This is a genomic window from Pedobacter terrae (genome assembly GCF_036946585.1).
GTDB classification, from domain to species: Bacteria; Bacteroidota; Bacteroidia; order Sphingobacteriales; family Sphingobacteriaceae; genus Pedobacter; species Pedobacter terrae_C.
This window is the reverse complement of record NZ_JAQIIV010000015.1, coordinates 1-57671: the sequence shown is the minus strand read 5'-3', so window position 1 is coordinate 57671 and position 57671 is coordinate 1. Positions and strand designations below refer to the sequence as shown.

The window sequence follows — 57671 nt, the reverse complement described above, 5'->3', positions numbered from 1 at the left end:
CCAGGTGGTGCCTCTACTGTGCGCATCAGGGGTAATTCAGCCATTACCGGAACCGGCCAGCCTCTGTATGTGGTGGATGGGGTAGCACTTGATGGACGATCGGCAAGACCATCAACCAGCGCTGGTATCGGTACAGCACCGGATGGTAACCCTTTAAACTTTATTAACCCGGCAGATATCGAATCGATGGAGATATTAAAAGATGCATCGGCAACAGCAATTTATGGCTCGCGTGCTGCTTATGGTGTTGTTTTAATCACCACTAAAAGAGGGAAATCCGGAGAAACCAAAATTGATGTAAGCGCCTCGGCAGGCATAAGCAATATTGCTAAAAAAGTAGAAGTATTAACGGGCGATGAATACCGTGCGGCATTATCGAAATACAACCTAAGTACTGGTAATTTTGGTGCCAGTGTTGATGCATTAGACGCCATTACCAGAACTGCTTATAACCAAAATTATTCTGTTGGGATAAGTGGTGGTAACAATGGGAATACCTTCCGTGCTTCAATTGGTTATCAGGACCAGCAGGGGATTATCAAAACTACCGATTTTAAAAAATACAGCGCCGGCTTTAACGGTAATTTTAAATTCCTCGAAAGCAAAAAGCTGGGTTTGGATGTAAACATGATCAGTAACCAATACTTGGAAAGTGTAGCGCCAATTACCACGGACGCTGGTTTTACAGGAAGTTTAATTTCACAGGCACTATCCTGGAACCCTACCCAATCTTTTTATAATTCCGACGGCAGCTTATTTATAGATTATGGCTCTACTACGATCAATCCTTTGGCTGCTTTAGCTGCAAATAGCGATAAATCAAAAGTTTCTACCATTTTAGGAAGTATTTCACCATATTATAAAATTACGCCCTGGTTAGAGTATCGTATGCTGGCCAGTGTAAATTATAGCACGGGTATCAGAAGGGCGTCAACCAGAAGTACTTTAAACCTGCAGGGTATTCAGCCATCAGGAACTTTTCTGGGCGGTTATGCGAGTTACTCCAATAACGAGTTGATTACACAACAGTTTACCAATACCTTAAACTTTAATAAGGAAATTGTTAGCAAACTAAACCTAAATGCCATTTTGGGTTACGAATATTCTAACTTCATCAATAAAGGCGCAACCAATACAGCAACTGGTTTTGGTGATATAGCGGCTGATTATACGGATGCCTTTCAAACTACGGCCCCGGCCAATCGTACATTTTCCACCTTCAACAATCCTACAACACAATTACAGTCGTATTTTGCAAGGGCAATTTTTAATTACGATAATAGGTATATCTTAACCGCTACATTTAGGGCTGATGGTTCAACCAAATTCGGTAAATCAAACCGTTATGGTTATTTTCCATCTTTTGCTGCTGCGTGGGATATCAGAAAGGAAAATTTCATGTCTGATATCCAATGGCTGGATCTACTAAAATTACGCGTTGGCTATGGTAAAACCGGTAATCAGGATTTTCCTTCAGGTTCTGCACAGCTCCGTTACGATTTTGGAAATGCGAACGGTTCGCCAATTTTAACGCCAATAAACAATGAAAATGCCGATTTAAAATGGCAGTCAGATAAACAGACCAATGTGGGTATCGATTTCGGTTTTTTTAAAAACAGATTAACCGGATCGATTGACTATTTCAACAAAACAACAAAAGACCTATTATTCCCACAAATTGCATTTTCTCCGGCAGTTGGGGGCAATGTTCCTACATGGGTAAATTTACCGGGCCAGATCATCAATAAAGGACTGGAGCTGACCTTAAATGGTACCATTATCGATCAGGATAACCTAACCTGGTCTTTAGGAGGTAATGCTACTTTTATTAACAATAAAGTGCAGAATATTAATGGTATTATCAAAACAGGCTCTTTAAACGGGCAGGGGTTGAGTGGTGTAACCACAGAGGTGATCCAAAACGGGTTACCGCTTTTTGCCATGGTAACCCGCCAATATAATGGTTTGGATGCCAGTGGATTTTCGAAATATACAGACGATGGTTTTACCGCTTATTATGTAGGTAATCCAAATCCAAAAGTAATTTTGGGTTTAAGTACAAATTTGAGGTATAAGAAGTTCTCGTTAACAGCAAATTTTAATGGTGCATTTGGTCAGGATATTTATAATAATACCGCAAACTCGGTACTGGCGATATCCAACCTGGGTGCTCAACGCAATATCTCTGCCGCTTTGATCAATTCGCCTATACAAGAATCGCTGGCCAATCCAATCGCTGCCTCATCCAGGTATATCGAAAAAGGCGACTACCTAAAATTAGCCAACGCTACGCTTAACTATAACATAGGCAATATTGGTAAATCGATAAAGTCGCTTAATGTTTATATTAATGGCCAAAACCTATTCGTAATTACCAAGTATACCGGTTTTGATCCGGAGGTAAATGTAAACAAAAGTGTAAGCGGGGTTCCATCTGCAGGTATAGATTATACGGCTTACCCAACGGCAAGAACTTTCAATTTTGGTGTTAATTTTTCCCTTTAATCTTTTAACTATAATAACATGAAAAATAAATATATTTTCACTTTCGCTGTGGTTGCCTTAAGTTTTTCGGGCTGTACCAAGCTGGATGAAAACCTGAATGGCCAGGTTGGCAGTGGGGCCGTATCGTCAAATAATGTTGCAGGGGTACTGGGTGCCACTTACGCTGCAATGATCGGCCCTTACCAGGCACCATGGAACTGGGCTGCTTTGCAGGAGGTTACATCAGATGAAATTATAGTGCCTACACGTGCAGGCGATTGGGACGATAATGGTGCCTGGCGGGCGCTGCATTTGCATAAATGGGCGCCTGATCATACCCGTATTTCGGATGTGTTCAGGGATTTAAACAGCATCTCTTATGTAGCTACGAGTGTTTTAAATGCCAGCCCTAATGCTGTTCAGGCAGCGCAGGCGCGTTTCTTACGTGCATTTGCACAGTTTTCGGTTTTAGATGGCTGGGGGCAGGTTCCATATCGGGATCCGGGAGAAGGTGTAACCAAACCATCGCGTGTTCGGAATGCTGCTGACGAAATTGGGTACTTAATCAGCGAATTAAATGCTATTATCCCCGATTTACCCGTTGGTCCTGCAAATGTGGCCAATAAAAATGCGGCCAAAACGCTTTTAATGAAACTTTACCTTAATAAAGGTGCTTTCTTAAACCGTAGTAACCCAACTTTCGATGCTGCTGATATGGCCAAGGTAATTTCACTCGCTGATGAAATAGCAGCAGCAGGTTATGTGCTCACGCCAAATTACTTTGACAATTTTGCGCCAACAAATGATAAGCTTTCCACCGAAAATATTTTTACCGCGCAAAATTTAGGTGGTGTAAGCGGGAGCGATTTAGATGGACAATGGAAGTGTACTACACATTATAACCAGGACCCCAGCGGTTATAATGGTTTTTCAACCCTGTCAAACTTTTATGCAAAATTCGAGGCTGCCGATCAAAGAAGAGGAGGATCTTATGCAGGGCAAACCAATGTTGCCGGCGTAAGGGTTGGCTTTTTGGTTGGGCAACAAGTAAACCAGAACGGTGTAGCCTTAAAAGATCGTAAAGGCAACCCATTGGCATTTACACCAGAGGTAAGCATTATTGAAAGAGATCCCAACCATTTGGAAGTGGCGGGTATCCGTGTGATTAAATATCCGATCGACTATGCCAACGCTGGATCTAAAAAACCTGATAATGACTGGGTTTATTTCCGTTACGCCGATGTATTATTGATGAAGGCTGAAGCACAATTACGAACATCACAAACGGCAGCTGCCTTAACCATTGTAAATTCGATCAGGACCATAAGGGGTGCTTCAATTTTACCAAGCCTGACATTAGATATCCTGCTGGATGAACGCGGCCGTGAGCTGTATTGGGAAAGCTTTAGGAGGCAAGACTTAATCCGTTTTGGAAAATTTCTCGCTGCATGGCAGGAAAAACCTGTAAGTGAAGCTAAATACCTGCTTTTTCCTATCCCGGATAATCAACTGGGTAACCCCAATCTAATCCAGAATCCTGGCTATTAAAATTTAGAATTCACCAATAGGGGCTGTAACCATTAACATATTTCATATCTGTTTTGGTTCAGCCTCTGTTTTTCGTACAGGTTAAAAAGAGAGCGAATAAAGAATTATTTTTTCATTAGCTTTAAAAGTACGCCATTTGTCCAGCCAAATCCATCCTGTAGTGGATATTCTCCGCCTCCGCCTTTGCTATTCGGTTGTGCCACATTATATTTCTCCATCAATTTCCCGGTTTCCTTAAACACCGAAATATTAAGGTTTATCCATCTGTCACTAATCGTATCGGCTAGTTTATTGTATCCGTAATTGCGCAATCCCACAATGCTGATATATTGCAGTGGAGCCCATGCATTTGGTGCATCCCATTGCTCTTTTGTAGTGGTTAATGTGGTAATTAAACCACCTGTTTTAAGAAAGTTTCTTTCCAGTTTTTCTTCCACAGCTTTGGCCTGTACTGGTGTTGCCAATTTAAAATACAGCGGAAATGCTGCTGCAAGCGTGAGCTGATTAGAAAATGATCGGTTTTTCCAATTATAATCGGTAAAAAAGCCCTGTTTTTTGTTCCAGAAATATTTCAGGATAGCTGTTTTACGCAAGCTTGCTTTTTGGCTAAATGAAATAGCTTTTGTTTTGTTGCCTGCTTCGCTGTTTGCTGCGGCAATAGCCATTTCGAGATTGTATAATAAAGCATTTAAATCAACTGGAAGCAGATCTGTAGTGATAATCTGGCTATAACTTTTCCCATCAGCAAACCACCGGCTGCTAAAATCCCAACCCGATTCTGCAGCAGCGCGTACATTTCTTAAAAAAGTGGCCGGAGCCTGTTTGGTTAATTTAGCTGCTTCAAAATCTTCTCTGTACGATTCTTCCCTGGGCTGATCGCTAGTATCATAGTATCGGTTTAAAATGGTGCCGTCAGGAAGTTTTACCACATGGTTTACGGCTTTGCCATTACCTAATTGGCTGGCGCCTTTCATCCAGAATTGATATTCTTTTTCAAGGACATCCTTATAATCTCCAAGTTTAACATCCTTATCATGCTGGGCAAGCAATTGAACCATAGCTGCAAAAAATGGTGGCTGCGAACGTGTGAGGTAATAAGTGCGATTTCCATTGGGAATAAACCCATATTTATTGATAAGATAAGCGAAATTATCAACCATATCTTTTATGGTTTTTGTTCTGCCGGCTTTTTGCAGTCCAAGCATGGTAAAGTAGGAATCCCAATAATAAATTTCCCTGAACCGACCACCGGGAACAATATAGGGTTTCGGCAATGGCAGTAGTGAAGTTTGATAGGTAGAAGCTGTATCAGGATCCCTTTGTAAAACCGTCCACAAGGTGTCCAGGTGTTTTTCAATGCCTGCATTAATATCAGATTGGTACGCTGCATGATGACTTTCCGGGATATAAAAATATTCATTTACAAAGGCCTTCAAATCAAAATTTTGTTTGTTTTTTGAAGTATGATATGCCTTCATAATTTCTGAAGTACTTTTTTTCGGAATGGCGTCTGCAAAAGATTTACTATCTGGATAAATTCTTGCCATTTGAACTTGCTCAAATAAATCCGGATAGGTTTGCCTCGGACTTAATTCGTTTTGCGCAAATAACTGGCTAGAGATAAATAATAAGCAAGTAAGCACCATCATTTTAATGCTTGGCAAATTTCGACACATCATGTTGCTGTTTTATTAAATATAATTAATTTATCTTTTTTTTCCGCCTTGACCTATCGTGTGGACACAATTAATAATAATATTTTTCTGCCGCTCTATGCCGCGGTGGCATGGTACTTTGGAGCACCAAAGTACCCAAAGCGCTTTGTCAATCCAGCAATGAGCCTTTTGCACAATCCCATACGCATCAAAAAAACAGCGGCACTTCGTTTTGTGTTCAATATTTTTTTAAAATTTAATCATCGTGATGAACACAAAACCACTGCGTTTCAGGTTTGTTAGTGCTAATTTACCTAAACTGCAACTGTTTTTTTGATTTCCCTGGCTCCTGGGATTGACAGCGTCCTTAGCTAAAATCAGTGCTTTATTAAAGTTGCTCAGCAAAATGCCTAAACTATTCTTAAAAAGATGTGTCCACAGAATAGGTATTGACGTAAGCAAAAAGAAATCAACAGTTTTATTGGCAAACAAATATTCACTTGTCTTCGTTTTGACTGTAAACAACTTTCAATGGGAAAAACCAGAAATCAGCATAACGTAATCATTACCGGCACAACCGGAATGGTTGGAGAAGGGGTATTGATACAATGTTTAAACAGTCCTGAAATTGATCACATCCTGGTCATCAACCGTAAGCCTTGCGGTTATGCACATCCCAAATTAAAGGAAATTATTCATTCAGATTTTTTTGACTTTTCAGGCATCGAGAATCTGTTAACAGGTTATAATGCCTGTTTCTTTTGTTTAGGCACTACTTCAGTAGGTGTTGATCAGGAAACCTATTACAAAATGACTTATATGCTGACCATGCATGTTGCGCAGACATTAAGCAAGCTCAATAGCGATATGACTTTTTGTTATGTTTCTGGTGCAGGAACAAATGAGAATGGCCGTTTAAAATGGGCTCAGGTAAAGGGCAAAACGGAAAATGATTTAACAAAATTACCTTTCGTACAGGTTTTTAATTTCCGACCGGGCTTTATTAAGCCATTGCCAGAGCAAAAATATGCACATCAATTTTATAAATATATTAACTGGTTATTTCCGATTGGTAGGGCGATTTATAAGAATGGTTTCTGCACAATGGCTGAACTTGCCCAGGCGATGATCAATACATTAAGCCATCATAAGGAAAGACGAATTTTGGATGGGAAAGACATCATTGCTTTAGCTAAAGAATAAGTCCAGGAACTGATGAGAATCTACAGCTATTCTCTATCCTTAAAACAAGGTATGGTGACAATTGGTAAGTCAAATTTTATACTACCGAAACTTCCATCGGTATAAGGTGCCATTACATTATTCTAACTAACGGATGTTATCTATCAGATCCTATGGATTAAAATCAGCATAAAAAAGGGGATAATCTTGCCGGATTACCCCCTTTTTGTTATTTCTTGTTGTCGTGTTTTCTTTGATTGTCTTTGTTCGAAGTCTGATCAGACCTCTGTCCGCCGCCATTTGTAATGCCCTGGATTTTTTTATCCGTTTTAACATCATGATTAGCTCGGTCGGCTATTGAACTTCCTTGAACCGTTGGATTGTTTTTTGGTGTGCCTGTATTTTTCATAACTCAAAGATTTAGTAAATAAATTGAAGAGCGATATGATAACAACCAATTTAAGATTCGATATGTTTTGATTTTTTTGAGCTAGTTTCTAATCCGTTAAGCAATATGCAGTTTTCAGTTGCCGGTTTTCAGTTTTCAATAAACCAATAGTTTATAGTCAATCGTTTGGCGTTAGTTAACTAATTTGCTGTTTATAATTACCAATTAATATCAGGCCAAAAAGTACATAAACGCAAATAATGACCTGATTTTGAGCGATCGTCACCCTGACCTGTAGCGAAGCGGAAAGCTACGGAGTAAATTTATTTCAGGGTCTTTCCTGCTAAAAAGATGCTGAAATGAGTTCAGCATGACGAATTGGTCTAGTCAATGGCGTTCAAAAAAAATAGGATTTCTAAATAATTATCAATTGCAGGTTAATATAATAAAAATATTGTTGGTTTTTTATGAAGGTCTATTTCCTCCTTGCGCCAGTTGTAAACACTTTGTGTTTTAATAAATTCATCTGCTGAGGTAAGGTTGCTAGCTACGCAAACCTGCGTGTTGGGTTTACAACTTTTCAGTACCTCTTCAAAAAGCTGGTTATTGCGGAAAGGTGTTTCGATAAAAATCTGTGTTTGTTTATAACGGCTGGCCGATAAATCCAGGTCTTTAATACGCTTTGTGCGTTGTTCTTTATCAATGGGTAAATAACCCCAAAAAGCAAAACTTTGTCCATTAAAACCTGAAGCCATTAGGGCTAGTAAAATAGAGCTGGGCCCTACCAATGGCACTACCTTTATACCGCGTTTATGCGCTTCGGCAACTATATCCGCACCAGGATCGGCAATACCAGGGCAACCTGCTTCGCTCATTAACCCAACGTCTTTTCCGGCAGTAAGTTCAACAAAAAACTGCCCTAAATCTGTTCGGTTGTGTTTACCATAATCGTGTACCATTAAATCTTTCTGGGGTATTTTTAAACCTGCCTCTTTTAAAAAACGACGTGCAGTTTTACTATTCTCTACGATGTAGGTATCAATCTGGTTAATGGTGTCAACCAAATACGGAGTAAAAGTTTTGTGTGCTACCTCTTCTGCCAATGGTACTGGAATGAGGTATAAAGTGCCTTTTTGCATGCCACAAAAATACGTACAATAAATAGAATTTAAGTTTTAAAACCTATGGAATTGGCAGTATAATCTCTTTCGTGTGTGGAGGTGTAGCAAATTTTATTTTTAACTGACTTCTTTTCTACACAATTAAACTTGGCCTAAAGCGTTAAATATTAGTTAAATATGCCTTGTATGGCAATATTAGCAAGAAAGTATAAAAACTATGCTTGCATATTAAACCTTCGGCATTTTTGGTTCTCTAATTGATACACACACATTAGGTTATTAAAATAAACACACAAATGAAAACACTGAAATCTACGGCACTTGTGCTGGGGCTATTTTCGCTCCTTGCCGGAACCACAACCCTTGTCAGGGCACAAGACTATCAAAACGATTACCAGTCTGATGGTTACAGTACAGGAAACATCTCTTTACAGACATTTTACGATGAACTTTCGCCCTATGGTACCTGGATTCAGGATCCACAATATGGTTATGTTTGGCGTCCGGATGTAGATCAAAGTGAATTCCGCCCTTATTATACCAACGGACGTTGGGCGATGACCGAATATGGTAATACCTGGGTTTCCAATTATGATTGGGGCTGGGCACCTTTTCACTATGGCCGTTGGGTAATTAACAGTTACCGTCAATGGATTTGGTTACCTGATACCAATTGGGGACCAGCATGGGTAGATTGGAGAAGTGGCGATGGTTATTACGGATGGGCACCTATGGCGCCAAGCATCAGCATAAACCTAAGCTTTGGCCGCCGTTATGTGGTGCCTGCTTTCTGCTGGAACTTTATCCCTCAGCGAAATATTTATATCAATACTTTCCCAAGATATGATTACGGCCGTAATAATGTGTATATCCGCAATACCACCATCATCAATAATACTTATGTATATAACAGAAGAACTTATTATGGCGGTCCAAGGGTTGAAGATATCAGGCGCGCAACCAACAGGGATGTGACTGTATACCGTTATGCCGAAAGTTCCAGACCTGGTGCAAGCCGGATTGGTGGTAGAGAGGTAGCGATTTACAGACCAAAACCTGAACGTAATGCGGTAGTAGACAACCGTAATGCTGCGCCAAGGAGATTTGAGCAAGGCAATGCTGGCATTAGCAGAGGCGGAAGAAACGAAGGTTATACCAACCGTGATCAAAGAGGAAATACTCCAGGCAATAATGACAACCGCTTTGGATCAAGAGATAACCGAAATGTAGGCCGGGATAATAACAATCAGCCAAACAATGGGAGTGAGGCTTATAACAGAGATGCAAACGGACGTATTAGCCGTGGCGGTGCCAATGGTATTGATAATGGAAACAGACAAGATCATGCAAATCGTGGTCAGGACCAACAACGTTTGGAGCAGATGAGACAACAACGTAATCAAGACCGCATGGGGATAGATCAACAACGTGGTCAACGTGATATGCAGCCACAACGAGGTCAGGATGATCAACGTGCTCAAATGGAGCAACAACGAGCCCAACGTAACGAGCAGATGCAACAGCAGCGTGCGCAACAGGCCCAACAGCAACAACAGGAAAGGGCACAGCGTGATGCACAAATGCAGCAACAACGTAATGAGCAAATGCAACAACAACGTGCACAGCAAGCCCAACAGCAACAACAGGAAAGGGCACAACGCGATGCGCAGGCTCAACAACAGCGTAATGAGCAAATGCAGCAGCAACGTGCGCAACAGCAGCAAGAAAGAGCACAACGTGATGCACAAATGCAGCAACAACGTAGCCAGCAAATGCAACAGCGACAAGAACAACGAAGAATGGAAGCGCCACAACAACGTAGTGGTGGCGGTGAAAGAGGTGGCGATGGTGGAAGACCATCCAGAGGTGGCAGAGGATAAAATGGGAAGTCCCGATGAAAATCGGGACTTTTTTGTGCGGTAATTCTAATAAAGTTAACGTCATTTCGAGCGAAGTGCAACGAAGTCGAGAAATCTATTAAGATAGATCTCTCCCCGCCTGTACGGGCAGGCCTGTCCGCACAGGCGGGCATTCCACTGGGTTCCAGCCGAGATGACGATCTTCATTTTATTACTGCTCTGCCGCTATGTGCAAATTACTTAAATCATTTCCTCTAAAGGTGCTTTCAGCATTAGGATGCAAATTTTCGGGATCCAGCAAAAAAGTGCTTAGTCCCAGCTCCAATCCAAATTTGATTTCCGATTCGGCGTCATCGCCAATAATTAAAATATCATCTTTATTAAGTTGATGCTGATCGATCAGCATTTCAAATTTTTCTTTCTTATTGCTTTTCGATACATCTACCACATGTACTTCTTCAAAATCATCGGCAATGCCTAACATGGTAACCTTCGACAGTTGTTGTTTGGGGAAACCTGCTGTTACAATAAATTTTCTGCCGGTTAAGCTTTTGATATAATGGTAATCATCGCTTGGTTTTAGCAGATGGGTTACAGATCTGTTTTGGAGGTAGGAGATCACTTCTGGCATCACGTCCTCATTGAAACGATATTTCTTAGCTACTTTCAGAAAAGGGGTCCTTAACATTTCCTGTTTGGCTAGTTGAAAATCTTTCTCACTGATCCCTAAATCCAACTTTTTTAGGAAACGGTATAGTTCACCCATTAACTGCTCTTCGTTCTGCTTGGTAAAATAAATGGTATTGTCTAAGTCTATAAAGAATATTCGCTTCATTATGGATTGGTTTTTGTAAGATGAAAAAAATAAAAACACCTGTTGGTTAATTATGTTTAATAAGTAAATCACTAAGACCATGAAAAAAGAAACAAAAATCATAGTAGGCGTATTAGCCGGAGCAGCATTAGGAGCAACTATCGCATTAGCATTATCTTCAGATTCGAGTAGCGACCTGAAAAATAAAGTATCAGATTTTTTTGCTGATCTTTTAGATGCTTCAAAAGATAAACTAGCAGGTTTGGCAGATAAAGCCACAAGCGTTGCCGATAAGGTCAAAGATAAAGTAGCAGAAATAAACGCGTAATGAATTGAAAGTGCCGGAGATATCCGGCACTTTTAGCTATACATATTCTCTAACCAATAACTTGATGACCATTGCTTTTCATGGTGCTGCCCGTACGGTTACGGGAAGTAAGCACCTTATTGCCTTAAAAAACGGCACCCAGATTTTATTAGATTGCGGCTTATTCCAGGGGATGGGCCGTGTTACCGATAAACTAAATGATTATTTTGGCTTTAATCCCAAAAAAGTCAACTACCTCATTCTATCACATGCACACATAGATCACTGCGGCCTATTGCCTAAATTGGTTGCTGAAGGATTCGAAGGGCAGATTTTCTGTACTTCGGCCACCATGGATCTTGCGCGCATTTTAATGATGGATTCTGCTAAAATCCAGATGCAGGATGCTGAATATGCTAACCGCAATCTGCGTGAAGGCGAAGAAATGGAAGAAGCGCTTTATACAGAGGAAGACGTGACCAAAACTGTTGGCCAAATGAAAATTGTGGAGTATGAGGAAGATTTTGAAATTGAAGAGGGGATTCGATTGAAATTTACCGATGCAGGTCATATTTTAGGTAGTGCTGCTGTTCATCTTACCATTACAGAAGAGGGGAAATCTACGAGAATTACATTTTCTGGCGACGTTGGCCGTTATGGCGACCTGCTATTGAAAAGCCCGCAACAATTTGATCAGGCCGATTATATTTTAATGGAATCAACCTATGGAGATTCGCTACATAAAGATCTTGATCCGATTGAAGATATGCTTCTGGAGGTCATCAATAATACCTGTAACATCAAAAAAGGAAAGGTAATTATTCCTGCTTTTGCCGTTGGCCGTACACAGGAACTCCTTTATGCTTTAAATGGCTTAGAGCTGAAAGGTAAATTGCCTGATGTTCCTTTTTACGTTGATAGTCCTTTATCATCAAAAGCTACTCAAATTCTTAAAGATCATCCTGAAGTATACAATAATGGGGTTAAAGAAATTTTAAAAGTAGATCATGATATCTTTGGTTTTAAAGGATTGCGTTTTATCGAAGGTGTGGAAGAATCAATAGCCTTAAATGCTGATCCCAGGCCTTGTGTAATTATTTCTGCATCAGGTATGGCCGAAGCTGGGCGGGTAAAACATCACATCAGGAATAATATCGGTAACCAGAAAAACACCATTTTAATGGTCGGTTACTGTGAACCGAATTCGCTTGGTGGAAAACTGATCGCAGGAGAGAAAGTTGTTGAAATTTTTCGCGATGAATATGAAGTTAAAGCCGAAGTACAATCTATAAAATCAATGAGTGCACATGGCGATTATGATGATTTATTGCATTTTTTGTCGGGCCAGGATCCTGCGCAGGTGAAACAATTATTTCTGGTTCACGGAGAGTACGAAGTACAACAAAATTTCGCTACCAGGTTAAAAGATCATGGTTTTAAACATGTAGCCATACCAGAATACCATCAAGAGTATGAGTTGGAATAAAGTTGATATGAAAATTGTTGGTCTGGATTTATAATCCGGACCTTTTTTATCTGTTTTTACCAGGATTGCAATTCCTTAGCGCTTAGGACGGGATTTAAATCCCGACCAACATTATATCTATTGCCTTTGCATAAAATTTACCTTTTCCATCTTCCCTCTTCCATCATCCATCTCCCATTTTCCCTATCTTTGTATTATGGATGTTTTTGGTAAAGCGCTAACAGATATTTACAGAACAGGTGAGGCAGATACGCTTTGGTTGCATAATTCTTACGGAGAACCAGAAGAAATGCCGCTGGAATTTTTCTTCCGTGATGATGAAGATATGCCCGTTTTGGAGCTTCAGGCTTTGCACATGTGTAATGGTAAGGTACTGGATATTGGCGCCGGTGTCGGGAGTCATGCCTTACTGCTGCAGGCATTTAATATTGATGTTACAGCTATTGATATTTCGGAAGCTGCGGTGGGCATTATGAAGGACCGCGGCGTAAAAAAAGCATTTGTACAGGATATTTTTACTTACGTGGAGAAATTTGATACCATTATCATGCTGATGAACGGTATCGGTTTGACAGGAACTTTGCCCGGTTTCAGGAATTTTCTGATTAAGTTAAAAGACCTGATCAACCCCAGCGGACAGGTTATTTTCGATTCGTCTGATATAGCTTATTTATATGAAGATTTGCCTAAACCACAAAATCAGTACTATGGTGAGGTATCTTACCAGTATGAATATAAAGGGGAAAAAGGTAATTGGTTCAACTGGATTTATATCGATGAAGAAACCATTAAACAGATTGCTTCAGAAACAGGATGGAATGCTGAACTGATTTTTGATGATGGTGAAGATCAGTATCTGGTTAGGCTGACTTTAGCATAATAACCTAAAAGTTAAAAATCTTAAAAAACCCATCTGTCATTCTGAACGCAGTGAAGAATCTTTTGGAAACAGCAAGGAATCCTTCACTACATTCAGAAAAAGCAGTTAAAAGTTAAAAAATGTTTGTCTTCCTCCCACTTTTTGACCAAAGTTCTGGATATTGTAAGTAAGTGTAAGCATGCCGTATCTGCCCAAGTTATTGCTTTGCGCATCAATAACGCTATTGCCTATAATCTGGATGTTCCTGCGTACGTTGCTCTGTAAAATATCGTTCACCGAAAATTTTAACTGAGCCCGGTCATTTTTCATAAATAGATAAGTAAGCGCGGCATTCCAGAATTTAATGTTATTGTTAAAACCAGCAATTTTTTGGTCGTTTATAGTTAAAGCATAACTCGTTTCGAAAACCAGTTTTTTAGGATAACGGATAATCAGTTCGGAAGTGCTTTGATGGGTATTGTAGCTAATGTTGGTGTAAAAACTGTCATCGTACTTGCTGCGGTTTAAATTGATGGAATACGATTGATTGATTTCTACTTTATCGTTTAAGTTTAATCTAATGCTCCCATTTGGTCCAACATAAAAAACATCAGCATTGCTGCGGATATTGTTGACAATAACAGGTGTATGATCGAAATTGGCCCAAAAGCCTATCCCAACCTTTAAGCTTGTTTTGTCTTTCCTGAAATCTTTCGAAACATTAGCACCGCCCTGAAAGTTGTAGAGGCCGCTCATGTTAATTGGATTAATGGTCTGAACACCATTATTGATGGTGATGCTATTAACGATACCATTTTTGGTGAAATTGCCATAGCCGTATAAATTATAATTAATAAGGTTTTTAGGATCATATTTATACATATTCATGCTTAAACTCTGCATACGGGCTGGCAATAAATTAGGATTTCCATTTCTGATATAAAGTGCATTGGTATTATCAGCTACCGGCTGGAGGTAACTCACGTTTGGCTCTGTAAAACTGGCCGTATAATTAAAACGGAATATTTTATAAGTCAATTGAAATGTTGGCCACATAAAATGATAACGTTGATCAATATCTTCTTTAGTTGTGAAACGGTTATTCAACGAAATATAATTGTGCACTAAACCTGGTTGGAGGTAGAGGTCTTTAGTTGCTTTATACCCGAGACTGATGTTTGTATTGGTTTTAAATCCATTCTGTTTAACAGTTTGTGATAAATTTGGTACCACAATATCATAAAGTTGGTTAGCCGGATTATGGTAAAATGTACTTAATGCATTTTCGCTATTGATTATATTTCCATTGATATCGGCTTTAAATTTCAGTTTTTTGCTGATCGGTTCAGAATAGTTGGCATAGAGGTAAGACCTGAAGTTATCTACATTATTTTGCCTTAACTGATCAAGTTCTGAAGTTGATGGCGTGAGGTAAAAAATACTGGTGCTTTTGTTATAATTGTTTACGGGATTTGGGCTGGCAGAAATATCGGCGCCAATATTAAAAGATCTTCCGGCTTTCTTAAAATCCTTATTAAAATCGGCGCGAAGCTGATATTTATTGCTGGAACTGTTTCTATCATTCAAATTTTCGAGCGTATTGATCAACTGGTTATTGGCATTGCTGTTGTTTGAAGACACTTTACTTATCGAATTATTGGAATTTAATACAATTGCGGGTTCAATGGTGAGCTGTGTTAAAGAATCGATCTGCCAGTCTAATTTTCCTCCGATGTTATGCTTTAGAATAATAGAGGTGGTATTTTCATTGGCGTTGGTAATTAAACGATCCGTACCAAGGGTTTGGTTGGTGTTGGAAAGTTTTTCTAACAGGTTATTAGACTTTCCGAAGAAATATTGCGTATTAAATTTGATCCCTTTTTTATTGATCGTGTTAAAGTTAAAACCACCGCCAGATGATGTTTGAACACCGTTATAACTTCCTCCGAAATTGATGCCGTTAAACTCGAAATAACCGCTCGAACTCATCATCATTGAGTTGACACCACTTCTGTTAAATCCACCTATCCGCTGCACATCATTGGGGTTAAAACCCGGCTGATTGATATTGTTTCCATAAGCCAATACACTTACCTGAGTAGTATCTCTAAAGAAGTTCATTAATCCACCAGCCTGGTATAGATCTTTTAAGCCTCCTCCGGCGTAAAGTTTACCGAAGGCACCTTTTTTAATGGCTTTCTTTAACTTTAAATTGATAATCTGCGGGATTTCTGCTGCAGTTAAATCAGGGGCACGTCTTTTAGCCTGCTTATCATCCACCACCTGTACCTTATCTATAATATTTGCTGGCAGGTTTTTGGTTGCAATCTGCTGGTCACCACCAAAAAACTCTTTGCCATCAACTAAAATTTTACTCACTGTTTTGCCGTTAACCTGTATAGAACCATCGGTTGCAATGGACACACCCGGAAGTTTTTTCAACAGATCTTCCACCACCGCAGATGGCAGGGTTTTAAAAGATTCTGCGTTAAATTCAATGGTGTCTTTACGCACAATTACGGGTGGCCGTTCTGCTGATATAACTACCTCATTTAAATCATTTGCTTTTGCGGAAAGGTAAAGTGTGCCCAGATTTAATATCGGATTGGCTGTGCTTAGTTCTACTTCTTTTCTGAAAGTTCCATATTGCCATGCGGTTACCACCAGGCGATATTTAATACCCACCGGCAGACCATTGATTTTAAAAACGCCTTTATCATCTGATAGTTTATAAGTAGTTAATGCACTGTCGCCAACTTTATAAACCGAAACAGTAGCATAATTTAAAGTGGTTTTTCGATTAGCGCTATCGGCCAATATTCCGGTAATGCTTCCATTTTTTTGTGCAAACAGGCTAAAGATAGTTAGGCTAAAGGCGATAAAAAGTAATAGTTTTTTCATGTATGGCTTAAATAAGGAACCTAAATTATTGGGTATTTTTTTATGGAATTGATAAATGTGACGAAATGGACTAAAAATGTGATGAATCAGTGGTTTGTTTAAAAAGCAGACACCAAATTCTTCTATATGTTGCATATAAAGACATTTAACTAATATTTTAGTTTAAAAGTAGGCTGATTTGCCTGCATTTGCAAATAGCAACTAAAAAATTACAAATTTAAAAACAAAAAAGCCCCTTTGCCAAGCAATGGGGCTGATAGAGCTCATTATTAATCTAGTGCAGATCGTTATAATTAATTATTTTTACATCCGGGTTTTTAGCTAAAATTTCTTCCATCCACTTTCGGTGTGATGCTCCAACACCTACCACAACCCTTTTTGCTTTTTGCGCCTTTGCCTGCTCAATAATATTTTTACACATCTCTTCGTTTCTCAAGGACCACTGTGCAATCATTTCCCTTACCGTTTCAGTTGGGAAACCTGCATATCCATAAAAGTGGGGTCCGCCATAAAAGTTCCAGGCTTCGTCCAGTGCCCCATATTTTACCGTATTCATGCCTGCATAGGGGTCAGCATTAAATACCTTTGCTTCATCCTTACCATAAGACCAGTATTTTTCTATTGCCTTAACTGTAGCGCCTTCCTGCGAGCTGCTGTCGGCTTTTGCTTTGCTGATCAAAATCTTGTATAAAGAGTCTGTTTTATTCCAGGCCTCACCCCAGGGTTTATCATAGGTTTGGCAATCCATATTATAAATGCGATCTTGTTTTAATTGATAAATGAGCGGGAAATAAATTTTGCTGTATTCGCTTCCTGGTCTATAGAAACCTATCTTTTTTAACGAATCTATTCCACCAAACATCTTTGTATAGGTTGCCAGTTCTTCTTTGCCAAAACTCTGTTTCATGTAGTTCTCCAGCACAAAAATTTGATAATCAGCATTTCCTCTATCCCAGTTTTTTGCATAATTAACCGCTAAATTCATTCTTGTTTTATGATAGTAGGCAAATTTAGTGAGTGCCCGCTGGTCTTTTTTAATTTGTGCCTCCATATTTTGAGGAGATTCAGGGTTTAGTTTTTGCAGGTAGTCACGTTCTTTTTTAAACAGTTTTTTGGCCCAGTTACTTTCTTCCAATTTAGCATAATCATCCTGTGGAAGGTATTCGCCAAAAACCATATCGGGTTTAAAATTTTTAAGTTTATCAATGATGGCCTGAAAATTGATGTTCGATTTTGAATTGTCGTGGGCGGAGCCTACAATCACAATTTCGATTTGATTTTGGGCATTCAATTTAATGGTTAATGCCACTAGCAGTAATAATGCAAGGCTAAGTTTTTGTATAGTTCTCATAATTTTGTTCGTTTTTGTTGATTCAAAGATGAGTATACAAGCTTTACTGCTCAATTTAATTATCCCAAAGGCCTATAATATTATCCCAATCGGTGATAGGGGACTTTTAACTATTGCGTGTCCAAATAACGTGTTTGAATAGGGATTTAGGATTTTCGTACCGAAAATGATGCTATTCCATCAACTTCTGATTAAAACCAACAATTAGTTTAAACAGATCCTTGTAGCTGGTAAGTGGTAGGGTTTCGGGTTTATCAAATATATCATGATAGGCAGAAGGACCGCCCTGAGTGTAAATGAAGAATGCAGGAACACCTTTTTCGGTAAAGAAATAATGATCGCTATTGGCTGCTTTGCCCCTCGAATTGATTTTGGAAATATAATGATGTTCATTATTAATTTCATTAAGTTGTGCGAAGGCTTTTGGGTACACAGAAGCATTCACCACTGTCATTCCGGCTTCACCTGTTCCAACCAAATCAAGGTTGAGTAGGAATTTAATTTTACTTAAAGGAACCAACGGATTTTCTACAAAATACGCTGATCCTAATAATCCGGCTTCTTCCGCTGCAAAACAGATAAAACCAATGGAATAGGGCTGGGGGTTCGCAGCGTAGTATTTGGCGAGACTCATTAAAGTGGCCACACCAGCTGCATTATCGTTTGCGCCTGGGAAATAGGTATCGGCACCCATACCACCCAGATGATCGTAATGTGCGGTAATGATTAACAATGAATCGGGGTATTTAGTTCCTTTAACCCAACCACAAATATTGGCTGCCTTAAAATTGGGGATAAACTTGTTTTCAATATCAACGCTGATTTCTTTTGGGATGGCAGCGAAACTTTTTTTATTGAGCTGTATGGTGGTTATCTTTCCAACTTCGGTCGCTACAGACCATGTCAATTTATCTTTAAGTAAAACTTGTAGTGATGATGTAGCTCGATAGGTAAGACTATCCACGGAAGTGAGTTTTGATACCTGTTTAGTACCCGGACTCTCATTATTTACAATGAAATCTTTACCAGGAATCAATTTTTTGCCGTCAATGCTTACCATCATTTTGCCCGGGAAAGTATTTACAGGAAAATCAAAGCTTTGTTTATATGTTGTGCCCAATGGCAATAAACCAATTTTCTGATAGGTATCGGCAATATAATCAGCCGCTTTCTCCATCCCATTTCTGGTATAGCCCCTGCCCCAGAATGCTTTTGTGGTGAGCGTATTAATGATCCCTCTGGTATAAGTAGAATCCTGTGCAAAGCTGTTAACGGCGCAAAACAGGAATATGAAGAAACCGAATCTTTTCATGCCGGAATTTAGCAAAATAAAACCGGGGAAGGGTGATCGTCACCCTGAATTTATTTCAGGGTCTTGTTGGATTGAATGAATTCAACATCATAGTGATTGATGATGCTTATAAATCTCTGTGATTTATGAGGTTGTGGTAATTTTTATATAGTTACGGAATTTTTCTTCTTTTTCTTTTTGCCCCACCAAATGATAAATCCGGTTATAGGCAAACTTGCTGCGATTAAACTGGCAAAAAATGCCATTATTTTCCCGGGAAGGCCCAAAATGGCGCCAACGTGAATGTCGTAATTCATACCGATAAGTGCCTCACCTGCGTTTTTATCGCTTTGGTTTTTACGGGCCAGCAATTTACCGGTATACTGATCGAAAAGCAAAACATCAAAATTCCAATAGGTTTCTTTGCCTTTATAGCCAGTTGCATAAATGGCTGCCGTACCACCTTCGGCCGGCGACATCCCAATGCGTTCTGCATTTTTAAATAGCTTTTGCGCCGTTTCAAAAGCAACATCAAACGGAATGGCTTTAATGGTTTTAGTCGAATCTGATTGAGCTACAACTTGTTTTGGAGGTGACACACTGCGAGATGCCACTACATAAACGGTAGTCTGAAACCACTGAAAGGCCCAAACCAGACCGGTTAGCGCCAGCATGAAGCAAATGATCATGACATAAAAACCAAGTACATTGTGCAGATCATAGTTGATGCGTTTAAATTTGGCCTTCCATTTGATTTTAAAACTTTTATCGAAGTTTGATTTCTTGAGGTTTTTGGGCCACCACATCACCATACCAGAGATTAACAGAAACACAAAAATGATGGTACTCCAGCCGATAAACTGCTGCCCTATGGGGTGGTTGATGAGAAAACTCCAGTGCAGCATTTTAATGACGCTGAAAAATTCGTATTTATAATCCGATATCAATGTCACCTGGCCCGTGTATGGGTTAATCAGTACAATGTCGTAATAATCTATAGAATCGAAATACCAAAATGCTTTAGGATTACCAGCCTTGTAAGTGCCAAATTCCCATACACGATTGTCTTGTGTATAGCTTGATATGAAGGTTATCTTTTTATTGCCGCCTAAAGCTTTTTCGGCTATTCCTTTTAGTGCGCTTAGGGGAATTGTTTTTTTGTTCGCTGGGACGTCAACAAAAAACGCTTCTTTATGGATAAACTCGGTAATCTCTTTCTGAAAGGCAAAGATACAGCCTGTTATACCCAAATGAAAAATCACAAGACCTGATGTTATACCCAGCCACAAGTGCAACCAATCACTGATTCTTCTTATCCGTGATTTCTTTGTTTTCTGTATAGGTTTTGTTAGCGACATCAGGTTTTTTTTTAACGAAAGAACCAATTGAAGTTTTTGGCAGCCAATTGGTTCAAAAATTTCAGTTGATCTGTTTATTGAACTTGGGTGGTGTAGGTTACCAGATGCCACGTTTTTTCGTAATCCTTTCCGTTCAGTTTACCGGGCGTTTTATCTTCGGTAAAGGCTTCAAGAAAGTAATTTCCTTTTGCAGCTGGTTTGAAGGTAAATTTACCTTGTGTATCGGTTTGGGTAGGTTGGCCTTTCTTGTCCGGACCAACAACGGTTAATTTTTGGTTTGCAAAGGGTGTTTTATTATAAATCACCTCGTGAATTGCTGTTTCCCCGACTTTTAAAACGTGTTTTGCTGGTCTGATGGTTAAAGCTGCTCCGGCCGGAAAAGTGGCGTTGATTTTTGAGGTGCCAACAGCAACATCGGCAAAGGCATAATACTCGATTTTTGCTTTTTCATAAACATCAGCTACTTCATGCACAATAGAAATTTTGTACGTTCCATCCTGGTCTGGCGTAAAACGCGCCTTATAATAGAGTACCTCTGGTGATGCTGTTAAAACCTTTGTCTGGCCATTAGGTGCCGTTAAAACCATTTTGAATTCTTTCAGGTTGCTGAACCATTTTGCCACAGAATCTGGTTCGTTACTTTCATATTCTCCAAAGAATACTTTTACTTCCATAGGCTGCCCTTTTTTGCCTGTTAACGCTGTTTCTATCCACAGGGCATGTGCAAATACATTCGAAATGCTAAAGACAAGGAATAATGCCAATAATGAGATCTTAGTTTTCATGTTTTCGGTTTTTAGTCCCTGGCAGCTGATCTGATCCGGTAGCCAGGGATGGATCATTAAAATTTATAAGCTACACTTACACGGTAGTTTCTTGGTGCCTCGGCCTGCCACGAGTAAACGGGTTGATTATAATCTGGCGCATTCCAGTAATTGGTATAATAAGCGCCGCTATATAAATACCTGTCTAAAATGTTAAATGCGTTGGCTGTTATTTTTAGTTTTTTGTTTCCCCAAAACAGGCCACCATCAAGTTTAAAATAATCGGGTAGGTTTTCATTCGAATTTTCTCCGCTATAAGTACCTACCGCTCTTCCGGCTAAATAAGTAAAACCACCAGAAATTCCTGCACCCTTAAGCAGGCCATTTTGTAGGGTATAGGTTAACCAGGCATTGCTGGTGTGTTTAGAAAAACCCGGTACCACCTGACCAACAAAAACGCCTGTAACACCATCGGCCACTTTGGTTACCTTACCATCGGTATACGCATAGTTTGCAATTAGATTTAATCCTTTAGCTAACTCTCCACGTATATCAAATTCCATACCTTGCGCTCTTTTTTCGCCAATTACAATGCTGTAGGTTTCCCCGGCTTTGTTATATGGATCGGCGGTGATTTCATTTTGTTTGGTAATTCTGTATACCGATAGGGTGGTATTCCAGCGGCCATTAAACCAGTCTTTTTTAATGCCAAACTCTTTATTATTGCCCGTTATCGGTTTGGCCGTAGAACCATCACGGAAGAAACCTGTTTGAGGTGTAAAAGCTTCGTCGTAAACCGCATAAACAGATGTGTTTTTATCAACCGATACACTTAAACCAACCCTTGGCGTTACATGTTTGGCTTTGTCAGGAGCACCACCCCATGCCGATTGGCTAACATAGGTATAACGACCGGCAAGGGTTAAGCGAACGACGTTATTAAAGAAACCCAACTCATCCTGAACATATCCACTCAGGTATTTCTGATCCATTAAACCACCTGCGGCTAGTGCTCTTTCCGATAAAGGGGTGATGCGATCAAATTGAGGGTAGCCGTTTGATGGGAAGCCATAGTTAGGATTGTATAAATTAAATGGGGAACTGGCAAGATCCAAATTATGCGATTGGCCCCAATCGGCCATGTAATTTTTCTTGCCACCATCAAAACCTGCTAAAATGCGATGCACAATTCCACCGGTTTTAACCGTTCCGTTTACAAATAACTGGCCTAATTTCATCGAACTTTCGGCATCCCAAATGGCCACATTACGGATAATCGTACCATTTGTATTTACAGTTGTTGGCCAAGAGCTGTTTCCAGTTTGCAAGTATTTGTAATAAGCGGTCTGTGCAGTCACTTTCCAGTTTTGCCCCAATTGCTGGGTAAGGTTTAAGGTTACGCTATGGTCGTTAATTCTGGTTGGTTGTACACCTGGTTGTGTTAAAGTAAAAGATCTGGGTAAGCTGGCATATCCGGCAGTATTAAAAATGTAATACGAGCCTACTTCGGTCATTTTTGCATTTTGTAAAGTATATTCTGCTGTTAATTTTGTACTAGGCGTGATTTGATAGCTTAACACAGGTGCAAAACTGTAACGGTCGTTTTTTTCATAAGGTCTGAATGATCCTTTGTTTTGTGCTGCTGCATTTAACCTAAACAGAAATTTACCATTGGCAGTTAATTTATGGTCGAAATCTATAGCCGTACGGTACATATCGAAACTGCCTGCAGTAAATGAGACCTCACCCTGATTTAACCCGGTAGGTTTTTTGGTTACTACATTGTACATTCCACTCGGATCGCCATTGCCCAACATAAATCCGGCCGGACCTTTCACAAATTCGATATGATCAACAAAGCTCATATCTTCGGTAAGCGGCCCCCAGTATGAAGAAACCACATTAAAGCCATTGCGCATCGCCTGAATTTGTGAACCACGCATTAAAATATTGGTGTATAAATCGCCCCAATGCTCTAAGCGGACCGCGCCGCTCACATTTCTGATCAAACCATCACTCATGCTAATAATCTGCTGATCTTTAATGATTTGGTTGCTTACAATTTGAATGTTTTGAGGCGCTTCTAACAAAGGCTCGTTTAGCCGTAGTGTTGCCGATGGCAAGCTTACTTTATACTTTTTGTTGATGCCGGCTACGATTACCTCTTCCAGTACCTGATCATTTTCTTTTAACGTAAAGTCAACTACAAGGGTTTGACCAGTCGTGATGGTGATGTTTTTTTCTGATGGATCGATACCCACAGCCGATGCTTTAATGGTATAGGTGCCTGCCTTGACCCTGTAAATTGTATAGGAGCCATTTTCATCAGAAGTAGTGCCTAATCCTTTTCCTTTTAATCCGATTGAAATAAAAGCTGCGGGTTTTCCGTTTGAAGTAGACACCTTACCTTTTATTGTACCAAATTGTTGTGCAAATGAAAACGAACTTAAAACGGCGAGTAGGAACGTTAGGCCAATGGTTTTGATTTTATTCATTTTAAATAATTATATCGGATTTTATTAGAATTTGTAGGTAACACTTCCGGTAAAGGTTCGTAAATCCTGTGGATTCATGGTGCTGTAACCTGTCCAATATTTTTGATTGGTAAAGTTGTCAACTTTTGCACCGATCCTGAATCGTGGATAATCGTAGAATACGGAAGCATTAAAAACTTCGTAGGCAGGTAAGATAAATACGCCCTGGCTTACACTGTTTACAATTTTGTTATCACTGGCATAATTACCACCGGCCCCTAAACCAAAGCCTCTTAACGAACCTGCAGCGAACTTATAACTAATCCATAAGTTTGCCGAATAAGGAGCCGCTGAATAGGCATCGCGTCTTCCTTCAACATCCGGAGATGCGTTTTGTAAGTGGTTGTCATTATAAGCAAAACCTGCAATAATGTTTAAACCATTTAAAGGATTAGCTATAATTTCAGTTTCTATACCTTTGCTAATTTTGTTTCCATCCTGAATCTGAGCATTTGGATTAGATGGATCTCCATTGTAACCCCTTACAATATCTTTCACTTTAATATAGTAATAAGATACCGACCCGGTTAATTTTCCATCGAACAGATTACTCTTAACGCCGCCTTCTATTTGATTGGCTTGCTCTGGCTTAAATGCTTCACCTTTATAATCTATACCATTAAGATTGTTAAAGCCGTTTTGATAATTGGCAAACAATGATAATTGGTCTTTAATAGGCTGAAATACCAAACCAAATTTTGGTGAGAAAACAGTTTGTTTATATGCTCCTTGAGGTACCGAACCTGCACGATCGGAATTACCTTTGTTATCAAAACGGTCTACTCTAATGGCCGCTAAAGCAATTAATCTGTCGGTTAGGTTAATTACATCAGAAGCATAGGCACTATAGGTATTGGTTTTAAAGTTATAGGGATATTTTGGCACATTAGGGATTGCCGCATAAAAGGCAGCCAAATTGGTTTCTGTAAAATTGTTATAGTTGGCGCCTGTTCCATTTTTATTTGTTAAATCGAAGCTATCTATCGAATAAAACAATTGATCGGAGTTTTGACGCAGATAATCCAACCCTAAAACGAGTCGGTTTTTGATGGAACCCAGGTTGAAGGTCCCATTAAAATTTTGTTGTACTTCGTAATTAAAAAGCTTACTGTTATCAGTTGATTGATCTGCCCTTGAAATGAAGTCGGCACCTGGTGCCGCAGTTGGATTTCCCAGTGGCGGATAGTTATTTGGAACTAAGAATAGATAAGTGCCGCGGCCATTAGAAAAACTATAGCTGGATGAAAAGCTGGTGTGTGATGACCAGTTTTTGTTAAATTTATAATTGGCCTGGCCAAAGAAAGTTGTACTGTTGTATTTTTGCTTCATCACACCACCTGTAAACGATTTATCGTAAGGTATTCCTGCCTGATCTGCCCGATCAAAACCAAGGTCTTTCACAGGAAAATAGAAGAAAACAAATGGTTTTAATGTGTTGCTACCATTTGCTATTTCAGCATCAAAAGTGAAATCCAACTTATCATTTACTTTATAGGCTAAACTTGGGGCTACAAAGAAACCCCTGTCAAATACATTTTGCTGAAAAGAGCCTTTATAATTATAAGATGCGTTGATACGGGCATAAATGTGGCTGACCTTATCAACAGGGAAATTAAAATCGGTACTCACCCTGTTTAAATCATAGCTGCCTGCGGAATAAGTTACCTCTCCGCCCAGACCTTCGAAAGGTTTTTTAGTGATGCGGTTAATTAAACCTCCATAAGAAGTTAAGGTGCTGCCAAATAAAGTGGCCGATGGGCCTTTAATAACTTCAACGCTTTCTATATTGGCTGCATCGTTACGGCTGGTTACATTACCTGCAATTCCGTTTCTCAACTTCGATTGTACAATAAAGCCCCTCGATGCATAATATGCGCCTCCATCTCCACCACGTCCGGTGGATTCCCACATTTTCTGAATACCAACTGCGTTACGGGTAGCATCATCAACCGAAAATATCAATTGATCATTAAATGTTTCTTTGGTTATTGTGGTATAAACCTGAGGATTTTCGAGGTTGCTGATCAGCATTTTAGCTACATAATCACTGTTTGGGGCGCCATATTTATTGGCTTTACCTTTATTAATATTTACCTCGTTGAGCTGGTTTGAATTCTGGCTGATCGTAAAATCAACCGTTTTGTTTTCACCTGCATTGATGGTAACTGATTTTTCTATACTCTGAATGCCAACGCCTGATGCGCGTAGGACATAGGAACCGGGTTTAACCCTTTGTATTTCGAAGATACCTTTATCATTGGTTACGTTTCCAAGGCCTTTTCCCTTCAAACCTATTGTAATATAAGCTGCCGGTTTTCCATCGGAAGTGTTAACCGTACCCTTAATGGTTGCAGGCTGTTGGGCAAAGCAAAGTAAAGTGACAAAAGTGAATAATAAAGTAAAACTAGATAGTTTGATTTGAGACATTACAGTATTTATTTGGATTAAATCTAAACAGCTGCAAAATAACGGTAGAATCTTCTATAATCCAAATTATTTTGAATTATTCTAAATTAGAGAATATCGGCAGGTGTCTAAGCTTTCTTATCCCGGCAAAGTATGATGTACTAAAATATTAGTTTATCGTTTTAGCTATCACTATCTGAAGATTTTTTCCTGAATCTCCTATTAAAATCTGATTGCTAATTAATTAGCTTTATGTATTCTTAAAATGACTTGAAATAAGACTAATTTCAAGAAAAATGTGCCTTCATTTGTTTAGAGGGCATATTTTATGTTGTTAAAACAAAGTGCTAAAAAATCAAATGTTAATTAATGTTAAATTTTTGAGTTAAAATATGGTTTTAGTTAGCTAAAAATTAGGTAGCCGCCAGGTAAAAATGTTGATACTTTAGATTAAAGTCAAACATAACTAATTAACTAACTAACCATCAATGGAAAAAAATTCTACAAAACAACATTGCTATGTGAAATTTTTAATGGCAACATTATTTTATCTACTCATTCCTTGGCTGGCCTTTGCTCAGAAAACCATTAAGGGAACAGTTGTAGATCAAAGCAACAAACCGATACCAGGGGTTTCAATCATTGAAAAGGGTACAAAAAATGGTACGGCTACCAACGCTGAGGGAAAGTTCGCCTTAACAGTTCAAAAAGAGGGTTCAGTTATTACTGCCAGAATTGTAGGCTATCGCTCGGTAGAGAAAACGGCTTCGGCAAGTGGCACAGTAAACTTTTCTTTGGAAGAAGATAATAATACGCTAAGTGAAGTGGTTACTATCGGTTATCAGAAAATTACCAGAAAGAAAACTACGGCAGCAATTTCCAGTATTTCCGGTAAAGAACTGGCCAACTTACCAGCTGCAAGTTTTGATCAGTTGTTGCAGGGCCGTTTATCAGGTGTAAACGTTCAAAACTTTACCGGTCAGCCAGGTGTGGCACCAACAGTATCTGTTAGGGGTAACTCTACAGGTAGTACAGGGTACGATCAGTTTAATGTGATAAGATCGCCGCTTTATGTAGTAGATGGTGTTCCTCAGTCATCTGATGATTATGTACCGCCAGGTACAGGTACGGGAACTAACTACATGGCCGGCCTTAATCCGAATGATATCGAATCTATTGATGTATTAAAAGATGCTTCTGCAGCGGCTATTTATGGTTCAAGAGCTGCTAACGGTGTGATTTTAATTACAACCAAAAAAGGTGTAGGTGGCGATACAAGAGTAAGCTTTAACTCTTATTATGGTATGGTGCAACGTCCTAACTTAAGGCAGGCTACCATGGGTACTACCGAGCGTAGACAAAAAATGGAAGTACTTCAAAGACAGCTGAGTTACGACCAGCGTGTACAATTGCCTTACATCCTTACAGACAGTTTAAATCCAGCTTTTAATGGACATACCGATTGGCAGGATTTATTTTATCAGACGGGTAAAATCAATGATAATAACCTGAGTATAAGCGGCGGTACTGATAATGGAACAACTTATCGTTTCAGCGGAGGTTATTATGATGAAGATGGTATTATAAAAGGAACAGGCTTTAAACGTTATACCACACGCTTAAACCTTACCTCAAGGGCGATGAATAAAAAGTTAATGATCAACCCCATATTTTATTATTCAAGTTCTAGCAGAGGTAGAGGTAATGAAGATCCAAACGATCCATCTAAGCCTACAAAAGTTGGTTCAGGGAATTTGCCCTCCTCGTTATTTAATATATCTCCCGAAAAATTGGATTATTTTGTAAGTAAAGATGGTGAAAATTTAAATAGAAATGTGTCTAACCAGTTTGGAGCTAACCTCAACTTGGCTTATGAATTTAATAAACATTTTACCTTAAATTCTCAATCTTCCTATACTAATGATAATACGCGCAGGGATGTGAGCATGAGTAATTTGTTAAACAATGGTTTTGGCAACAGCTCTTCCAGTTTCTCTTCTAGCGCTATAGGTTTAAGGACATCAAACTATCTGGCTTATAATGGTTCTATTAAAAAACATTCTTTTAGTGCAGTAGCGGGTCAGGATATCGAGTATAGTTTGTTTCAATCTACCCAGGCATCTGGCTATGGAGGCGCTTCAGACAATATTCAAACGGTTACAGGGTTTAAACAACAGAATATTTTTGCCTATTCAAATTACATTGCCCATGGCCTAATCGCATATTACGGCCGCTTCAATTATGACTATGACGGCAAATATCTTTTATCAGGAACAATCAGAACGGATGGTTCATCTGGTTTTGGTGAAAATAACAAATATGGCGTATTCCCGTCCATTTCAGCAGGCTGGCTTCTTTCAGAAGAAAACTTTATGAAAAACTTAACCAATAACCCTTTTACACTCATTAAAATAAGGGGAAGTTATGGCGTGACAGGAAATGAGGATAAAAGAAATGCTTATGTGCAATATAATACCTATCAGGTTAACAATGGTTATTTTAGTGGGAATTCTGGAGCAACATCATATAACGGTGTAACCGCAATTACACCAAACTTTAGAAACGGTGTGGCACAAAAAGATTTAAGCTGGGAGAAATCGATCCAATGGAATATTGGTACCGATCTGGAAATCGATAATGGTAGATATGCCATTTCATTCGATGTATATAACAAAGAAGTAAGAGAAAAACTTTTTAATGTTGATTTGCCGGTTACATCAGGCTATGACAATGCCTTTACAAATGCATTTGCGGTTCGTAATGCAGGTTTGGAGTTGGTTCTAACTGCTAATCCAATCCGTAAGGAATTTAAGTGGAATAGCTCTTTTAATATCTCTTACAATAAAAATCAGATCATGAGTTTGCCGAATGGTGGCCGTGATATTATTTTAAGTGGGGATCGTTTTGATAAAAACCACGTACTTTCTGTTGGTAGTCCACTAAATGCCTTCTATTTATATCGAACAAAAGGCGTATTTTCTACTTCGGCAGATATTCCTCAGAACCCTTATACCGGAGAAAGGTATAGAAATAGTAACGGAACGTATAGTGCAGGTGATTTTTATTTGGCAGATTTGGATGGAGATTATTTTATTGATGTTTTTAATGATGGTATCAACCCGGATAAAGCACCAATCGGCGATCCCAATCCACGTTTTACCGGTGGTTGGACCAATAACTTTTCTTACAAAAACTTTAGCTTAAGTATTTTTGTAAACTTTACACTTAAACGTGACGTACTCAACCTATTTGATTCAGATCGTTTTACAAACTCAACTGATGCGAATGCAGTATATAATTTTGCCAGTGTTTCTTCACCGGATCTAAGTCGCCTGAACATCTGGAGAAACCCTGGAGATCAAGCTGAATATGCAAAACTCGATTTGGGATCCTATCGATATTATTATACAGCTGCACAATCTTTTTTCCTAGAAAAAGGTGGTTATGCAAGGATCAGAAGTATCAATCTTAGTTATGATTTTAGTCCTAAAGTCGTAAGAAAATTAGGCTTAAGTCAACTGAAATTATACGCCGTTGCTGATAACGTATATATGTTTCAGCAATCAAAAAAATTACCAGATGCCGAAGCTGTTAGCGGATATGGAGAGTATAATGGAACCGGATATCCTATTCCAAGAAAATATACTTTAGGTGTACAAGTTCAATTTTAATATCGTTAATAAATGAAAAATATAATCACAAAAATCGGTGTTCTTATCGCGTTGGGCATAGCAGTTACCGTAAGTTCCTGTAAAAAATTGTTATATGAAGAACCTAAAGACGCACCTTATGAGCAAACCTTCTGGCAATCGTCCAGGGATGTAAGAAGTGCCATCGCCGGTAATTATGCCATGATGCGTAGTGCGATTACCAATAAAAACAATCGTTATTTTATGTACGGTGATGCGATCGCCAAAAACTATTTTACGATCCAATATTCAGGAGATGGTTTAGAAGGAATTCAGGGTGGAGATTTTACCTTTCAATACAATCTGAATACGCTGGCAAATTATACTTTGTATTATAAAAGCATTGCCATGTCTAATCTGATTTTAAAGAAAGTTAATGCCATGAGCGATACACAGTTGTCTGGTGAAGACGATCCTGCACAATTCCGGAATTCGGCGATTGGCCAGGCCTATTTTCTTCGCGCATTAAGTTACTTTATGATGGTAAGGGTATGGGGCGATGTACCGCTGGTTACAGAAGCTTACGACGATCCAATCAATGCGCCTCAATTGCCAAGAAGTTCGAAATCAGAGGTAATGAAATTGATTGAAAATGACTGTAAAAAAGCCATTAACCTATTAAGCTGGAATTATACCAGTACCGGCGACGCCAAAGTTACGGCAAATAAAGGCTCAGTATATGCCCTTTTAGCCCATTTGTATCTTTGGAGAGCAACCATGTCTGACGTTTCAGTGGATGCGCCAAATTTGACGGATGTAAATAATGCTGATACCACAATAAATACCCTAATCAATAAAGGCGGTTATTCGCTAGTTGATACTGCCAATTATAAAAACACTTTTATTGGTCGTTCTTCTGAAGGCATATTTGAAATTAACATCAGCGAGAATACATTGGAGGGTTCTAATAGTTCCATAGGTTCTTATTTTTTAAATGAGAATTATATTAAAGGTTATGGAAACAACCCACGTTTTTATACCACGCCTTTGTATCTTAATAATCATTTCGAAACAACCACTGATATCCGTTATAAAAAGGGCTTTGACCTTGTCAACCCGGATAAACCAATGAGTATAAAGTACAGTAATGTAACGTACAGAAATCCTGGGCAAAAATTAGACCCTTACCTAAGTAATAACATTATCATTTTCAGATTGAGTGATATGAAACTACTTAAGGCGGAGATTGCACTTTACAAAAAGGATGCATCAACAGCCATCAGTATCATTAATGATTTCAGGAAAAGAAATGATCCAAATCCGGTATTGATTCCTTCTGGAAGCTCCGTAGATCAGGTAATGGATGAATATGCTTATGAGCGTGGGAAAGAAATGTACCTGGAAGGACATTTGTTTTATGATTTGCTAAGAACCAGAAGATACGGTCTTATTGTGGATTGGCTTACAGAAAGCAGGTTCAGACGAGAAGGTTTTTATTGGCCTGTAGATCCCGCATTGTTTAGAAACAATCCGTTATTGAAACAAACACCATATTGGTTGGGTAAAGTATAAGTTGTTTTTATTATAGATTAAAAAATATGAAAAATAATATATTAGTATATATTTCATTACTATTACTGGCGCTAACGGCTTGTAAAAAAAATGATTATAAAAGGGATGGCGGCCCTAGTAATCCCAATGTAAATTTAAGTACTTACGATTACTTAAAGTCTAACCGCAATTTCGATTCCTTAGTGAAAGTGATAGACAGGGCAGGTTTAAAAGATGTGGTAAATGGCAATGTAACCTTTTTTGCAACTACAAATTATGGCATAGCGGAGTATGTAAAGGCCAAGAAATATCAGAAATCTCTCCAACTTGGGAAGGAAAATTTTGATTTTGGGATCAAAGATATTCCGTCACAGGAGCTGAATGATTCACTAAAGACTTATTTGTTTGCAGGAAAGATCAACAGAGACCAGATGACTGTTAGTGGTAAGCTTTACAACAGTTTATTGGGGGCTATTCCAAATGTTCAATACCTGATCAAATTGAGACGTTCTTATGAATATACACAGTACCTTAATTATGTGGATTATGTAACATATACCAAAGTGATAGGAACCCGTGATGATCAGGAGGCGGATCAAAGTACTATTCCCGATTCACAAAAAGATAAGGCTGTGGATTGTCAAACGTCAGGAATCGTCACAACCAATGGTATAGTTCATGTGTTAAGTGGATACCACAGGTTATTTTTTAATGCACAGTCTTTGGGCAATTAATTTAATCGCAATTATGAAAATGAAATATATTTTAGGCTTATTATTCTTATTAAGTGTAGTGGCCTGTAAAAAAATACAGAATGGTTATCTGAGTGATTCTATTCGATATAAAGACAATAATATTTATGCAAAAAGAGGCTTAACTCTTTTTCAATCAGATAGAATCAATGCAGATGGTTCTACACCGCCTTTTACCTATAAATTGCTCAATTTGAGAAAAGAAGATGGTTCTCCGGCGCCTGCAGAGTTTTCGAAGGAATATGAAATTACTGTTTTTAAAACAGGTGCCAATTTTGATCCTGAAACAGATGTAACCCTCGAGCTTTTGAATAAGAAAAGGGAAGTGGTTAAAAAGAAACCAATGGAGTTTAATGAATTGAGCGGACAGCTTACCTTTAACAAAGCATCTGGTTTCTTGCCCCTGGGAAGATATGTATATGATGTAGAAATGACTAATGGTACTGGTACCAAGTTGTTTCCGAAATTAGCAACAATTAATGTGGTAGATCCAACTATAGATGACCTGTTTGAAATTACTGATAATGTAGCAAATGGCTTTAATGATGTTACCGGTGCGGTAACGCCAATGAAAAACCCAATCATTACCTGTACAAAAATTTCATCTTCAGGTGCAAGAGCTATACTGAAAATGGTAGATAAAAATGGAAATGTTTTTAATCCTAAAGCAAAGGAAATTATAGCAAGGGGAGATAGGCCAATTTTTGAAAACTATGCGAAATTTAATCCGGTTATTCAAACTGATACCGCTATGATCTGCGATTTTGAGGTAGCACCATTTCCTTTAACAAAATATGTTACACCGACTACCGACTGGGGTTTCTTAATGTATTACAGAATACCGAGTACCTTTATAAAATCAATAGATGGCTTTCCATCATCACCAGGTTTCTCTGTAAACCCAAGGTGGTCTTGGAGACTTAAATTAGAAGGTACTTATGTCATTCAGGTAAAATTTACTGATGTAACTAGAAAATAGACAAGAATAGCTGTTACTTAACAACCTGCGGACGTCACCCTGAATTTATTTCAGGGTCTTTCCTGCTAAAAGATGCTGAAATAAATTCAGCATGACGATTTGGTCTAGTCAAGGCGTTTATGAAACAGTTTTTTTAAATAATTATCAAGTTCAGGTTAACAGGAAAATGCTGCTCTTTTTAATGTCTTTTATCTAAACAAAAAAGGCAATTTTCGATATGAAAATTGCCTTTTTTTATGAAATGGTAACGCCGATTTTCCTATTTGATCATCATAACCTGCAAACTCAATGGTCGTTCTGTATCATTAGCAGGTGTTATCAAACCTCCGCAAATTATATCATAATGGTAACCAGCTGTAAAGTTGGTACTTGCCGAAGTAGCTTTAACTATGCCCGATGACGTTTCTTTTGCATCCAATGTATAAGTTCCTGCATCTACAGCAACAAATGCACTTGCATTTTTAAAGGCTTTATTGGTAACCAAAGAAGTAGTTGCGCTGGTTTTTGCCAGGTCTAGTGCAGGGGCATCAGGCGATAAGTTAATAAAACGTACATAGGCTTTATCAGTTGACGGGATAGAAAGGTCATCGCCAATCGTATAAACATCCAGTGCAGCAGGTTTATTAATTAAATAAGATGAGTAATAGGTACTTGCATTCAAAGTAATGTTTTTGGTCAATAAGCTTTCTGTACTGCTGGCTGTTGTAAATTTTAAACTGTAAGTGCCAGCGGGATATGAAAGATAACTAATAGCACCTCCAAATGGCAAAGCTGCCGAGTTTACCATATTACCATTGAAGTAAGCATTATAAGTTGCCAAAGATGGCGATGCATTGATTACCCTTAAATACGATATGGTAGGATCTACAGTTTCGGTTTTTTTGCATGAACTTAATGCTGTAAAAGCAATTAGTACAAATAGAGCGATCGGTTTGAAATGAAATGGGTTGAAATTATTCATATAGTTAAAATTGATTTAATAATTAAGGAGTACCCATAAAACGATAATCAGATGGTATTCGCTACAGGCATGTAAATATTGGATTTAAACAATATTTGAAAATGTTAAATGATGTTAAGCAGATGTTAAAAAATAGCGTCTTTTTTAACAAAAGTTGAATTGACCATCGAAACGATAACCTCAACGTTAAGTGACAGATTATTTTGAGGTCATATAAATCCTGATTCAGTCAGAATAATCCAATAAAACCGAAAGCTTAACATAAAAAAAATACAATATTATTGCGTAACTCGATTTTTATTTAAACCTTTGCACCTCAATAGAGTTAAAGCCGTTTTGATACGCGAGAAATGATTAAACCAATTTTACATAAACTTACTGTTTCCAATACACAAACCGTGTGTGGAAAGGGTTTGTTTATTAATCATTTTCAATCCGTATTTTATTATCCCACAAGCCGGCAAAATTTCACTCCACGTATTTAGTACCCAACTAAACGTAACGAGGAATTGATCCTCTCTAAAAACCCAATTAACAAGAATACTTATAATTTTTCGTTAGAAAACGAATGGATATTAACGAATTTATAGTGCAGGTTGCACTTCCTGAACATCGTGTATTTGCAGAAGAAATTGTAACCGAGATGGCCGAATCTGCGAAAGCGCGTGGTACGGGCATCGCAAAACGTTCGCCAGAATACATATCTAATAAGATGCAAGAGGGCAAATCGGTTATTGCTTTTCACAAAGATGGTTCATGGGCAGGGTTTTGCTATATCGAAACCTGGAGTCACGGGCAATTTGTAGCCAACAGTGGTTTGGTCGTAAGTCCTAAATACCGCAAAGCCGGATTGGCAAAAGCCATTAAAAACGAAATTTTTGGCTTATCAAGAAGGTTGTATCCCAAAGCAAAAATATTTGGTTTAACAACAGGTTTGGCCGTAATGAAGATAAATTCAGATTTGGGCTACGAACCGGTAACCTACAACGAACTTACCCAGGATGAAGAATTTTGGAAAGGCTGCCAGAGCTGCGTAAACTTCGAAATTCTAAAAATGAAGGAACGTAAAAACTGCATGTGCACGGCTATGCTTTATGATCCGGCCGAGAAAAAACATGAAGTAGCCAAGCAATTTGCCGAAGAACTGCAGAAAAAACCCAAATTATATGAGCGCTTTATGCGCATCAAACAACGTTTGGTGGTTAAACCAAAGCCCAAGACAGGCTTAAAAGCCCTTTTATTTTTATTTACCCTTTTATTTAAATAGCATGAAAAAAGTTGTTTTAGCATTTAGCGGAGGATTGGATACCTCATTTTGTTGTATATACCTGGCGAAAGACCGCGGATTGGAAGTTCACTCGGTGATTGTAAATACCGGTGGTTTTTCTGATGAGGAATTACAGGAAATTGAGAAAAGAGCTTACGCTTTAGGGGTGAAATCGCATGCGGTGGTAGATGAAACAAAAGGTTACTATGATGGTTGTATTAAATACCTGATTTTTGGCAACGTATTAAAAAATGCAACTTATCCACTTTCTGTAAGTGCAGAACGTGTAAGTCAGGCTACTGCCATTGCTAATTATGTAAAGAAAATTGGTGCTGATTATGTGGCACATGGCAGTACTGGCGCGGGCAACGATCAGGTTCGTTTCGATATGATTTTTAATATCCTGATTCCCGGTGTTGAAATCATTACGCCAATCCGTGATCTAAAATTATCACGCGAAGCGGAAATTGAATATTTAGCTGGTCACGGCGTTGAATATAGTGCCGAAAAAGCAAGATATTCCATCAATAAAGGTTTATGGGGTACTTCGGTGGGCGGTAAAGAAACTCTGACTTCTCACGAAACCTTACCAGAAAGTGCATGGCCTACCCAGGTTTCCGAAACCGGATCGCGTAAAATTGAACTTACTTTTGAAAAAGGTGAATTGGTAGCGCTCGATGGTGAAACCTTAGCGCCGGTAAAAGCCATTCAGAAATTACAGGCTATTGCGCAACCTTTTGGTATTGGTCGCGATATTCATGTGGGCGATACCATTATTGGTATTAAAGGCCGTGTAGGTTTCGAAGCTGCAGGGCCGGTAATTATTATTAAAGCCCACCACGCTTTAGAAAAACATACGTTAACCAAATGGCAGTTAAGCTGGAAAGAACAATTGTCTTCTTTCTATGGCAACTGGTTGCATGAAGGCCAGTTCCATGACCCGATTATGCGGAATATTGAAGCATTTTTAGCTGATACGCAGAAGTTTGTGAGCGGTAAGGTTTTCGTTGAGTTATTGCCCTATCGTTTTCAGATTATCGGTATTGAATCTAACCATGATTTAATGAGCAATAAATTTGGTAGCTACGGCGAAATGAACAATGCCTGGAGCGGTGAAGATGTAAAAGGTTTCTCTAAAATCTTCGGCAACCAGGTAATGATCTGGCATAAAGTAAATAACGAGGCATAGCCTCGAGGCTTAAGGTTTAGGGTAAAAAGGCGTAAGGTTAATACGCTCAGTCCCTACACCTTAAACCTATACCCTAAACCTTAAAAAAATGATTAAAGCAGGAATAATTGGTGGTGCGGGTTACACTGGTGGCGAAATGCTCCGTATTCTGGTTAACCACCCAAATGTTGAAATTGCTTTTGTAAACAGTACTAGCAACGCCGGAAACTTGATTTCTGATGTGCATACTGATCTGATCGGCGATACAGATTTAAAGTTTGTAAGTAATGTTCCGCAGGATATCGATGTGCTTTTTCTTTGTGTTGGCCACGGTGATGCAAAAAAATTTTTAGCCGCTAATCCTATTAACGATAACATTAAAATTATCGATTTGTCTCAGGATTTCAGGTTGCATGCAAATGCTCACTTTTCGACCAAAAACTTTGTTTACGGATTACCCGAACTAAACCGCGATAAAATTAAAGCGGCTAAAGATATTGCTAACCCTGGCTGTTTTGCAACTTGTATCCAATTGGGTTTGTTGCCTTTGGCTTCAAAAGGGCTGATTAAAAATGAGGTTCACATTAATGCTACTACCGGATCTACCGGTGCAGGCCAGAGCTTAGCTACAACGTCCCATTTCAGCTGGAGAAACAACAATCTTTCTATCTATAAGGCTTTCGAACACCAGCACCTGAATGAGATCGGCGAGAGCATTCGTCAGGCTGGTTCCCCTTTAGGGTCGGAGTGGTTAAATTTCATCCCGCAACGCGGTGCTTTTACACGCGGTATTTTGGCGGCAATGTATTTGGAAAGTGATTTAAGTTTAGAAGAGGCACAAAATATTTACGAAACATATTATAGTGCTCATCCTTTTACACATTTAAGCCGTAAAAATATAGATTTAAAACAGGTAGTGAATACCAATAAAGCACTGGTGCACATCGAAAAACACGGCCGCAAATTATTTGTCATCAGTATTATCGATAACCTGTTAAAAGGAGCTAGCGGACAAGCGGTTCAGAATATGAACTTGATGTTTGGACTGGAAGAAACTGCAGGACTGAAATTAAAAGCAGCAAATTTTTAGACAGAGGCTGGAAGGTAGGAGGTTAAAAGGTCTGGATTCAGATTTGAAAATTTTAAGATGTATGAGAGATTATCAAAAACTAGATGTTTGGAAAAAGGCTCACTTATTTACCTTACAGGTATATAAGGAAATACTCCCTATTATGCCTATTGAAGAAAAATTTGCCCTTACGCAACAGATTCGGCGGGCTACCTATTCAATCCCTTTAAATATTGTAGAAGGAAGTGGCAAAAATACAGATAAAGATTTTGCGAGATATCTTGATAATGCTCTTGGTTCTACAAAAGAAATAGAATATGCTTTTATTCTTATCCGCGATTTAGCTTACATCAGTTTGGAAGTTTACGAAGCTGTAAATAAAAGTGTCAATGAAATTAAGGCGATGTTAATCGCATTTATTAAATTCTTAAGAGGCGGAGGCAAGAGCTAGACAGTGTAAATAAACCTTCTACCTTCCAACCCTCAACCTTAAAAACCCTTTTAAAAAATGAACTTATTCGACGTTTACCCCCTTAACGATATAGAAATTACCCGAGCAGCCGGCAGCAATGTTTGGGATGCCAATGGACAACAATATTTAGATTTATACGGCGGTCATGCTGTAATTTCTATTGGTCATACCAACCCGCACTATGTAAGTCGCCTAACCAATCAATTGAGCAAAGTTGGTTTTTATTCCAATTCGGTTAAAATTCCATTACAGGTACAACTAGCCGAGAAACTCGGCGAAGTATCGGGCAAAAAAGATTTCCAGTTGTTTTTGTGTAATTCTGGAGCAGAAGCCAATGAAAATGCACTTAAACTGGCTTCGTTTTACAACGGGAGAAAAAAGGTAATTTCTTTTACCGGTGCTTTCCACGGACGTACTTCTTTAGCCGTTGCTGTGACCGATAACCCTAAAATTGTAGCTCCTGTTAATCAGACCGAAAATGTTATCTTTTTACCACACAATAATGAGGTGGCTTTAGAAGAAACTTTTAAAGCGCAGGGCAATGAAATCTGTGCGGTAATTATTGAGGGGATACAAGGTGTTGGTGGAATTAAAGAAGCATCAAAAAGCTTCCTGCAAAAAATCCGTTCACTATGTGATGAGTATAATGCTGTTTACATTGCCGATTCGGTACAATGTGGTTATGGCCGTACAGGTTTATTTTACTCGCACGACTGGGCCGGAGTAGAAGCCGATGTGTACACCATGGCTAAAGGTATGGGTAATGGGTTTCCGGTAGCCGGAATTGCTATTGCCCCTAAATTTAAACCTTGGCATGGCGAGTTAGGTACAACCTTTGGCGGTAACCATTTAGCTTGTGCTGCGGCATTAGCTGTTTTGGAAGTGATGGAAAAAGATAACCTGATCCAAAATGCCGAAGAAGTTGGAAATTACTTAATTGGTGAATTAAAGAAATTTGAGCAGGTAAAAGAAGTTCGTGGTCGTGGTTTAATGATTGGTATCGAATTACCAGAAGAACTGGCGCATGTTAAAAAGGAGCTTTTATTTAAACACTTTATCTTTACAGGCGAGGCAAAACCCAATGTAATCCGTTTACTGCCAGCATTAAACTTAACCAGAGCACATGCTGATGAATTTTTGCAGGCGTTTAGTCTTGTGCTGAAAGCTTAAAGACTAAAGCTGAAAGCACAACTTTATATTTGTGAACTTGATTTGAATAAATAAAAGCTAGATTAGTAGTATCCCTATTTTCGAATAGAAGGGCCCTGGCCTTTCTAGTTTACTTTTAAACTAAAATGAAGATGAGAGATTACCGAAAACTAGATGTTTGGAAAAAGGCACATGTAATGGTATTATTTGTTTATTCAGATATATTGCCCATGTTTCCCGCTTCTGAAAAATATGATTTACATAGTCAGGTTAAACGAGCTGCTTACTCAGTACCACTCAATATTGTTGAAGGCGCTGGTCGAAATTCGGATCAAGATTTCGCAAGTTTTTTAGATATGGCATTAGGATCTTGTCATGAAGTTGAATATGCTTGTTTACTTGCTAATGATTTGAGGTACTTAGACGAAGAGAAGTATCTGAATATAAATAATAAAATAAATGAAGTTAAGGCAATGCTTATAGGCTTGCTGAAACGTTTAAGACGATAATTGTTTAAGCTTTAGATTTGTATCTGTTTAAAATTTTGCAGGAGCTTTAATCTTTAAGCTTTAAGCTTTAAGCTTTAAAAAAATGAAACTTTTCACTTCCGTACATGATGTTCCGAGCATCAAACAATTTGTAAATGATGCACTGGCATTGAAAGCAAATCCTTATGCACATCAGCATTTAGGCAAGAACAAAACCTTAGGCTTAGTTTTTATGAATCCAAGCTTACGTACTCGTCTAAGTACACAGAAAGCAGCCTTAAACCTAGGGATGAACGTAATGGTGATGAACCTGGATAAAGAAGGCTGGGCCTTGGAAACACAGGATGGCGTAGTGATGAATGGTTCGACGGTTGAACATATTCGTGAAGCGGCTGCAGTGATGGGTCAGTATTGCGATATTTTAGGCCTGCGTTCTTTTCCGAAACTAACTAATCGGGATGAAGATTATAGCGAGGATTTTTTTAACAAGTTTGTCAAATATTGTGCGGTGCCGGTAGTAAGCTTGGAGAGTGCAACACGCCACCCCTTGCAAAGTTTTGCTGATATTATAACCATTCACGAAACCTGGACCAAGAAACCTGATGGCCGCAAACCCAAAGTGGTTTTAGCCTGGGCACCTCATGTTAAGGCATTACCCCAAGCCGTGCCTAATTCTTTTGCAGAGTGGATGTGCAAGGCACAGGCCGAAGGAATGATCGATTTCACGATTGCGCAGCCTGAAGGATATGAACTTGCGGAAGATTTTACACCAGGTGCCGATATTCAATATAATATAGAAGAAGCGCTTGTTGGCGCTGATTATGTATATGTAAAAAACTGGAGCAGTTATAATGAATATGGTAAGGTGTTAACTTATCCGGATGGCTGGATGATGAATAACGAAAAGTTAAAAATTACCAACGATGCAAAGGTGATGCACTGTTTGCCTGTGCGCCGCGATCTGGAGTTATCTTCCGAGATTTTAGATGGACCAAATTCATTGGTAATTCACGAAGCCGGAAATCGTTTATGGGCAGCACAAGCCGTAATTAAAGCGGTGCTGGAGGAATTGTAAATTCTACAGCCTCGGTTCGTGTCCTCAAGAACCGAAATCATTAAAATAAAAAATTAGAGTGGTTCGTGCAGACACGAGCCACGGCGAACATACATGATGAAGCAACTTACAATCATAAAAATAGGTGGAAACGTAATTGACAATTCGGAAAACCTGCACCGGTTTTTACTGGATTTTACGGCATTGCCGGGAGATAAAATTTTAGTGCATGGCGGTGGCAAAATTGCAACCGAACTGGGTGAATCGCTAGGCATTGAAGCTAAAATGGTTGAGGGCAGAAGAATTACGGATATCGAAACCCTGCGCATTGTAACCATGGTTTATGCCGGATTAATCAACAAAAATATGGTTGCCCAATTACAGGCCAAAGGTAGCAATGCCATTGGTTTAAGCGGTGCTGATGGTAATGTGATCAAAGCAAAAAAACGCCCGGTGAGTACCAAAACTTATGGTACTGAAAGTGGGCCGATGGCGGGAGCGGTAATTGATTATGGTTTTGTTGGCGATTTGGATGAAAACTCAGTGTCTTCAACAACTCTAGATAGTTTGCTGAAAGTAGGTTTGGTACCCGTTTTATGTGCCATTACACATGATGGAGATACCCAATTGTTGAATACCAACGCCGATACTATTGCATCGTCTGTAGCGGTGGCGATGTCGGCTTTATACGAAACACGATTGGTATATTGCTTTGAGAAAAAGGGCGTACTTAAAGATGTAAATGATGATGCTTCTGTGGTGAGGGAAATTAAAGCAGATGAATTTGAAGGTTTCAAAGCAGATGGAACGGTAGCAGGTGGAATGATCCCAAAATTGCATAATGCTTTTGAAGCCATCAAAAAAGGTGTTTCGGCGGTGTATATTGGAAAAGCTGATGAATTGGCCGAACTTGCAGAAGGAGCTTTTGGTACCAAAATGCTAAAATAAGGCGGAAAGTAACAAGGTTGAAGGTAGAGGGTGAGACATTGCATCAACATAATGCTTTGAGGGGAAAAGAAACCGATTAACTACTGCTTTTGCAAGCTAAACCTGATAGAAGCGGAAATACTTTTTTAGCTCAAACGAGAGAAACTGCAGCGTCGTTCCTCCTCGCAATGACGATAAATGGATGAAATGGCAGAAGTTAAAAAGATTGAAGTGGATAGCAGGACTAACATTAATAGTATTACTGAAACCGCTTTTCAAATAAACATTAATTGATTAAAATCGGTGAAGTCACCAAAATCTTTGTAATCAAATGAATAAAAAAATAGCCATCATTGGTAGTGGAAACATTGGTTTATCATTAGCGAAAGGTTTGGTGAAAGCCAACTTTGCCCAGGCTGCAGACATTGCCTTAACCCGAAGGAACACCGACCATTTAAAATCTTTTGCTGAAGCTGGTTTTAAGGTTAGCCATAATAATAAGCAAGCTGTGATTGATGCAGATGTTGTAATCCTTGCCGTTTTGCCCCAACAGTTAAACACGGTTTTAGATGAAATTCAAACCTCAATCGTTCAGGCTAAACATTTGGTTATTTCGGTAATATCGGGTGTGAGCTGTGCTGCTGTAAGAGAAAAATTAGGAGAGGGTGTAGAAGTGGTACGCGTAATGCCAAATACGGCAATTGCCATTGGTCAATCTATGACTTGTATAGCCAGCGATAATGCATCAGCAGACAATATGGCTGACGTGACCAAGATGTTTGAAACTGTTGGATCCGTTGTAAAGATTAATGAAGATTTAATGACTTCTGCAACAGCGCTTTGTGCATGTGGTATTGCTTTTTTCTTAAGGGCAATAAGGGCTGCATCGCAAGGTGGCGTTGAAATAGGTTTTCATGCAGATGAAGCTTTAAAAATGGCTGTTCAAACCGCCAAAGGTGCGGCCGATTTGCTTTTATTACATGGAACACACCCAGAATCAGAAATAGATAAGGTAACTTCGCCGAAAGGTTGCACGATTGCTGGCTTAAATGAAATGGAACACAATGGTTTTAGTTCATCATTGATAAAAGGTATTAAACTTTCGGCTTTAAAAGCTGGCAATTTATACACAAAGGAAGGTTAAAACGGATGTAAAATGGTTAAAGTAAGATGGATGATGTGCCTAGCCATAAATTAAAAGTAACAGGTTAAAGATAAATCCGTCTTACTACTTGCTACTAACCACTTGATACTATATGTTACTAGAAAATATACAAAAGGAAAGCCTGGATTTATTGCGGCAATTAATCCGCATACAGTCTTTTAGTAAAGAAGAAGACCGGACCGCTAATTTAATAGCCCAGTTTTTGGAGGAGAGAGGGATCAAAACCCAGCGTAAGATGAATAATGTTTGGGCTTACAACAAGCATTTTGACGCCAATAAGCCAACGTTATTGTTAAATTCACACCACGATACGGTTAAACCAAATTCGGGCTATACTCGCGATCCATACGATGCTGCAATTGAAGGCGATAAGCTTTTCGGTCTGGGTAGTAATGATGCCGGTGGTTGTCTGGTTTCCTTAGTCGGGACGTTTTTGTACTTCTACGAGCAGGAAAATTTAAAATACAATATTTGTTTGGCAGCTACAGCCGAGGAAGAAATTTCGGGCAATAATGGTTTGGAACTGGTATTGCCTGATTTAGGCGAGCTTGAATTTGGTATTGTAGGTGAGCCTACAGAAATGAATTTAGCTATTGCTGAACGTGGCTTGCTGGTGTTGGATTGTGTATCGCACGGTAAAGCAGGACACGCTGCCCGAGAAGAAGGGGAGAATGCGATTTACAAAGCGTTAAACGATATTGAATGGTTCAGAAATTATCAGTTTCCTAAAGTATCGGAAGTTTTCGGTCCGCTGAAAATGACCGTAACCATCATTAACGCGGGTTCACAGCATAATGTGGTGCCAGCCAATTGTACTTTTACTGTTGATGTACGCGTAACGGATGCCTATACCAACGAAGAGGTATTAGAAATTATCCGTGCAAATGTAGATTGTGATGTTACACCACGCTCTATCCGTTTAAAACCATCATCTATTGATAAAAACCATCCGGTTGTGCAGGCCGGTGTAGCTTTGGGTAGAACAACTTATGGTTCACCAACTACTTCCGATCAGGCTTTATTGGATATTCCATCCGTAAAATGTGGTCCGGGTTTTTCAGGTCGTTCGCACATGGCCGATGAATTTTTGTATGTTAGAGAAGTAGCAGAAGGGGTGGAAGGATATGTGAATATGTTGAAACCGGTTATGCAAGGTTAAAGGTAGAGGGTTTTAAGGTGTAAGGTTTGATACTTAACTTAAATATCGAATGCCTTGTGTTCTCCGTGAAGAACTCGGTGTACGCTGTGATAAAATGATTGTTGCTTTGTGTGCTTTGCGAACAACTTAGCGCTCTTTGCGGTTAAATAAAAAAGCTTTAAATAATGTTTATATTTGGGATATGAACACCTACGCTAATTTTATCGAGATTAATGCAGATAAACGGTTTGGTCGGCCATGTATAATTGGGACTAGAATTGCTGTTTATGATGTTCTAAATTGGTTTGCGAACGGAATGACCCTCGAACAGATTTTGGAGGATTTTGAAGAATTGACCAAAGCACAAGTTTTAGCTTGTTTGGCTTATGCTGCCGATCGAGAACATAAAATACGGGTTGCCTAGTGAAATTACTATTTGATCAGAATATCTCTTTCCGCATTATTAAGCTTATTCAGCTAGCTTTCCCACAGCGTGAGCAGATTAGGAAATTAAATCTGGAAAATAAATCGGCTAAGGAGATTTGGACATTCGCTGGCCAAAATGATTTTACAATAGTTACGTTTGACGCTGATTTTTATGAGTTTTCTAATTTATATGGGGATCCGCCTAAAATAATCTGGCTCAGAACAGGCAATAATACAACCATATCCGTATCACAAATACTTTTAGCAAAAAAAGAATTAATAGTAGAATTTATAAACAAGCAGAATTTTCTTGTTTAGAGATTCAATAAAAGCTTAGCGTGCTTTGCGAACAACTTAGCGCTCTTTGCGGTTAAATAAATTAAAATGAAAATTTGGCAAAAAAATATTGATGTAAATCAGTTTGTAGAACATTTTACCGTGGGTAAAGACCGCGAACTTGATTTGCAAATGGCAAAGTTTGATGTGTTGGGCTCGCTGGCCCATACTGAAATGTTGGAAACGATAAATTTGCTTACTGCAGAGGAGTTAAAAACCATTCAGCAGGAATTGAAAAATATTTACGTCGAAATTGAAGCCGGTAACTTTACCATCGAAGATACGGTTGAAGATGTACACTCGCAGGTGGAATGGTTGCTTACACAACGCATTGGCGAGGCGGGCAAAAAAATCCATAGTGGCCGTTCACGTAATGATCAGGTTTTAGTTGACTTAAAACTGTTTTTCCGTGCCTGCATTGAAGATATGGTTAACCAGACCTCCACTTTGTTTAATCAGTTAATCCAGCTGAGCAATACCCATAAAGATAAATTATTGCCAGGCTATACGCATTTACAGATTGCCATGCCTTCATCATTTGGTTTATGGTTTGGCGCTTATGCCGAAAGCCTTGCCGATGATATGGAACTGATGCTGGCCGCCTGGAAAATCACCAATAAAAATCCCCTGGGTTCTGCAGCAGGGTATGGCTCATCATTCCCATTAAACAGAACATTAACTACCCAATTATTGGGATTTGAAAGCTTAAACTACAATGTGGTTTATGCACAAATGGGACGAGGCAAAACCGAAAGAATCCTGGCGCAGGCCATGAGCGCCGTTGCCGCAACGCTGGCAAAAATGGCTATGGATGTTTGCCTTTTCATTAACCAGAATTTTGGCTTCATTAGTTTTCCTCCCGAATTGACAACAGGTTCGAGCATTATGCCACATAAAAAAAATCCTGATGTTTTCGAATTGATCCGTTCGCGTTGCAATAAAATTCAGGCTTTGCCAAATGAAATTGCCATGATGATTACCAATCTGCCATCTGGCTATCATCGTGATTTACAGTTATTAAAGGAAAATCTTTTCCCGGCAATTACTTCGCTTAATGAATGTTTGGAAATCGCCACCTTTATGTTTCAGAACATCACCATAAAGGATGATATTTTAAAGGATAAAAAGTACGATTACCTCTTTAGCGTTGAAGTCGTTAATGAGCTTGCTTTACAGGGTGTGCCTTTTAGAGAAGCTTATAAGATAGTTGGAGAGCAGATTGAAAATGGTACATTTGCACCATCTAATCAAATACATCATACCCATGAGGGAAGCATCGGCAACCTGTGTAATGAGCAGATTAAAGATACGATGAACGCTGTACTAGCACAGTTTGGTTTCGAAAAAGTGAATAAAGCAATAGCAGATTTAATAGCATAATATGAAAGTTTCAGTAATAGCCAACTCATTAATTGGTTCAGAAATTATAAAAATTGGTAACGAAGTTAACGAAATGAAGCGCAAAGGTGCATCAATTGCTAACCTGACCATTGGCGATTTCGATTCGAATATTTACCCAATACCGGCTGAGTTAAAAGCTGGCATTGTGGAAGCTTACAATGCCAACCAAACCAATTATCCGCCTGCTGATGGTGTTTTGCCTTTACGTGAAACCGTTTCGGAATTGTTGAAAGATAGGTTTGGACTAGAATACAATACCAACAGCATCTTGGTTTCAGGCGGTTCGCGTCCTTTAATTTATGCTACTTTTCTGGCACTGATTGATCCGGGAGATATAGTAGTGTTTCCTGCACCATCATGGAATAATAACCACTATTGCCATTTAACATCGGCAAATGCCATTGCAGTTGAAACTGACGCAGCCCATAACTTTATGCCAACTGCGGCACAGTTGAAACCACATTTAAAAGGTGCAACTTTATTGGCCCTATGCTCGCCTTTAAATCCGACGGGTACCATGTTCGATGCGGATGCGCTTGCCGAGATTTGTGATGCAGTTTTAGAAGAAAATGCAAGTCGTGGAGCCGGGGAAAAGCCACTTTACCTGATGTACGATCAGATTTATTCGCTTTTAACTTTTGATAAAGTACATGTTAATCCGGTTTCATTACGTCCGGCGATGCGTGAGTTTACCATTTTTGTGGACGGTAGTTCTAAATGCCTGGCTGCAACAGGTGTACGTGTAGGTTGGGGATTTGGTCCGGAAGATATTGTAAACCGGATGAAGGCGTTGGTAGGCCATATGGGAGCCTGGGCACCAAAAGCGGAGCAGGTTGCCATGTCTAACTATTTTAATAACAAGCCACAGGTTGATACTTTTTTAACCAGCTTTAAAGCACAGATACAGGACAGTTTAAACGCGCTTTATAATGGCTTTAATGCTTTAAAAGCTGAAGGTTTTAATGTAGATGCAGTAGAGCCAATGGGTGCCATTTACCTGACTATTAAAATAGATTATATTGGTAAAACTACCGAAGATGGTCAGCTTTTAAAAGATAGTGCCGACGTTAACTTCTATTTAATTAAAGAAGCAGGCGCAGCACTTGTACCATTCTCTGCATTCGGAAACGAACACAATATGCCATGGTTCAGGGCTTCGGTGGGCGCTTGTACGTTACAAGATATTAAAGACATGCTGCCTAGGATAAAAACAGCTTTGAGCAAATTGAAATAGAAAATTTGAACACTCCATCAAACAAAATGAATGATGGAGTGTTCAAATGAAAATCTCATTTCACGCTTTATGGAACCAAAATACACGCCTCAAGGTTACGCCTCGACATCAGCTATTCTTACTACACTTGCCATTGGTATTTTGGCATCTTTTATTCTTCCTCTTTTTTACATTATTCTCGGAAGGCTTATTCCTAATATTTGGTTCATTGCTATTATCGCTTTGCTTTTAGGCTTTGGTTTAGGGTTTTTTATTGATCTTGGCGTTAAGATCGGAAAAGTCAGGAATAAAAAGATCGTTGCAATTATTGCCATCTTTTGTGGACTATTTGCCTTTTATATTCAATGGGTTTTCTTCGATACCCTGGCCTACAGTAGAAAGGGTTTTACTTTTAACCTAAATGGTACAGATTTAAAGTTTTTGGCTCAAGATTTCTTTTTCCTTTTTACGCATCCTAATATTTTGATTCAGGAAATAATTAATCTGAATGAAATAGGTACATTCCGCATTGAGAGCACAGGTACCATCAGTGGTTTATTATTGTGGATTATTTGGGCGGGAGAGTTTATCGTTATACTTGGAGGAGCTGTTCTGGCTGTTCTGAATGGTCAGGTGAGCATGCCATACTCTGAAATAAACGACCAGTGGATGAAGAGACGTAAAATCCATAACCGTATTCCTGTAGTGGTAAACAAAGAAGAGATTTTAAACGAACTTGGTAAAAGAAATTTTACTGTTTTGAATGATCAACCCTCCTTGAGTAGCGAAACAAATTATGCAGAAGTGATCATTTTCGAATCAACCGAGGATCCAACAAAATATATCAATATCATTAATGTGACCAACCTTACCGGTAAAGCAAAAGATAAGAAATTAAAAAGTGTTCTAAAATATTATCCGCTTCAGCATGCTAATATTTAACTGTAAAAATTTTTAAGAGGAGATTTTAAAAAAGCTGTCGTCACCCTGAACCGAACCTTAGTGAGCTCACCGAAGTTAATTTATTTCAAGGTCAATGCTGGATAAAGCATGCTGAAATAAATCCGATTGCTATCGGATCAACATGACGCGACTCCTAACTTAGAAGCTATAAAAAGTAGATACTTGCTGCAAATAATAGCGAGAAACTCGGGTTAATAATCTTTAAATTTGTATATTAGTTTAAAATCAAATTGATATGGAAACTTACCTTGTACACCCGGATAAAATACAAGAAAAGGCTTTAAAGGCATTTCTTAAAGCTTTGGATGTTCCTTATGAAATTAAAAAGAAGGATGCCTTGCCTGAGCATGTTAAGTCAGGAATAAGAAAAGGACAAGATGATATCAAAGCAGGAAGAAGTTTTTCTTTAGCAGAATTTAAAGATAAAATCTCTACAATCTGATGGCACCCCTGCCTGTAGTCATATCAGAAACAGCATTAAAACTTTTGAGTCAATCTGTGCTCAGATAAATGAAGATTAGGGGCAAAAGCATTAACTGATTTTAAAAAGAATACCATTAAAACACTGGAATTAATCGGCTATCCACCGTTCATTTATAAACAAACTGAATTTGATCCTAACATCCGACAAGGATTAATTAAAAAGCTTTCTTCTGTATTTTATGAAGTCAAACCCGATCGAATAGAAGTTCTTTTCTTTTGGGACAATAGGCAAGAACCCATGTTTTTCTAATTTTTTATTCTAACAACATAAAAAACCTCGAAGGTTTGAAAACCAACGAGGTTATTAGGTTTTAGACTGACGACTGAGGACTAAGGACTCCAAACTCAAAACTTCCAACTCCGAACTAATCCTCCCTGCTTCCATCATCAGCCATTCTTACCATTTTAGGTTCGAATTTAGCCACCACATCAACCAGTTCGGTTTGTGCCGCCATTACTTTATGGATGTCTTTATAGGCCATTGGGGCTTCGTCTAACCCTGCACCAATTAGGGTTACATTGTGATCTTTCAAAATCGCTTTCATATCCGATTTAGTAATCGATTGAATCGCTTTCGTCCTGCTCATTTGTCTACCGGCACCATGTGATGCTGAATTGATTGCACTGGTTTCGCCTTTCCCCCTCACCAGAAATCCTGGGGCAGTCATACTTCCTGGGATAATCCCCATTACGCCCTTACCAGCAGGCGTAGCACCTTTACGGTGAACAATTACTTCCTCTCCATTGATCAACTCTTTCCAGGCAAAGTTATGGTGATTTTCTACCTTGGCTAAAACCTTTGCACCGATGGCTTTGGTTAACCTTTTATGAATTACTTCATGACAGGCAGAGGCATAATCGCCAGCTAAGTTCATCGCAATCCAATACTCTTGCCCTTCAGCAGTATCCAGGTCTAAATAAGCCAGGTTTGCAGCCTCTTTCGGGAGTTTACAGATCTCTTTTGCCAATTTGGTATAATGACCGGCAATGGTAGCGCCTAAGCCGCGCGAACCGGAGTGGGTTAATAAAGCCACGTAACGACCTTTATCAATATTTAAAACCTCATCACGTTCAGCGAAATCGATAATCCCCCATTCTACGAAATGGTTACCACCGCCAGATGTACCTAATTGAGCCCAGGCTTTTCCATGCAGATTTTTCAAAAAAGGCGTGCTGTTAAAAGCTTCATCTTCTAAAACCTCATGATCTGCTTTTTCAGTTCCTTTAAAGTTTTGCCCGGCACCAAATTTGGTAAAAGCAATCAACTCGCGCTTGTACATGGCATCTTTACCAAAATAATGTTTCTCGGAAGTATCGAAAATGCTAAGTGCCATTCGGCAACCAATATCAACACCTACACCGTAGGGGATAATGGCATTTTTGGTAGCGAGCACACCGCCAATAGGCAGGCCATAACCTTGGTGGGCATCAGGCATTAAAGCACCCGCTACAGATACTGGCAATTTCATGGCGATATCCATTTGGTTTCTGGCGCCTTCTTCAATATAATCAGCGCCAAATACTGCATAGCGTTTCGCATCATTTACGAGCGCGATGGTTTCGTCTTTTGGTGCATTGGCTTCTTCAATCATGGCTGTTGCCAATGGTTTTAAAACCGGATCATCCAAAAAACTTTCGGGGTAATCCTTTACTTTTTTAAACAAAGCCAGCAATTCTTTTTCTTCGATAGCTGAAAAATTTGCGATCAAAGTGTCTAAGGCCAGGCCTAGTATTTTTCCTTCGGAGTAACCTATTTCTATCAGGTTGCTTCCTGTTATGTTGTTTTTCATTTTCGTTCCTTGTTAATCCCCACGGCAGGCATCAGTCACTGCCGGGGGAAGCTTCTAAATTTAATTTATTTTACGAAGATTTGCTTCAATTGATCCACAATTTGGCCACTGCCCGATAAGCTGATGTTATTGATCTTCTCCGCGATCTTCTCTACGTACTCCATCTCTTTTAACTTGTACAACATGTTGTTGTCTTCCATTAATTTGGCGGTGTTCAATAAACTTCTGGTCGAGGCCGTTTCTTCTCTTCGGGTAATGATATTGGCTTGTGCCCTTTTTTCGGCAACTAAAACCTGATTCATAATCTCTTTCACATCACCTGGCAAAATAATATCTTTAACACCACAGTTTGTTAATTTTACACCCAAATCGGCTGCTTTAGCCAAAGTTAATTCCATTACTTGTGCGGCAATCTTCTCCTTACTTTCCATCAATTCATCAAAAGTCATCAAGCCAACCGACTCCCTTAAGGCCAATTGAATGGTAATGTACAATTGCTTATCAAAATCTTTATTTTGCAATAATGCTTTGATGATGTCATCAACTTTATACTGAATGCTGAAGTTTACCCTCAATTGTGCTTTATCTTTTGTTAAGATTTCCTGCCCGATAATTTCCATATTCAATTGTCTCATATCGGTTTTTAAAACTTGAATGGTAGTCACATTTTTCCAGTAAACATAGTTTCCTGCCTCCAACATCCTTTCAAATTTGCCGTCTATAAATAACAAGGCTTTTTCAAATGACTCCACTTTATAAGCCCTGATGTAACTCAATAATGGTGCTTTTTCTAATAGATTTTTATCAACTGTTTCATCAATGTTGATGTTACTAACATCGACCTTCACAAAGGTATATGTAGACAAGCCTTTCCAGATGGCATGTCTGCCTGCCGTTAACACGTTCTTGAAATTGCTGTTTTGATAAACTAAGGCCAATTCGTTATCGGCAACATTTACCAAGTGAATTAAATTCACGAAGTCTTCGTTTTCCAATAAGATATCCAATTCAGCAACCGTATAAAAATACTCTTTGCTCATATCGTACAACGTGATATCCTCTCCAAAACCTAACCAGTAAGTTCCTGTTGTTAATACGCTTTTTAATTTTCCTCTTTTAAACACCAATCCAACATAATTGGTGTTAATGGCTACTCTTTTCATGTTTTTTGATGTTAAGATTTATAATTATTTAATTTGTTTGCTTACAAAGCCTTATAAAAGCACATTCATCTGGTTTTTGCGGAAATAAATTGAATCCTGATGTTTTTAAGAATGAAATTATTTTTCTTTAGCTGAAATCCGGAGATTGGTTCTAACGTTTAAAATAATTTGATTTTTAAATCTGTTCGTTCATCGCTTTATTTTCAAAGCAAAGGCAAATTTGCTTTTCAGGAACATAAAAGAACTATTAAGCAGAATGTGGTTTTACAGGCTAATCAATGAGAAATTTGAAGTATCTCTTCTTTTAAGATGGAACCTAAATCCATTGCATTACCCTTATGCGATTCCAAGTGATGGTTGGAAGCAGGATTCGAACCTGCATGTTTTGTTGTTACTCTGACCACTGAGTTATTCCGGATTTCCCGGAAGCGGGAATCGAACCCACGACACACAACGTGTTGAGACAAACTATCATAATCCTGATCAGTATATTCCATGTTATTGCATAAATACTTTGGGGCTATATCGAAACCCGCAACTGGGATCAGTTTCCATGTAGTATTGCCATCCCGGTTATTAACCGGAATTTCTTTATATAGTACTGAGTTACTAAACTAGTTAAGTGCTACCGTTAACCCTGTTCCGCAGATCCGGAACAGGGGCTTCGTATTAAGGTACTATTCGAAAATGAGCAGCACCATGAGAGCGGGTAATTCTTGAAACACTCTACTTTTCCTGTAAATCAGTTATTTATTATTAATATTTTTCAAAGAACTTCAATATCGACTGGCGACATTACAAAGATGCCACTATCCCTGCGCGGAGGAATTGCGCAGTTGAAATTATTTTATTGAAAGTTGACTAATATGTTGATTTTTAATGAGATAAAATTTTATTTTTTATCCTATTTGTGTTTTTGATATTTAATTGCGCAATTGTATTGCGTAGTTAAGTGGAACTTGTTTATCTTTATAGGAGGCTTAAACGCCAGCTTTTAACCTACCGCTATAAAACATTCAAAATGGCCATCAATAAATTAGCCCTCATTCGTTACAAAACCATCGATGATTGTTTAAAAAACCGTTTCCGTAAATGGACCCTAGATGATCTGATTGAAAAGGTTGCCGAAACCCTTTATGAGCTTGAGGGTATCACCGGTGGGGTAAGTAAGCGTACCATACAGGCTGATATTCAGTTGATGAGGAGCGATAAACTTGGTTATAATGCCCCGATTGTAGTAAAGGATAAGCGCTTTTATGCTTACGAAGATCCAGGCTTTAGCATTACAAAAGCACCAATTAACCATGCTGATGTAGATAAAATGAAAGAAATTGTTGGTGTACTAAAGCAATTTAATGCATTCAATTATTTCGACGAGATGAGCGATATGATTGCGCGTTTGGAAAATAACCTTTATAAATCGACTAAACAGAGTGGTAATAATATCCAGCTGGAAAGTAATAAATTGGTAAAAGGTCTGGAATGTATCCCGCCACTTTATCAAGCGGTTTTAAATAAACGATCGTTGTTAATCGAATACAAATCTTTCAAAGCGCAACAGGCTCAGCAAGGCATTTATTACCCATACCTTTTAAAAGAATATCGCAACCGCTGGTTTTTGATCTGCAAGGCTAAAAAAAGATCTGGTATTTTAAATCTTGCGTTAGATCGTATTGTAGAATTTCAGGAATTGCCTAATGAAACTTTTATTGCCCATGAAGGGGTAGATTTCGATCGTTATTACGATGATTTAATTGGGGTAACCAAAAGCGAGAGAGACCGGCCACAAAAAGTTATTTTGGAATTTACGAATGATCATGCCCCCTATGTTATTACCAAGCCTTTACATACTTCGCAGGTAGTGTTGAATAAAAATGTCAGTACCACGACGATCAGGATTGACGTGGTGCTGAATTATGAATTGGAACGCGAAATATTGGGTTTTGGAGAATGCGTTAAAGTACGATCTCCACGATTGCTGATTAATAAAATTAAACGCCGTTTGGAACAAACCTATAAACAATATGAAATAGCAGGGGAAAAATAAGAACCAGGGACTTGAGGATTGCGATTGGGTTAAACGTTTTAGTATATGGGTTCTTATTTGTACTTTAAGGGCTTAATAACCAATTATGAGCAGAATGAAATATATTTTATCTATCCTGATGGCTTGTTCTTTTAGCGTATTTGCGCAGCAAGCTACTCCTCAATGGCGTCCCAGCTATCATTTTACTGCGCCGACCAATTGGCTTAATGATCCTAACGGATTAATTTATCTCAATGGCGAATACCATTTGTATTACCAGTATAATCCATTCGAAAATAAATGGGGACACATGAGTTGGGGTCATGCAAAAAGTAAAGATCTGATCAATTGGGAGCACCTACCGGTTGCCATCCCCGAAAAGATTACTAAAGATACCACCACCATGATTTTCTCTGGCTCGGCAGTTTTGGATAAACAAAATGTGAGTGGTTTAGGGAAGGGTAAAGCGCCTATTTTGGCTTTTTATACGGCTGATTTACCTAAACAGCAAAATGAATCGCAGTATATGGCCTACAGCAATGATGGCGGTTTAACTTTTACCAATTATGCGAAAAATCCGATTATTGATTTAAATAAGAAAGATTTCCGCGATCCGAATGTATGGTGGCATGAAGCTTCTAAACAATGGATTATGACGGTCGCAATGGTTGATGAGCATCAGGCCCGGTTTTACGGTTCAAAAAACCTGAAAGATTGGACAATGTTGAGCGATTTTGGCAAACAAGGCAATCAGGGTAGTGGTTGGGAATGCCCATTTATCGTTCCGCTGGCGGTTGATGGAAACAAGGGCAATATGAAATGGGTATTGATGATTTCACTCTTTGGACCAAAAGGGCCCACCATGCAGTATTTTGTAGGTGATTTTGACGGTAAAACTTTTAAAAATGATAATGATGGCCAGTTAACCTTATTGGTAGATGATGGCGACTCGTTTTATGCGGCTATTCCGTGGAACAACGCACCAAATAATAAACGCATACTTTTGGGCTGGTTGCAACCTGGCGGTAAAGAAACTTTTCCATGGAAAGGACAGATGTCTATTCCGAGGGATTTAGCTTTAAAAACCACGCCTGATGGCGTAAGGTTGTTTCAGCAGCCAAGTTCGGTTATCGCAGGCAATCTGAAAAAACTGGCCGAAAACCGGGTAATTTCTAAACAAAATCTGGCCATTAGCGGCGAATTAAAACTAGGCGAAATTACGAATGCAAACTGGATTGAAGCAGAATTTGATTTGAGCGGTACTAAAAATTCTGGTTTCAAACTCGCCCAATTGAAAGATGATCAAGGGAAAGTGATTAAAGAAATTGAAGTAGGTTATCAGGTCGATAAAAATGAGCTTTATGTCGATTGTTCACGATCAGAAAAGGGGATTAAAAACGATAAGAATATCGTTCAAACGGCCAGAATAAATCCTGTTGGTGGTAAAGTGAAAATTCAAATCCTGATTGATAAATCATCACTCGAAGTTTTTGGTAATGGTGGTGAAAAAGTTATTTCGACCATGATTTTTCCTGATGAAAAGGCTACCGGAATTGCGGCATTTTCGAAGGATGGAAAAAGTATTTTAAGTAGTTTAAAGATCTGGGATTTGAGCAAGAAGTGATAGTATGCACAAATCGTTGCGGAGGCAACAAGCAATCTTAATACGCACGCTACTAGCGATCGTTGTAAGATTGCCAGCCTGTTGCCGGCAGGCTTCGTCGTTCCTCTTCTCAATGACGGAGGTATATTATACAAAAAAAACCTTTTCTAAACAATTAGAAAAGGTTTTTTGCGTTTTAGACTTCCGGCTCCGAACATCTGACTAAAAAACTAACTCTTAAACTCACTGGTTTTATGGAACTCGATATCCGGATAATCTTGTTTGGTCAGATTAATCATATATTCACTATCTGCCAGGTAAACAGGGTTAGCCTCTTTATCAAAACCAATATGCTGTTGTTTACGTTTTACAAACTCATCCAGCTTCTTTTTATCCTCTGAAGTTACCCAGCTCGAGCGGGTATAACTCAGCGTGCGAAAACGGCATTTTGCACCATATTCATGTTCCAAGCGGAAATTGATTACCTCGAACTGAAGCTCGCCAACGGCTCCGATTACTTTCCTGTTTCCCGGCTGCATCACAAATAATTGTGCTACTCCTTCGTCAGTTAACTGTTCAATTCCTTTTTCCAATTGTTTGGTACGCATGGGGTCCATATTTTCTACTTCTTTAAAAATGGAAGGAGAGAAACTTGGAATTCCTTTAAACTGCAGTTTTTCGCCTTCTGTTAAAGTATCGCCAATTTTGAAGTTACCGCTATCATACAAACCAACCACATCACCTGGCCAGGCCTCTTCAACAATACTTTTCTCATTGGCCATAAAGTCCATCGGATTAGAGAATTTCAGTTTTTTATCCTGGCGCGTGTGGTAATAGAATTTATTGCGTTCAAATTTACCAGAGCAAATCCTCAAAAAGGCAATCCGATCGCGGTGCTTAGGATCTAAGTTGGCGTGAATTTTAAATACAAAACCGCTGAAGTTTTTTTCTTCTACCAACACATCGCGCTCTTCGGCTTCACGGTGACGAGGGCTTGGTGCGATATCTATAAAGGTGTCTAAAAGCTCTTTAATCCCGAAATTATTAATCGCACTGCCAAAAAATACAGGCGCAACCAAGCCATCGGTATACAAATCTTTATCAATCGTGCCATAAATACCGTCAACCAGTTCAACATCATCTTTCAGCGTGTTGATTTCATTTTCTTTCAGGTAATTTAATAACGAAGGATCGTTTAGATCGTTTGCCGCCACAACCGAATCAGTCACTTTGGTCTTATCAGAATTAAATAAATTTAAATGCTTGTTATAAATGCTATAAACGCCTTTAAAAGTATGTCCCTGCCCGATTGGCCATGAAAGTGGGCATAAACTGATGTTCAATTTTTCTTCAATTTCATCCAATAAATCGTAAGCTTCTTTACCTTCCCGGTCCATTTTGTTAATGAAGATAATTACAGGCGTGTTACGCATGCGACAAACCGACATCAATTTTTCAGTTTGTTCCTCCACGCCCTTTACACAATCGACCACCAAAATCACACTATCCACAGCAGATAGCGTACGGTATGTATCTTCCGCGAAATCTTTGTGACCAGGGGTATCCAGAATATTAATACGTTTACCGCTGTACTCGAAACCCATTACGGAAGTGGCAACAGAGATCCCACGCTGTTTTTCAATCTCCATAAAATCGGAGGTATTGCTCTGGTTTGCCTTATTTCTTTTTACCGCACCGGCTGTATTGATGGCCCCGCCAAAAAGCAGAAACTTTTCTGTCAATGTGGTTTTACCGGCATCGGGGTGGCTAATAATGGCAAAGGTTTTACGTTTTTCTATTTCAGGGTTAAGCATAATAAAATTTTGGATGTAAAAGATGATGAAACCTTGTTAAAGGAATTTAACAGCGATAAGATTTGAATATTGTTGTTTCATCAAGCTGCAAAGATAAGGATTTTGATTAAAGTTTGAACTGGTTAATGGTTTAATTGAAAATAGATTACGTGATTAAAATTTCAAGAAGTCAAGTTTTAAAACTACATTTTTGCCAAGCAAACTTGATTTCTTTCTCCAAAGCAATAGCGATTATAGAAAATTAAACACCTAAACTTAAAATTTCTCAACAATCATTCTTTAGTTTTGTGCTAAAATGTTTAGCTTTATTTATCCTCCCTGATTTAGCAAACTAAAATTTTATTGCAGATGCCTACATTAGAAGAAACTTCTATGC

Annotated in this window: 44 protein-coding genes and 1 tRNA gene (1 of these 45 running past the window's edge); 29 read left to right on the top strand and 16 right to left on the bottom strand. The window is 38.8% G+C overall.

The window, feature by feature from the left end; all coding sequences use genetic code 11:
- Both PGN18_RS17230 and PGN18_RS17225 read left to right on the top strand, forming a co-directional pair.
- On the top strand, nucleotides 1-2505 hold the 3' portion of the coding sequence (locus PGN18_RS17230; RefSeq protein ID WP_335320842.1) for a SusC/RagA family TonB-linked outer membrane protein. 522 nt of this gene lie to the left of the window's left edge; 2505 of the gene's 3027 nt are visible here — the last part of the coding sequence; its start codon lies beyond the left edge, outside the window; the stop codon is at nucleotides 2503-2505.
- Nucleotides 2506-2523: 18 nt separating this feature from the next.
- A complete protein-coding gene (locus PGN18_RS17225) occupies nucleotides 2524-4032 on the top strand; it encodes a RagB/SusD family nutrient uptake outer membrane protein (RefSeq protein WP_335320841.1) in 1509 nt (502 codons plus the stop codon).
- Between the two features lie 104 nt (nucleotides 4033-4136).
- Here the strand turns inward: PGN18_RS17225 and treF are convergent, their stop codons facing one another.
- A complete protein-coding gene (gene treF, locus PGN18_RS17220; RefSeq protein WP_335320840.1) occupies nucleotides 4137-5711 on the bottom strand; it encodes an alpha,alpha-trehalase TreF in 1575 nt (524 codons plus the stop codon).
- 507 nt (nucleotides 5712-6218) lie between these two features.
- On the opposite strand from treF, the gene PGN18_RS17215 reads away from it, so the two are divergent.
- Nucleotides 6219-6890 carry an epimerase gene (locus tag PGN18_RS17215; protein ID WP_335320839.1) on the top strand — a complete coding sequence of 224 codons (672 nt, stop codon included), beginning with the start codon at nucleotides 6219-6221 and terminating at the stop codon, nucleotides 6888-6890.
- A gap of 208 nt (nucleotides 6891-7098) precedes the next feature.
- Here the strand turns inward: PGN18_RS17215 and PGN18_RS17210 are convergent, their stop codons facing one another.
- Complete coding sequence (locus tag PGN18_RS17210; protein ID WP_025145338.1) at nucleotides 7099-7278, bottom strand: hypothetical protein; 180 nt, start codon at nucleotides 7276-7278, stop codon at nucleotides 7099-7101.
- 416 nt (nucleotides 7279-7694) lie between these two features.
- On the bottom strand, nucleotides 7695-8396 hold the full coding sequence (locus PGN18_RS17205) for an SAM-dependent methyltransferase (protein WP_335320838.1): 702 nt from the start codon (nucleotides 8394-8396) through the stop codon (nucleotides 7695-7697).
- A 278-nt stretch (nucleotides 8397-8674) separates the two neighbouring features.
- On the opposite strand from PGN18_RS17205, the gene PGN18_RS17200 reads away from it, so the two are divergent.
- The gene (locus tag PGN18_RS17200; RefSeq protein ID WP_335320837.1) at nucleotides 8675-10258 is read left to right on the top strand and encodes a DUF6600 domain-containing protein; all 1584 of its coding nucleotides are present in this window, start codon (nucleotides 8675-8677) and stop codon (nucleotides 10256-10258) included.
- A 190-nt stretch (nucleotides 10259-10448) separates the two neighbouring features.
- On the opposite strand, the gene PGN18_RS17195 is transcribed toward PGN18_RS17200, so the two are convergent.
- A complete protein-coding gene (locus PGN18_RS17195) occupies nucleotides 10449-11072 on the bottom strand; it encodes an HAD family hydrolase (RefSeq protein ID WP_335320836.1) in 624 nt (207 codons plus the stop codon).
- Between the two features lie 79 nt (nucleotides 11073-11151).
- On the opposite strand from PGN18_RS17195, the gene PGN18_RS17190 reads away from it, so the two are divergent.
- The 3 genes from PGN18_RS17190 to PGN18_RS17180 all read left to right on the top strand — a co-directional run bounded on the left by PGN18_RS17190 (nucleotide 11152) and on the right by PGN18_RS17180 (nucleotide 13724).
- Nucleotides 11152-11379 (top strand): YtxH domain-containing protein, encoded by a 228-nt coding sequence (locus tag PGN18_RS17190; RefSeq protein ID WP_134204220.1) that lies wholly within the window; start codon nucleotides 11152-11154, stop codon nucleotides 11377-11379.
- Between the two features lie 64 nt (nucleotides 11380-11443).
- Nucleotides 11444-12844: an MBL fold metallo-hydrolase gene (locus PGN18_RS17185; protein ID WP_335320835.1), complete on the top strand. Its 1401-nt coding sequence runs from the start codon at nucleotides 11444-11446 to the stop codon at nucleotides 12842-12844.
- A 196-nt stretch (nucleotides 12845-13040) separates the two neighbouring features.
- Entirely contained in the window at nucleotides 13041-13724 is a 684-nt protein-coding gene (locus tag PGN18_RS17180; RefSeq protein ID WP_335320834.1) for a class I SAM-dependent methyltransferase, read from the top strand.
- A 105-nt stretch (nucleotides 13725-13829) separates the two neighbouring features.
- Here the strand turns inward: PGN18_RS17180 and PGN18_RS17175 are convergent, their stop codons facing one another.
- From PGN18_RS17175 to PGN18_RS17145, 7 genes are all read right to left on the bottom strand, one after another.
- Entirely contained in the window at nucleotides 13830-16604 is a 2775-nt protein-coding gene (locus tag PGN18_RS17175; RefSeq protein WP_335320833.1) for an outer membrane beta-barrel protein, read from the bottom strand.
- A gap of 274 nt (nucleotides 16605-16878) precedes the next feature.
- The gene (locus PGN18_RS17170) at nucleotides 16879-17955 is read right to left on the bottom strand and encodes a DUF5694 domain-containing protein (protein WP_335320832.1); all 1077 of its coding nucleotides are present in this window, start codon (nucleotides 17953-17955) and stop codon (nucleotides 16879-16881) included.
- A 172-nt stretch (nucleotides 17956-18127) separates the two neighbouring features.
- On the bottom strand, nucleotides 18128-19267 hold the full coding sequence (locus PGN18_RS17165) for a M28 family metallopeptidase (protein WP_335320831.1): 1140 nt from the start codon (nucleotides 19265-19267) through the stop codon (nucleotides 18128-18130).
- 143 nt (nucleotides 19268-19410) lie between these two features.
- Nucleotides 19411-20604 carry a PepSY-associated TM helix domain-containing protein gene (locus PGN18_RS17160; protein WP_335320830.1) on the bottom strand — a complete coding sequence of 398 codons (1194 nt, stop codon included), beginning with the start codon at nucleotides 20602-20604 and terminating at the stop codon, nucleotides 19411-19413.
- A 74-nt stretch (nucleotides 20605-20678) separates the two neighbouring features.
- Nucleotides 20679-21389: a DUF4198 domain-containing protein gene (locus PGN18_RS17155; RefSeq protein WP_335320829.1), complete on the bottom strand. Its 711-nt coding sequence runs from the start codon at nucleotides 21387-21389 to the stop codon at nucleotides 20679-20681.
- A gap of 56 nt (nucleotides 21390-21445) precedes the next feature.
- The gene (locus PGN18_RS17150) at nucleotides 21446-23863 is read right to left on the bottom strand and encodes a TonB-dependent receptor (RefSeq protein ID WP_335320828.1); all 2418 of its coding nucleotides are present in this window, start codon (nucleotides 23861-23863) and stop codon (nucleotides 21446-21448) included.
- A gap of 24 nt (nucleotides 23864-23887) precedes the next feature.
- The gene (locus PGN18_RS17145; protein WP_335320827.1) at nucleotides 23888-26329 is read right to left on the bottom strand and encodes a TonB-dependent receptor; all 2442 of its coding nucleotides are present in this window, start codon (nucleotides 26327-26329) and stop codon (nucleotides 23888-23890) included.
- A gap of 467 nt (nucleotides 26330-26796) precedes the next feature.
- Between PGN18_RS17145 and PGN18_RS17140 the strand changes: the two genes are divergently transcribed.
- From PGN18_RS17140 to PGN18_RS17125, 4 genes are read left to right on the top strand one after another with little or no spacing between them, the layout of a single operon-like run.
- Nucleotides 26797-29979, top strand: a complete 3183-nt coding sequence (locus PGN18_RS17140) for a SusC/RagA family TonB-linked outer membrane protein (RefSeq protein WP_335320826.1) — start codon at nucleotides 26797-26799, stop codon at nucleotides 29977-29979.
- Nucleotides 29980-29991: 12 nt separating this feature from the next.
- Nucleotides 29992-31509, top strand: a complete 1518-nt coding sequence (locus PGN18_RS17135; protein ID WP_335320825.1) for a RagB/SusD family nutrient uptake outer membrane protein — start codon at nucleotides 29992-29994, stop codon at nucleotides 31507-31509.
- A 26-nt stretch (nucleotides 31510-31535) separates the two neighbouring features.
- Entirely contained in the window at nucleotides 31536-32222 is a 687-nt protein-coding gene (locus tag PGN18_RS17130; protein WP_335320824.1) for a hypothetical protein, read from the top strand.
- Nucleotides 32223-32235: 13 nt separating this feature from the next.
- Nucleotides 32236-33219, top strand: a complete 984-nt coding sequence (locus tag PGN18_RS17125; protein ID WP_335320823.1) for a DUF5007 domain-containing protein — start codon at nucleotides 32236-32238, stop codon at nucleotides 33217-33219.
- A gap of 259 nt (nucleotides 33220-33478) precedes the next feature.
- Here the strand turns inward: PGN18_RS17125 and PGN18_RS17120 are convergent, their stop codons facing one another.
- On the bottom strand, nucleotides 33479-34180 hold the full coding sequence (locus PGN18_RS17120; RefSeq protein WP_335320822.1) for a DUF4397 domain-containing protein: 702 nt from the start codon (nucleotides 34178-34180) through the stop codon (nucleotides 33479-33481).
- A 568-nt stretch (nucleotides 34181-34748) separates the two neighbouring features.
- Here PGN18_RS17120 and PGN18_RS17115 point away from each other — a divergent pair.
- The 16 genes from PGN18_RS17115 to PGN18_RS17040 all read left to right on the top strand — a co-directional run bounded on the left by PGN18_RS17115 (nucleotide 34749) and on the right by PGN18_RS17040 (nucleotide 48858).
- Nucleotides 34749-35447 (top strand): GNAT family N-acetyltransferase, encoded by a 699-nt coding sequence (locus PGN18_RS17115; protein ID WP_335320821.1) that lies wholly within the window; start codon nucleotides 34749-34751, stop codon nucleotides 35445-35447.
- A gap of 1 nt (nucleotide 35448) precedes the next feature.
- Nucleotides 35449-36636 carry an argininosuccinate synthase gene (gene argG / locus PGN18_RS17110; protein WP_335320820.1) on the top strand — a complete coding sequence of 396 codons (1188 nt, stop codon included), beginning with the start codon at nucleotides 35449-35451 and terminating at the stop codon, nucleotides 36634-36636.
- Between the two features lie 88 nt (nucleotides 36637-36724).
- Nucleotides 36725-37705: an N-acetyl-gamma-glutamyl-phosphate reductase gene (gene argC, locus PGN18_RS17105; protein ID WP_335320819.1), complete on the top strand. Its 981-nt coding sequence runs from the start codon at nucleotides 36725-36727 to the stop codon at nucleotides 37703-37705.
- Nucleotides 37706-37766: 61 nt separating this feature from the next.
- Nucleotides 37767-38135 carry a four helix bundle protein gene (locus tag PGN18_RS17100; RefSeq protein WP_335320818.1) on the top strand — a complete coding sequence of 123 codons (369 nt, stop codon included), beginning with the start codon at nucleotides 37767-37769 and terminating at the stop codon, nucleotides 38133-38135.
- Between the two features lie 57 nt (nucleotides 38136-38192).
- Nucleotides 38193-39326 carry an aspartate aminotransferase family protein gene (locus PGN18_RS17095; protein ID WP_335320817.1) on the top strand — a complete coding sequence of 378 codons (1134 nt, stop codon included), beginning with the start codon at nucleotides 38193-38195 and terminating at the stop codon, nucleotides 39324-39326.
- Between the two features lie 131 nt (nucleotides 39327-39457).
- Entirely contained in the window at nucleotides 39458-39814 is a 357-nt protein-coding gene (locus tag PGN18_RS17090) for a four helix bundle protein (protein ID WP_335320816.1), read from the top strand.
- An 82-nt stretch (nucleotides 39815-39896) separates the two neighbouring features.
- Nucleotides 39897-40868, top strand: a complete 972-nt coding sequence (locus PGN18_RS17085) for an acetylornithine carbamoyltransferase (protein WP_335320815.1) — start codon at nucleotides 39897-39899, stop codon at nucleotides 40866-40868.
- Nucleotides 40869-40964: 96 nt separating this feature from the next.
- Nucleotides 40965-41795, top strand: a complete 831-nt coding sequence (gene argB / locus PGN18_RS17080; protein WP_335320887.1) for an acetylglutamate kinase — start codon at nucleotides 40965-40967, stop codon at nucleotides 41793-41795.
- A 310-nt stretch (nucleotides 41796-42105) separates the two neighbouring features.
- Nucleotides 42106-42918, top strand: coding sequence for a pyrroline-5-carboxylate reductase (gene proC / locus PGN18_RS17075; RefSeq protein WP_335320814.1), 813 nt, complete (start codon nucleotides 42106-42108; stop codon nucleotides 42916-42918).
- Between the two features lie 112 nt (nucleotides 42919-43030).
- Entirely contained in the window at nucleotides 43031-44098 is a 1068-nt protein-coding gene (locus PGN18_RS17070; protein ID WP_335320813.1) for a M20 family metallo-hydrolase, read from the top strand.
- Between the two features lie 181 nt (nucleotides 44099-44279).
- The gene (locus PGN18_RS17065) at nucleotides 44280-44501 is read left to right on the top strand and encodes a DUF433 domain-containing protein (RefSeq protein ID WP_335320812.1); all 222 of its coding nucleotides are present in this window, start codon (nucleotides 44280-44282) and stop codon (nucleotides 44499-44501) included.
- Nucleotides 44501-44821 (top strand): DUF5615 family PIN-like protein, encoded by a 321-nt coding sequence (locus PGN18_RS17060; protein ID WP_335320811.1) that lies wholly within the window; start codon nucleotides 44501-44503, stop codon nucleotides 44819-44821. Before PGN18_RS17065 ends, PGN18_RS17060 begins: the two co-directional genes overlap by 1 nt.
- Nucleotides 44822-44887: 66 nt before the next feature.
- Nucleotides 44888-46219 (top strand): argininosuccinate lyase, encoded by a 1332-nt coding sequence (gene argH / locus PGN18_RS17055; protein WP_335320810.1) that lies wholly within the window; start codon nucleotides 44888-44890, stop codon nucleotides 46217-46219.
- A 1-nt stretch (nucleotide 46220) separates the two neighbouring features.
- Nucleotides 46221-47474: a pyridoxal phosphate-dependent aminotransferase gene (locus PGN18_RS17050; RefSeq protein WP_335320809.1), complete on the top strand. Its 1254-nt coding sequence runs from the start codon at nucleotides 46221-46223 to the stop codon at nucleotides 47472-47474.
- A gap of 69 nt (nucleotides 47475-47543) precedes the next feature.
- Nucleotides 47544-48395, top strand: a complete 852-nt coding sequence (locus tag PGN18_RS17045; RefSeq protein WP_335320808.1) for a hypothetical protein — start codon at nucleotides 47544-47546, stop codon at nucleotides 48393-48395.
- A gap of 256 nt (nucleotides 48396-48651) precedes the next feature.
- Nucleotides 48652-48858 (top strand): DUF2683 family protein, encoded by a 207-nt coding sequence (locus PGN18_RS17040; RefSeq protein WP_335320807.1) that lies wholly within the window; start codon nucleotides 48652-48654, stop codon nucleotides 48856-48858.
- A 406-nt stretch (nucleotides 48859-49264) separates the two neighbouring features.
- On the opposite strand, the gene PGN18_RS17035 is transcribed toward PGN18_RS17040, so the two are convergent.
- From PGN18_RS17035 to PGN18_RS17025, 3 genes are all read right to left on the bottom strand, one after another.
- Complete coding sequence (locus PGN18_RS17035; RefSeq protein ID WP_335320806.1) at nucleotides 49265-50689, bottom strand: RtcB family protein; 1425 nt, start codon at nucleotides 50687-50689, stop codon at nucleotides 49265-49267.
- A 65-nt stretch (nucleotides 50690-50754) separates the two neighbouring features.
- Entirely contained in the window at nucleotides 50755-51852 is a 1098-nt protein-coding gene (locus PGN18_RS17030; RefSeq protein WP_335320805.1) for a slipin family protein, read from the bottom strand.
- Between the two features lie 354 nt (nucleotides 51853-52206).
- Nucleotides 52207-52268, bottom strand: a tRNA-OTHER gene (locus tag PGN18_RS17025).
- Between the two features lie 605 nt (nucleotides 52269-52873).
- On the opposite strand from PGN18_RS17025, the gene PGN18_RS17020 reads away from it, so the two are divergent.
- Nucleotides 52874-53899 (top strand): helix-turn-helix transcriptional regulator, encoded by a 1026-nt coding sequence (locus tag PGN18_RS17020; protein WP_335320804.1) that lies wholly within the window; start codon nucleotides 52874-52876, stop codon nucleotides 53897-53899.
- A gap of 94 nt (nucleotides 53900-53993) precedes the next feature.
- Nucleotides 53994-55502 (top strand): glycoside hydrolase family 32 protein, encoded by a 1509-nt coding sequence (locus PGN18_RS17015; protein ID WP_335320803.1) that lies wholly within the window; start codon nucleotides 53994-53996, stop codon nucleotides 55500-55502.
- A 209-nt stretch (nucleotides 55503-55711) separates the two neighbouring features.
- Here the strand turns inward: PGN18_RS17015 and PGN18_RS17010 are convergent, their stop codons facing one another.
- A complete protein-coding gene (locus tag PGN18_RS17010; protein WP_335320802.1) occupies nucleotides 55712-57295 on the bottom strand; it encodes a peptide chain release factor 3 in 1584 nt (527 codons plus the stop codon).
- Between the last annotated feature and the right edge of the window lie 376 nt (nucleotides 57296-57671).

Bases quoted from the DNA above. Each gene is read 5' to 3' on its own strand.
- PGN18_RS17225 (WP_335320841.1), top strand. From the start codon at position 2,524: ATGAAAAATAAATATATTTTCACTTTCGCTGTGGTTGCCTTAAGTTTT.
- treF (WP_335320840.1), bottom strand. From the start codon at position 5,711: ATGATGTGTCGAAATTTGCCAAGCATTAAAATGATGGTGCTTACTTGC.
- PGN18_RS17215 (WP_335320839.1), top strand. From the start codon at position 6,219: ATGGGAAAAACCAGAAATCAGCATAACGTAATCATTACCGGCACAACC.
- PGN18_RS17210 (WP_025145338.1), bottom strand. From the start codon at position 7,278: ATGAAAAATACAGGCACACCAAAAAACAATCCAACGGTTCAAGGAAGT.
- PGN18_RS17205 (WP_335320838.1), bottom strand. From the start codon at position 8,396: ATGCAAAAAGGCACTTTATACCTCATTCCAGTACCATTGGCAGAAGAG.
- PGN18_RS17200 (WP_335320837.1), top strand. From the start codon at position 8,675: ATGAAAACACTGAAATCTACGGCACTTGTGCTGGGGCTATTTTCGCTC.
- PGN18_RS17195 (WP_335320836.1), bottom strand. From the start codon at position 11,072: ATGAAGCGAATATTCTTTATAGACTTAGACAATACCATTTATTTTACC.
- PGN18_RS17190 (WP_134204220.1), top strand. From the start codon at position 11,152: ATGAAAAAAGAAACAAAAATCATAGTAGGCGTATTAGCCGGAGCAGCA.
- PGN18_RS17185 (WP_335320835.1), top strand. From the start codon at position 11,444: ATGACCATTGCTTTTCATGGTGCTGCCCGTACGGTTACGGGAAGTAAG.
- PGN18_RS17180 (WP_335320834.1), top strand. From the start codon at position 13,041: ATGGATGTTTTTGGTAAAGCGCTAACAGATATTTACAGAACAGGTGAG.
- PGN18_RS17175 (WP_335320833.1), bottom strand. From the start codon at position 16,604: ATGAAAAAACTATTACTTTTTATCGCCTTTAGCCTAACTATCTTTAGC.
- PGN18_RS17170 (WP_335320832.1), bottom strand. From the start codon at position 17,955: ATGAGAACTATACAAAAACTTAGCCTTGCATTATTACTGCTAGTGGCA.
- PGN18_RS17165 (WP_335320831.1), bottom strand. From the start codon at position 19,267: ATGAAAAGATTCGGTTTCTTCATATTCCTGTTTTGCGCCGTTAACAGC.
- PGN18_RS17160 (WP_335320830.1), bottom strand. From the start codon at position 20,604: ATGTCGCTAACAAAACCTATACAGAAAACAAAGAAATCACGGATAAGA.
- PGN18_RS17155 (WP_335320829.1), bottom strand. From the start codon at position 21,389: ATGAAAACTAAGATCTCATTATTGGCATTATTCCTTGTCTTTAGCATT.
- PGN18_RS17150 (WP_335320828.1), bottom strand. From the start codon at position 23,863: ATGAATAAAATCAAAACCATTGGCCTAACGTTCCTACTCGCCGTTTTA.
- PGN18_RS17145 (WP_335320827.1), bottom strand. From the start codon at position 26,329: ATGTCTCAAATCAAACTATCTAGTTTTACTTTATTATTCACTTTTGTC.
- PGN18_RS17140 (WP_335320826.1), top strand. From the start codon at position 26,797: ATGGAAAAAAATTCTACAAAACAACATTGCTATGTGAAATTTTTAATG.
- PGN18_RS17135 (WP_335320825.1), top strand. From the start codon at position 29,992: ATGAAAAATATAATCACAAAAATCGGTGTTCTTATCGCGTTGGGCATA.
- PGN18_RS17130 (WP_335320824.1), top strand. From the start codon at position 31,536: ATGAAAAATAATATATTAGTATATATTTCATTACTATTACTGGCGCTA.
- PGN18_RS17125 (WP_335320823.1), top strand. From the start codon at position 32,236: ATGAAAATGAAATATATTTTAGGCTTATTATTCTTATTAAGTGTAGTG.
- PGN18_RS17120 (WP_335320822.1), bottom strand. From the start codon at position 34,180: ATGAATAATTTCAACCCATTTCATTTCAAACCGATCGCTCTATTTGTA.
- PGN18_RS17115 (WP_335320821.1), top strand. From the start codon at position 34,749: ATGGATATTAACGAATTTATAGTGCAGGTTGCACTTCCTGAACATCGT.
- argG (WP_335320820.1), top strand. From the start codon at position 35,449: ATGAAAAAAGTTGTTTTAGCATTTAGCGGAGGATTGGATACCTCATTT.
- argC (WP_335320819.1), top strand. From the start codon at position 36,725: ATGATTAAAGCAGGAATAATTGGTGGTGCGGGTTACACTGGTGGCGAA.
- PGN18_RS17100 (WP_335320818.1), top strand. From the start codon at position 37,767: ATGAGAGATTATCAAAAACTAGATGTTTGGAAAAAGGCTCACTTATTT.
- PGN18_RS17095 (WP_335320817.1), top strand. From the start codon at position 38,193: ATGAACTTATTCGACGTTTACCCCCTTAACGATATAGAAATTACCCGA.
- PGN18_RS17090 (WP_335320816.1), top strand. From the start codon at position 39,458: ATGAGAGATTACCGAAAACTAGATGTTTGGAAAAAGGCACATGTAATG.
- PGN18_RS17085 (WP_335320815.1), top strand. From the start codon at position 39,897: ATGAAACTTTTCACTTCCGTACATGATGTTCCGAGCATCAAACAATTT.
- argB (WP_335320887.1), top strand. From the start codon at position 40,965: ATGAAGCAACTTACAATCATAAAAATAGGTGGAAACGTAATTGACAAT.
- proC (WP_335320814.1), top strand. From the start codon at position 42,106: ATGAATAAAAAAATAGCCATCATTGGTAGTGGAAACATTGGTTTATCA.
- PGN18_RS17070 (WP_335320813.1), top strand. From the start codon at position 43,031: ATGTTACTAGAAAATATACAAAAGGAAAGCCTGGATTTATTGCGGCAA.
- PGN18_RS17065 (WP_335320812.1), top strand. From the start codon at position 44,280: ATGAACACCTACGCTAATTTTATCGAGATTAATGCAGATAAACGGTTT.
- argH (WP_335320810.1), top strand. From the start codon at position 44,888: ATGAAAATTTGGCAAAAAAATATTGATGTAAATCAGTTTGTAGAACAT.
- PGN18_RS17050 (WP_335320809.1), top strand. From the start codon at position 46,221: ATGAAAGTTTCAGTAATAGCCAACTCATTAATTGGTTCAGAAATTATA.
- PGN18_RS17045 (WP_335320808.1), top strand. From the start codon at position 47,544: ATGGAACCAAAATACACGCCTCAAGGTTACGCCTCGACATCAGCTATT.
- PGN18_RS17040 (WP_335320807.1), top strand. From the start codon at position 48,652: ATGGAAACTTACCTTGTACACCCGGATAAAATACAAGAAAAGGCTTTA.
- PGN18_RS17035 (WP_335320806.1), bottom strand. From the start codon at position 50,689: ATGAAAAACAACATAACAGGAAGCAACCTGATAGAAATAGGTTACTCC.
- PGN18_RS17030 (WP_335320805.1), bottom strand. From the start codon at position 51,852: ATGAAAAGAGTAGCCATTAACACCAATTATGTTGGATTGGTGTTTAAA.
- PGN18_RS17020 (WP_335320804.1), top strand. From the start codon at position 52,874: ATGGCCATCAATAAATTAGCCCTCATTCGTTACAAAACCATCGATGAT.
- PGN18_RS17015 (WP_335320803.1), top strand. From the start codon at position 53,994: ATGAAATATATTTTATCTATCCTGATGGCTTGTTCTTTTAGCGTATTT.
- PGN18_RS17010 (WP_335320802.1), bottom strand. From the start codon at position 57,295: ATGCTTAACCCTGAAATAGAAAAACGTAAAACCTTTGCCATTATTAGC.